General features: G+C 46.7%; 53 protein-coding genes and 1 tRNA gene (1 of these 54 only partly in view). 24 read left to right on the forward strand and 30 right to left on the reverse strand.

The genetic code is table 11. The features are described 5' to 3' along the window. Together SIB68_RS03235 and SIB68_RS03240 are read right to left on the reverse strand one after the other, a co-directional pair. Positions 1-96 carry the start of an ATP-binding protein gene (locus tag SIB68_RS03235; protein WP_063400560.1) on the reverse strand. 1,227 nt of this gene lie to the left of the window's left edge, so 96 of the gene's 1,323 nt are visible here — the first part of the coding sequence; its start codon is at positions 94-96; the stop codon falls past the left edge of the window. After that, positions 96-821: a response regulator gene (locus SIB68_RS03240; protein ID WP_196757129.1), complete on the reverse strand. Its 726-nt coding sequence runs from the start codon at positions 819-821 to the stop codon at positions 96-98. The genes SIB68_RS03235 and SIB68_RS03240 overlap by 1 nt, the downstream gene beginning before the upstream one ends. A 151-nt stretch (positions 822-972) precedes the next feature. Here SIB68_RS03240 and SIB68_RS03245 point away from each other — a divergent pair, with 151 nt between their 5' ends. Continuing rightward, positions 973-1,488 (forward strand): EF-hand domain-containing protein, encoded by a 516-nt coding sequence (locus SIB68_RS03245; RefSeq protein ID WP_081215524.1) that lies wholly within the window; start codon positions 973-975, stop codon positions 1,486-1,488. Here the strand turns inward: SIB68_RS03245 and SIB68_RS03250 are convergent. The 3 genes from SIB68_RS03250 to SIB68_RS03260 all read right to left on the reverse strand — a co-directional run bounded on the left by SIB68_RS03250 (position 1,485) and on the right by SIB68_RS03260 (position 3,233). Then, positions 1,485-1,886 (reverse strand): hypothetical protein, encoded by a 402-nt coding sequence (locus SIB68_RS03250; protein WP_063400561.1) that lies wholly within the window; start codon positions 1,884-1,886, stop codon positions 1,485-1,487. The genes SIB68_RS03245 and SIB68_RS03250 overlap by 4 nt on opposite strands. 130 nt (positions 1,887-2,016) lie before the next feature. Continuing rightward, the gene (locus SIB68_RS03255; RefSeq protein ID WP_063400562.1) at positions 2,017-2,634 is read right to left on the reverse strand and encodes a DUF4335 domain-containing protein; all 618 of its coding nucleotides are present in this window, start codon (positions 2,632-2,634) and stop codon (positions 2,017-2,019) included. Next, a complete protein-coding gene (locus SIB68_RS03260) occupies positions 2,634-3,233 on the reverse strand; it encodes a DUF3038 domain-containing protein (RefSeq protein WP_011130187.1) in 600 nt (199 codons plus the stop codon). Before SIB68_RS03260 ends, SIB68_RS03255 begins: the two co-directional genes overlap by 1 nt. Positions 3,234-3,276: 43 nt before the next feature. Here SIB68_RS03260 and SIB68_RS03265 point away from each other — a divergent pair, with 43 nt between their 5' ends. Beyond that, positions 3,277-3,795 (forward strand): adenine phosphoribosyltransferase, encoded by a 519-nt coding sequence (locus SIB68_RS03265; RefSeq protein ID WP_063400719.1) that lies wholly within the window; start codon positions 3,277-3,279, stop codon positions 3,793-3,795. On the opposite strand, the gene SIB68_RS03270 is transcribed toward SIB68_RS03265, so the two are convergent. The 4 genes from SIB68_RS03270 to dapB all read right to left on the reverse strand — a co-directional run bounded on the left by SIB68_RS03270 (position 3,786) and on the right by dapB (position 7,106). Further along, positions 3,786-3,998, reverse strand: coding sequence for a DUF2949 domain-containing protein (locus SIB68_RS03270; protein ID WP_011130189.1), 213 nt, complete (start codon positions 3,996-3,998; stop codon positions 3,786-3,788). The genes SIB68_RS03265 and SIB68_RS03270 overlap by 10 nt on opposite strands. A 21-nt stretch (positions 3,999-4,019) precedes the next feature. Next, positions 4,020-5,210, reverse strand: a complete 1,191-nt coding sequence (locus SIB68_RS03275; protein ID WP_155724949.1) for an FAD-dependent monooxygenase — start codon at positions 5,208-5,210, stop codon at positions 4,020-4,022. Between the two features lie 370 nt (positions 5,211-5,580). Next, the gene (locus SIB68_RS03280) at positions 5,581-6,237 is read right to left on the reverse strand and encodes a hypothetical protein (protein ID WP_011130191.1); all 657 of its coding nucleotides are present in this window, start codon (positions 6,235-6,237) and stop codon (positions 5,581-5,583) included. Between the two features lie 17 nt (positions 6,238-6,254). Then, positions 6,255-7,106 carry a 4-hydroxy-tetrahydrodipicolinate reductase gene (gene dapB / locus SIB68_RS03285; protein ID WP_063400564.1) on the reverse strand — a complete coding sequence of 284 codons (852 nt, stop codon included), beginning with the start codon at positions 7,104-7,106 and terminating at the stop codon, positions 6,255-6,257. A 115-nt stretch (positions 7,107-7,221) separates the two neighbouring features. Here dapB and SIB68_RS03290 point away from each other — a divergent pair, with 115 nt between their 5' ends. Further along, positions 7,222-11,265 carry a magnesium chelatase subunit H gene (locus tag SIB68_RS03290; RefSeq protein WP_063400565.1) on the forward strand — a complete coding sequence of 1,348 codons (4,044 nt, stop codon included), beginning with the start codon at positions 7,222-7,224 and terminating at the stop codon, positions 11,263-11,265. A 23-nt stretch (positions 11,266-11,288) separates the two neighbouring features. Here SIB68_RS03290 and folP read toward each other — a convergent pair whose 3' ends face one another. The 3 genes from folP to SIB68_RS03305 are packed head-to-tail and all read right to left on the reverse strand — an operon-like array spanning position 11,289 to position 13,071. Beyond that, positions 11,289-12,155: a dihydropteroate synthase gene (gene folP / locus SIB68_RS03295; protein ID WP_155724950.1), complete on the reverse strand. Its 867-nt coding sequence runs from the start codon at positions 12,153-12,155 to the stop codon at positions 11,289-11,291. Then, positions 12,109-12,840, reverse strand: coding sequence for a triose-phosphate isomerase (tpiA, locus tag SIB68_RS03300; protein ID WP_063400567.1), 732 nt, complete (start codon positions 12,838-12,840; stop codon positions 12,109-12,111). Before tpiA ends, folP begins: the two co-directional genes overlap by 47 nt. A 33-nt stretch (positions 12,841-12,873) precedes the next feature. Then, positions 12,874-13,071 carry an RNA-binding S4 domain-containing protein gene (locus SIB68_RS03305; RefSeq protein WP_011826035.1) on the reverse strand — a complete coding sequence of 66 codons (198 nt, stop codon included), beginning with the start codon at positions 13,069-13,071 and terminating at the stop codon, positions 12,874-12,876. A gap of 37 nt (positions 13,072-13,108) precedes the next feature. Here SIB68_RS03305 and SIB68_RS03310 point away from each other — a divergent pair, with 37 nt between their 5' ends. After that, positions 13,109-14,887 carry an ABC transporter ATP-binding protein gene (locus SIB68_RS03310; RefSeq protein ID WP_063400568.1) on the forward strand — a complete coding sequence of 593 codons (1,779 nt, stop codon included), beginning with the start codon at positions 13,109-13,111 and terminating at the stop codon, positions 14,885-14,887. Positions 14,888-15,012: 125 nt separating this feature from the next. Then, positions 15,013-15,249 (forward strand): DUF6447 family protein, encoded by a 237-nt coding sequence (locus tag SIB68_RS03315; RefSeq protein ID WP_196757130.1) that lies wholly within the window; start codon positions 15,013-15,015, stop codon positions 15,247-15,249. Between the two features lie 560 nt (positions 15,250-15,809). Here the strand turns inward: SIB68_RS03315 and SIB68_RS03320 are convergent. Both SIB68_RS03320 and carB read right to left on the reverse strand, forming a co-directional pair. Continuing rightward, positions 15,810-16,484, reverse strand: coding sequence for a DUF3386 domain-containing protein (locus SIB68_RS03320; RefSeq protein WP_063400570.1), 675 nt, complete (start codon positions 16,482-16,484; stop codon positions 15,810-15,812). 35 nt (positions 16,485-16,519) lie between these two features. After that, complete coding sequence (gene carB, locus SIB68_RS03325) at positions 16,520-19,828, reverse strand: carbamoyl-phosphate synthase large subunit (RefSeq protein ID WP_063400571.1); 3,309 nt, start codon at positions 19,826-19,828, stop codon at positions 16,520-16,522. A gap of 120 nt (positions 19,829-19,948) precedes the next feature. On the opposite strand from carB, the gene SIB68_RS03330 reads away from it, so the two are divergent. From SIB68_RS03330 to SIB68_RS03350, 5 genes are all read left to right on the forward strand, one after another. Next, positions 19,949-20,584, forward strand: a complete 636-nt coding sequence (locus SIB68_RS03330) for a DUF3318 domain-containing protein (RefSeq protein ID WP_063400572.1) — start codon at positions 19,949-19,951, stop codon at positions 20,582-20,584. Continuing rightward, a complete protein-coding gene (gene rsfS / locus SIB68_RS03335) occupies positions 20,577-20,945 on the forward strand; it encodes a ribosome silencing factor (protein ID WP_041384343.1) in 369 nt (122 codons plus the stop codon). The genes SIB68_RS03330 and rsfS overlap by 8 nt, the downstream gene beginning before the upstream one ends. 157 nt (positions 20,946-21,102) lie before the next feature. Next, complete coding sequence (locus SIB68_RS03340; RefSeq protein ID WP_063400573.1) at positions 21,103-22,080, forward strand: asparaginase; 978 nt, start codon at positions 21,103-21,105, stop codon at positions 22,078-22,080. Between the two features lie 48 nt (positions 22,081-22,128). Next, positions 22,129-22,205, forward strand: a tRNA-Met gene (locus SIB68_RS03345). A 332-nt stretch (positions 22,206-22,537) separates the two neighbouring features. Then, a complete protein-coding gene (locus tag SIB68_RS03350; RefSeq protein ID WP_196757131.1) occupies positions 22,538-22,723 on the forward strand; it encodes a hypothetical protein in 186 nt (61 codons plus the stop codon). Positions 22,724-22,815: 92 nt separating this feature from the next. Here the strand turns inward: SIB68_RS03350 and SIB68_RS03355 are convergent, their stop codons facing one another. The 4 genes from SIB68_RS03355 to SIB68_RS03370 form a co-directional block, all read right to left on the reverse strand. Further along, on the reverse strand, positions 22,816-23,253 hold the full coding sequence (locus SIB68_RS03355) for a pyrimidine dimer DNA glycosylase/endonuclease V (protein ID WP_063400575.1): 438 nt from the start codon (positions 23,251-23,253) through the stop codon (positions 22,816-22,818). 1,047 nt (positions 23,254-24,300) lie between these two features. Beyond that, the gene (locus tag SIB68_RS03360; protein ID WP_063400578.1) at positions 24,301-24,951 is read right to left on the reverse strand and encodes a ParB-like protein; all 651 of its coding nucleotides are present in this window, start codon (positions 24,949-24,951) and stop codon (positions 24,301-24,303) included. A gap of 362 nt (positions 24,952-25,313) precedes the next feature. Further along, the gene (locus SIB68_RS03365) at positions 25,314-25,769 is read right to left on the reverse strand and encodes a hypothetical protein (protein ID WP_063400579.1); all 456 of its coding nucleotides are present in this window, start codon (positions 25,767-25,769) and stop codon (positions 25,314-25,316) included. Between the two features lie 622 nt (positions 25,770-26,391). Then, positions 26,392-26,700 carry a histidine kinase gene (locus tag SIB68_RS03370; RefSeq protein WP_236068992.1) on the reverse strand — a complete coding sequence of 103 codons (309 nt, stop codon included), beginning with the start codon at positions 26,698-26,700 and terminating at the stop codon, positions 26,392-26,394. A gap of 4,070 nt (positions 26,701-30,770) precedes the next feature. Between SIB68_RS03370 and SIB68_RS03375 the strand changes: the two genes are divergently transcribed. Then, positions 30,771-31,103, forward strand: a complete 333-nt coding sequence (locus SIB68_RS03375) for a CopD family protein (RefSeq protein ID WP_236068995.1) — start codon at positions 30,771-30,773, stop codon at positions 31,101-31,103. A 1,958-nt stretch (positions 31,104-33,061) separates the two neighbouring features. On the opposite strand, the gene SIB68_RS03380 is transcribed toward SIB68_RS03375, so the two are convergent. Further along, positions 33,062-33,757 (reverse strand): proton-conducting transporter membrane subunit, encoded by a 696-nt coding sequence (locus SIB68_RS03380; RefSeq protein WP_236068996.1) that lies wholly within the window; start codon positions 33,755-33,757, stop codon positions 33,062-33,064. 486 nt (positions 33,758-34,243) lie between these two features. After that, entirely contained in the window at positions 34,244-34,462 is a 219-nt protein-coding gene (locus SIB68_RS03385) for a hypothetical protein (RefSeq protein ID WP_155724951.1), read from the reverse strand. A gap of 234 nt (positions 34,463-34,696) precedes the next feature. On the opposite strand from SIB68_RS03385, the gene SIB68_RS03390 reads away from it, so the two are divergent. The 3 genes from SIB68_RS03390 to SIB68_RS03400 all read left to right on the forward strand — a co-directional run bounded on the left by SIB68_RS03390 (position 34,697) and on the right by SIB68_RS03400 (position 37,370). Next, positions 34,697-34,930 carry a hypothetical protein gene (locus tag SIB68_RS03390; protein ID WP_236068998.1) on the forward strand — a complete coding sequence of 78 codons (234 nt, stop codon included), beginning with the start codon at positions 34,697-34,699 and terminating at the stop codon, positions 34,928-34,930. 647 nt (positions 34,931-35,577) lie between these two features. Continuing rightward, positions 35,578-35,733 (forward strand): hypothetical protein, encoded by a 156-nt coding sequence (locus tag SIB68_RS03395; RefSeq protein WP_155724952.1) that lies wholly within the window; start codon positions 35,578-35,580, stop codon positions 35,731-35,733. A gap of 539 nt (positions 35,734-36,272) precedes the next feature. Further along, a complete protein-coding gene (locus SIB68_RS03400) occupies positions 36,273-37,370 on the forward strand; it encodes a metallophosphoesterase family protein (RefSeq protein WP_063400587.1) in 1,098 nt (365 codons plus the stop codon). 12 nt (positions 37,371-37,382) lie between these two features. Here SIB68_RS03400 and SIB68_RS03405 read toward each other — a convergent pair whose 3' ends face one another. Next, complete coding sequence (locus SIB68_RS03405; RefSeq protein WP_063400721.1) at positions 37,383-37,781, reverse strand: DUF2721 domain-containing protein; 399 nt, start codon at positions 37,779-37,781, stop codon at positions 37,383-37,385. Positions 37,782-38,385: 604 nt separating this feature from the next. On the opposite strand from SIB68_RS03405, the gene SIB68_RS03410 reads away from it, so the two are divergent. Beyond that, positions 38,386-39,480: a TIGR00341 family protein gene (locus SIB68_RS03410; protein ID WP_413681919.1), complete on the forward strand. Its 1,095-nt coding sequence runs from the start codon at positions 38,386-38,388 to the stop codon at positions 39,478-39,480. Between the two features lie 227 nt (positions 39,481-39,707). Here the strand turns inward: SIB68_RS03410 and SIB68_RS03415 are convergent, their stop codons facing one another. From SIB68_RS03415 to mscL, 3 genes are all read right to left on the reverse strand, one after another. Further along, positions 39,708-39,950 (reverse strand): hypothetical protein, encoded by a 243-nt coding sequence (locus SIB68_RS03415; protein WP_236069000.1) that lies wholly within the window; start codon positions 39,948-39,950, stop codon positions 39,708-39,710. A 337-nt stretch (positions 39,951-40,287) separates the two neighbouring features. After that, positions 40,288-40,938 carry a hydrolase gene (locus SIB68_RS03420; protein ID WP_236069001.1) on the reverse strand — a complete coding sequence of 217 codons (651 nt, stop codon included), beginning with the start codon at positions 40,936-40,938 and terminating at the stop codon, positions 40,288-40,290. A gap of 78 nt (positions 40,939-41,016) precedes the next feature. Beyond that, positions 41,017-41,409, reverse strand: coding sequence for a large conductance mechanosensitive channel protein MscL (mscL, locus tag SIB68_RS03425; RefSeq protein ID WP_063400591.1), 393 nt, complete (start codon positions 41,407-41,409; stop codon positions 41,017-41,019). A gap of 836 nt (positions 41,410-42,245) precedes the next feature. Between mscL and SIB68_RS03430 the strand changes: the two genes are divergently transcribed. The 3 genes from SIB68_RS03430 (at position 42,246) to SIB68_RS03440 (ending at position 44,038) form a co-directional block, all read left to right on the forward strand. Continuing rightward, entirely contained in the window at positions 42,246-42,674 is a 429-nt protein-coding gene (locus SIB68_RS03430; RefSeq protein WP_236069004.1) for a hypothetical protein, read from the forward strand. Between the two features lie 246 nt (positions 42,675-42,920). Next, complete coding sequence (locus SIB68_RS03435) at positions 42,921-43,379, forward strand: di-heme oxidoredictase family protein (protein WP_063400593.1); 459 nt, start codon at positions 42,921-42,923, stop codon at positions 43,377-43,379. A 176-nt stretch (positions 43,380-43,555) separates the two neighbouring features. Next, positions 43,556-44,038 (forward strand): Fur family transcriptional regulator, encoded by a 483-nt coding sequence (locus SIB68_RS03440; protein WP_370520960.1) that lies wholly within the window; start codon positions 43,556-43,558, stop codon positions 44,036-44,038. Between the two features lie 16 nt (positions 44,039-44,054). On the opposite strand, the gene SIB68_RS03445 is transcribed toward SIB68_RS03440, so the two are convergent. Continuing rightward, positions 44,055-44,534, reverse strand: a complete 480-nt coding sequence (locus SIB68_RS03445; RefSeq protein ID WP_063400594.1) for a hypothetical protein — start codon at positions 44,532-44,534, stop codon at positions 44,055-44,057. Then, the gene (locus SIB68_RS03450) at positions 44,531-44,803 is read right to left on the reverse strand and encodes a DUF3721 domain-containing protein (RefSeq protein WP_041385005.1); all 273 of its coding nucleotides are present in this window, start codon (positions 44,801-44,803) and stop codon (positions 44,531-44,533) included. The genes SIB68_RS03445 and SIB68_RS03450 overlap by 4 nt, the downstream gene beginning before the upstream one ends. Before the next feature lie 35 nt (positions 44,804-44,838). On the opposite strand from SIB68_RS03450, the gene SIB68_RS03455 reads away from it, so the two are divergent. Then, positions 44,839-45,234 carry a cell division protein SepF gene (locus SIB68_RS03455; protein ID WP_081215527.1) on the forward strand — a complete coding sequence of 132 codons (396 nt, stop codon included), beginning with the start codon at positions 44,839-44,841 and terminating at the stop codon, positions 45,232-45,234. Between the two features lie 31 nt (positions 45,235-45,265). Here the strand turns inward: SIB68_RS03455 and arsS are convergent, their stop codons facing one another. Continuing rightward, entirely contained in the window at positions 45,266-46,264 is a 999-nt protein-coding gene (arsS, locus tag SIB68_RS03460; protein ID WP_063400595.1) for an arsenosugar biosynthesis radical SAM (seleno)protein ArsS, read from the reverse strand. A 584-nt stretch (positions 46,265-46,848) separates the two neighbouring features. Continuing rightward, a complete protein-coding gene (gene stpA, locus SIB68_RS03465; RefSeq protein WP_063400596.1) occupies positions 46,849-48,054 on the reverse strand; it encodes a glucosylglycerol 3-phosphatase in 1,206 nt (401 codons plus the stop codon). Between the two features lie 324 nt (positions 48,055-48,378). Here stpA and SIB68_RS03470 point away from each other — a divergent pair, with 324 nt between their 5' ends. Next, entirely contained in the window at positions 48,379-49,890 is a 1,512-nt protein-coding gene (locus SIB68_RS03470; protein ID WP_063400597.1) for a hypothetical protein, read from the forward strand. A gap of 123 nt (positions 49,891-50,013) precedes the next feature. On the opposite strand, the gene SIB68_RS03475 is transcribed toward SIB68_RS03470, so the two are convergent. After that, the gene (locus SIB68_RS03475) at positions 50,014-52,770 is read right to left on the reverse strand and encodes an AAA family ATPase (protein WP_063400598.1); all 2,757 of its coding nucleotides are present in this window, start codon (positions 52,768-52,770) and stop codon (positions 50,014-50,016) included. Between the two features lie 7 nt (positions 52,771-52,777). After that, positions 52,778-53,992, reverse strand: a complete 1,215-nt coding sequence (locus SIB68_RS03480) for a DNA repair exonuclease (RefSeq protein WP_063400724.1) — start codon at positions 53,990-53,992, stop codon at positions 52,778-52,780. 198 nt (positions 53,993-54,190) lie between these two features. Here SIB68_RS03480 and SIB68_RS03485 point away from each other — a divergent pair, with 198 nt between their 5' ends. The 4 genes from SIB68_RS03485 (at position 54,191) to SIB68_RS03500 (ending at position 57,557) form a co-directional block, all read left to right on the forward strand. After that, on the forward strand, positions 54,191-54,415 hold the full coding sequence (locus SIB68_RS03485; protein ID WP_063395174.1) for a helix-turn-helix domain-containing protein: 225 nt from the start codon (positions 54,191-54,193) through the stop codon (positions 54,413-54,415). A gap of 903 nt (positions 54,416-55,318) precedes the next feature. Then, complete coding sequence (locus tag SIB68_RS03490; RefSeq protein ID WP_063400599.1) at positions 55,319-56,434, forward strand: phosphotransferase enzyme family protein; 1,116 nt, start codon at positions 55,319-55,321, stop codon at positions 56,432-56,434. 20 nt (positions 56,435-56,454) lie between these two features. Continuing rightward, complete coding sequence (locus tag SIB68_RS03495; protein ID WP_236069007.1) at positions 56,455-57,003, forward strand: DOMON-like domain-containing protein; 549 nt, start codon at positions 56,455-56,457, stop codon at positions 57,001-57,003. A 416-nt stretch (positions 57,004-57,419) separates the two neighbouring features. Beyond that, on the forward strand, positions 57,420-57,557 hold the full coding sequence (locus SIB68_RS03500) for a hypothetical protein (protein ID WP_196757138.1): 138 nt from the start codon (positions 57,420-57,422) through the stop codon (positions 57,555-57,557). Positions 57,558-57,671: the final 114 nt, after the last annotated feature.

The raw sequence follows: 57,671 nt of genomic DNA on the forward strand, positions 1-57,671 counted from the left end.
CAAAACCAATAAACAAAGCGCCCAACTGCCAAGAACAACGCCACTCCAGCCCAAAGAAGTGAACACGATCGCCGACCTGCGTTGTGTCCGCGTCATCAACGAGACCTGGGCTCACCATCAGGGACAAAAACATATCCATAGCCCCATACCGTCTGGATATAGCGAGGTCGACTGGAATCGGGTTCGACCAACCTTCTCACCCTCGAAACCTGAACATCCATGCTTCGACTATCAGTATCACAAGCTGGCCCACGTGCGAGTTCGATCAATCTTTCCCTAGAAAGAGGGCGATGAGGATGTTGTACAAATGCGGACAACAAGCTGAATTCTCCACTCGTAATTACAACTGGAGAACCATTTTGGGTCAGGGTACGAGCGGAAAGATTCAACACATTCCCACCAAAAACCACATCGCTACCCTCTGCTAAAGGGGTGCCAGCAGGAAGCGCACAGCGCCGTCTCAAAACGGCTTCAATACGAGCAGAAAGCTCTCGTGGAAGGAATGGCTTGCCGAGGTAATCGTCTGCACCTTGCTCGAGACCGATGATCCGATCAACGGCCTCCCCCCTCGCGGTAAGCATCACAACAGGCAAATCGTCCCCTGCATCACGCAAACGACGCAGAGCGGAAAGGCCATCATCACCCGGCAGCATCAAGTCAAGGACAACAAGATCAGGTCGTTGAAATTCCAACCGTGCTTCCAGTTGCTTGACATCGCTGAGACAGCGAACGTCATAACCCTGGTCAATCAGATAGGTACCCACCATCTGACGCAGTTCTGGGTCATCGTCCACAACCCAGATCATCGAGGAGCGTTCCATCACTATTGCGTGTTCTAGAAGCCACTGTTCCTCGATGGTATAGACAATCTCTATCGCTTTTTCTACAGGGGTTGGAGCATGTCACAGCTCAAAGAGCTTTGGTCATAGTTCAGTCATCGACATTGCTGGACACGATCCATAGGCTGATTGCATGACAAATCAGCCAAGGCCCCCTCTTTGCTGGCCGAAATCATTGGAGTCAAAGGTTTTCAGGTTCATCACTGCAGGACTGATCAGCACTGGAACTCTGCTGAACCAAACCGGTGCCGAAGCAGTACCAGATGGCATTGAGTATTACGGCCAGCGCATGGAGGCCATGTTCTTACGATTGGACCTCAACGGCGATGGTCGGCTGGATGCACGCGAGGTTGGAGAAAAGACTTACCTGATAAGAAGGCTGAATAGAAAGAATTCACGAGGTTATTTAGTTTTAGAGGACTTGCGACCTCCCGGCACTCATCCAAACGGTAAACGGCTCCAACGACGTTTCAAGCAAGCCGATATCGACGGCAATGGGAAACTCAATCGCTATGAAGCTCAGTCAATCCGCTGGCTGGCCAACAACTTCAGCAGACTGGATTTAAACAACGATAGCGATATAACGATGGAGGAGCTTTGGATGTTGCAAAGATCCCTGGCGCCGCATCCTCATCCTCGCAGGCACTAACGAAGGATCCGGCGACGGATTTGCCTTTTGGAAACCTTCTTCGGCCTACTCAATAGTTGTGTAAAAAACCTCAACATCCGCCAGCTGCCACCAAGGAGAAGGATTAGTCCAAGCATCACGAGTCCAGCCAACAAAATCACCGAACCAAGACCCAAAAGGGCCTCAAGCAGATGAGTAATACCGCGAATCAGATCTGCGATTGCTTCGCTGACAATCACCACCCCATCGAGTCGTTGAGGAACCCAGTTCAAAAAAGCTAATAAACCGATGCCGCCAACCAACATCAGCATCGATTCAACAAATTGACGCCATAGAGGAAGCACCTTTCTGGGTCGAGATCTGCGGAAAACCTGACGTTGACGATCTGAGTTATTGAATTTTCGAAGAGGACTGCTCATGGGGAAAGTCACTAGGGGGGTCCGCTTCAAGAGGACAGGATTAATTCGATCTTCACGCCTGCATAACTCCCAATAGGAGGTATGAAAGTGTTTTCAATAGAATGTAATTCTGGCCTGCAAGATCTGTTCGTCAACGATCAGAATGTGATTGCAACTCTGGCGCATTAGGAGTGGCAGGGGACAGCGTTCCATCTGGATTGCGTGGAACAGGCAGCAACAGACCAAGACCTGCAATCAAAAACAATGCTGCGCCACCAATCAATGGAGCTCCTATGCGTTGGCCAAGAGGGACTCGCTCGGCCAGTTCGTGACGAGGCAATGGGTAATCAATTGGCAACTCCCAGTGAACCTGCACACGCGAGTCAAGACGAAGATCATCCAGACAACACACGAGATCAGCAAGCTCTGCATCGTCAAGGTTAAGAGTGAGAGGAGGAACATTCGGCTGACTACTACGCAAAAGCAGTTGATGTCTATCCCCAACAGGAGAGATAACAACCACACTGGTTTCGTCACCAAAAGCTCGACTCACACCAGAAATGCGGTGGCGTGAATAGGGGAGCACAGCAGCCATCAAGGCCTGCAGATGTTCACGCTTGCCTTCTAGCTCTGGTGAACCAACCAACTGCAGCCGCCAACCCGACAGAATGCCTAGAGCACCATCCCCATGACCTGCGGAGAAATCTGGCAGGCCCTCCACCTGAAGGCGGACTGCCGTTTGGTCATAACGGAAAGAGAGGTTCAACATCAGGGTGTCGGATCAAGCAGGCTGGCGCGCAGGCGATCGACTCCTCCATTACCAGCAGCAAGAGCAAGCGTAAGCACCAGCTCACGCTGAATAGGCTGAGATTGCTCTGGCCTCAACAGACGCTGAACAGCTCCGCGCCGAGGATTCATCCTCTCCTCGATCAGATCGCGCAGTCGCTGATCAAGCAAAGTCCAGCGCTGCAAATTGAGTTCTTCTGGTTCACGTGAAGAAAGCAGCTGATGAAGAAGGGGATAAAGACGGCTTGCCATAAAACAAAGCAGGCGAAGCAAAGCCTCAGTATCAATAGAACTGAGGTCACCTCGACGGGTAGCGCGTCTCAGTGGATTGTGACAACGTCGCTTCCAAAGCTCAACCCGGTTGGGGAACTGTTTCTGCAAACCCAACTGATTGGTTGCCCAGAGCATCGCCTCACCACCATTGAGATCAAGTGATTCGACCACAAGCAAGAGAAGGTCTAGACGCTCAAGTCCTCTCCTGCCAAGAACGGTGTTGTTCTGCACGCCGCTCTGCTTTTGCTCAAAGGGTTTCTGTGGCTGAACAGTTGATGAAGGATCTGAAGTGGTTGTTGCATTGATCATGGCTGCGATGATGCCAGGCCTAAGGCCCCTGCGTCACCACTCTTTGGATCTTCGCCACCTCATTCAAGACGTACCAGACTTTCCAAAACCTGGAATTCTCTTTCGGGACATCAGTCCCCTGCTGCGTGATCCCGATGGCTGGGATGAAGTGATGCGACAGCTAGGAGATCTCTGCACAGAACTAAAACCCGATTTAATTGTCGGAATCGAATCACGTGGATTCATTGTGGGAACAGCGTTAGCAACGAATCGGAAAATCGGCTTTGTTCCGGTTAGGAAGCCTGGCAAATTGCCTGGTGATGTTCTTGGCATCGACTATTCCCTGGAGTACGGCAGCGATCGCCTCGAGATTCATGCGAATGCTCTTCAAGGTCATCCCCGTGTCTTATTGGTGGACGACCTTCTGGCGACTGGAGGAACTGCAAGAGCCACAGTCGAGTTAATCGAGAAAGCTGGTGGCGATCTGGTGGGATGTGGTTTTGTGATCGAATTAGCCGCTCTCGGCGGGCGGCAGCAACTTCCAGTTGAGATACCAGTGAAGTCACTGATTATCTACTCCTGATCATTTTCCCAATCGAGAACCTGCTGATACTGAGCCAAGCTGAGTAAACCGAAACTCCAAAGCACGACAGGCAGAGGTGCTTGCTCAAGTTCTGCCTGACGCAAGCCCAAGTTCAGAGCGTTCTCACTAAGGCCGAGTTTCTGTTGCAAAAACTGCAGTAACTGGGGTGAGAATGAGGGCTGCGGATGGCTACTGATCACCATTTAACCAACTGCAGTAGACGATCATTCTGGCAACAATCTGATGACTGTGATGGGTCCATCTGTCATGGCCTTCAAAAGCAACTGACGCAACAACGAGAGGCGAGCCAGAAGAAACATCAGCGGCAGTCGAACCATCAGCAAAAGGATGTTTCGACTGGAGAAAAAGCGCACGATCAGATCAGTAAATAAACCAACCAACACGAGATCAAAAATGCGCTTGCGGGCATAGACCTGAGGCAACTTCTCAACAGGCAACTTGCCCTCATCGACATTCTTCACAAGGTTCATCAACGTGCTTACGTCACGCCAACAAAGATTCAACCCTTGTCCTCCGACAGGATGACAGCGATGCCCCGATTCACCCACAAGGACGCCACGACCTCGCTGCAAACGAAAGGCAAAGGCGAGTTGGAGAGGGAATGCCGCAGGACGATCCAAGAGCATATCTGGCTGAAGGCCATCTGGTAACACCGCAGCAAGATGATCAAGAAAGCACGAAGGAGACAGACCAGCACGTTCTTGGCATCGTCTCAAAGGACCACTCCAAACCATCTGGAAGACCTCACCTCCCATTGGCAAGACAGCTAGAGGCCCTTCAGCACGAAAAAGCTCATATGCCATCAAAGGATCAGCACCCCGAAGCAGCACCTTGGCGGTTAAACAGCCATTTTGATAAGGATGGTTCCAAGTGTTGATACCCCATGCCTGCCGGGTAAGAGATCTCGGACCATCAGCCGCAACAACCAAATCGTGCCCATCGAGATGATGATCATCAAACCTCCCCAAATTCAAAAGCACCTTTGGAGATGTCTGAAGACGATCAATCAGCAATTCCATTAATGGTCGATGGTCAAGAATCCAGCCGACGGCACCGTGAAGCTGATTTTGGCTTGAAAGATCATCAACCTCAAAATAGGTATGACGATTCAGCTCCTGATCATCTAGCCGCAATCTTGTAAATGGAGCGAGATGAGGAATCAGTGAGGCCCATAGATCAAGTGATTGAAGCAATCGCCTTGATGAATGCGTAAGGGCATAGGCTCTACTTCGTGCTGGCAACTCTTCAACTGTTAAGGGGTCACAGAGGGTGACGCTGTTACCTAGCCGAGCAAGAGCAAGCGCCAAAAGGGTCCCAGTGGGACCAGCGCCAAGGATCTTCACTCGTATGTCAACTGGCAAAGACCCTTTTGCTGCAGAGTGGAACCGGTTCAAGTGGTCAACCAGAAAATGAGAAACAGATCACTAGTGATTTTGCTGCAAGTTCGCCAATAGCTGTGAATTGATCAATCATGTTCTAAAGCTCCTCAAAGCAGTTTCCCAACTATCTCTGCAAAATGTGAAGGGCAATGCAATATCCCTGAGCATGGCGAAGCCTCCACATAGATGTTAACTGGCTGGCACCCCCCCGGTATTTCAGTGGCAAATCCTAAAAGTGTTCAATCTTAAAAGTATTGATTGATCAACCATTCTCATGTTGAGGACCTCACAGAGGAATCGAGTAATTGTATAAGTCAAACGAACGATGCCATTTGCACTCCTAAGACTTTTCAAGCTAGTGGCAAGAAAAATCTCTTAGCGCGATTCAACTGGTCTGGCGTGCAAAACGCAACTGACACAGCTCCTCAAATGCAGGCCTTAGCAAAAAGGGATACTCCCCGACCCACAACCGCTGCCCTGGCAACCATGCATCAGTCAGTGCAGCGATACGGCTGAAATCCTTGCGATCGCTCAGCACAAGGCAACGAATGAGAGATCCAGCTCGGATGAACTGATGCTTCTTGGACATCGGAAAGCTCAGTTGACCCAAATATCCATCTTCATCCTCTAACTCAAGAACAATCCAAGTACGTCTGTTCTCAACAAGCTCCAACTCTCCAAGCTTGTTCGCTTGCTCATGACGGTCCAGCACTCGTTCACGGGTGAACACATTGGCCACCTCACCTTCGAAGATGGCCGCCGCCGGATAACGACGAAGGCCTGCATTGCGCTGACCCGCTTCAACGATTGGGCCCCAAAGCACATAAAGCAGAAGAGCCACTCCAACAACAAGCCAGACAGCACCCCATCGACTCGCCAGCTGACTCTGACTAATCAATAATGTGATCACACCTCCAATGGCGGCGATCATGACCCTCTGCAGAATCTTACGAGGGTTGCCAAGGGCCGCTGCGAATTGATTACTGGTGGCCACTGCAGGGATAAGCCTCTGAAGCTCTCCTGGACGCAAAGGGACCAACATCGACACGCAAATGAATTTCAGATGAGGCGTTCAAGGCCATAAACCAGACCTTGAAGCTGTCGCACCTTACGAACGGTTAGCAACACACCTGGCATGTAGGCCGAACGATCAATGGTGTCGTGCCGGAGTGTATAGCTCTCTCCAGGAGCTCCGAACATCACTTCCTGATGGGCAACCAATCCAGGCAGACGAAGCGAATGGAGTCTTAAGCCACTAGCTCGTAAACCACCACGGGAACCAGTCAGCGATTCATGCTCATCAACTTCAGGAGAATTAAAGCTTTTACCGAGCTCCTCCATCATCTCTGCAGTTTTTATACATGTGCCACTCGGAGCATCAGCCTTACGGTTGTGATGCAGCTCAGTCAGTTCTGCATTGTCATAAAAGCGTGAAGCCGCTGCTGCTGCCTGTTGCAGTAAGACCATGCCAACAGAGAAATTTGGAATCACAGCGCCTCCCATCGACGCTTTTGCTGCAAATTCACTGAGATCAACCAACTGCTGATGTGAGAGTCCTGTGGTGCCTATGACCGGATGAACCCCATAGGCAAACGCCGCCCTGGTGTGCTCATAAACCACTGAAGGATGTGTGAAATCAACAAGCACAGCGCCTTGTCCAGGGCCAGTCCTATGAAAAGACTGGCTGACAGAACAAAGACAAGCCTCAATGTCGGACGTCAAAGCAACATCAAGAACACCAATTCCAAGCTCCTCGCCTATCTCCACACCTTCCTTGCCTGGCGTTGTGTCCACTGCACCAACCAACTCACAATCCGAAGCGAGATGAACAGCTTTGATGACCTCAGCCCCCATGCGGCCCAGTGCGCCAGCAACCACAACAGGAATCAACTCTGGAGGGACTGAGGTCATGGGAGGGCGATCGCTGAATAAAGCCTATGGGTCGACTCATGTAACACCAAGGCAGCGAACTTCACGCTGAGCCCCAGACAACCTAGGCTTCATCAAATTACTTTGCAGTACTCCAATGTTCACGCAGGTTCGCTCAGCCGATCGCCGAGTTGCTCCTGCGGAGAACCACAGCCATCAAGCTGTCATGAAAGCGGTGTATTTGGTACTCGAACCTCAGTACCAAAGTGCGCTTTCCCAGGCCGCAAACAGCCTCAATGCACAAAATGGAGCCATTGGCATTGAACTGAGTGGTTACCTCATCGAAGAACTGCGCGATCCAAGCAACTTTGCAGACTTCCAAGCCGATTTAGCCGAAGCCGATGTTTTTATCGCCTCGCTGATTTTCATTGAAGACCTAGCTCAGAAAGTGGTGGACGCTGTCACCCCCCATCGCGAGCGGCTCAAAGCCATTGTTGTTTTCCCTTCCATGCCGGAGGTGATGCGGCTCAACAAGCTTGGCACCTTCACCATGGCCCAGCTGGGACAGAGCGATAGTGTTATCGCCAACTTCATGAAAAAGCGAAAGGAATCAAACGGTGCTGGATTCCAAGACGCAATGCTCAAACTATTAAATACACTCCCCAACGTTCTTAAATATCTGCCGGTTGATAAAGCACAAGATGCAAGAAGCTTCGTGCTCAGCTTTCAATACTGGCTAGGAGGTACGCCAGACAACCTGCGCAACTTCCTGTTAATGCTGGCGGATAAGTATGTCTTTCCAGCGACAGAAGGAGAAGATCGTCCAAAACTAGACATCGTGGAGCCAGAGATCTTCCCGGACCTGGGCATCTGGCATCCGATGGCCCCGTCGATGTTTGAAGACCTCAAGGAGTACCTCAACTGGACGACCAGCCGCACGGATCTCTCAGAGAAAGCCCATAAAGGCCCAATGATCGGTCTTGTCCTGCAGCGAAGCCACATCGTCACTGGTGATGATGCCCACTATGTCGCTGTCATTCAAGAGCTTGAGTTCCGTGGTGCACGTGTCCTACCCATTTTCTGCGGTGGGCTTGATTTCTCTAAGCCTGTCAATGCCTTCTTTTTCGACCCACTCAACCCTGACCAACCCCTAGTCGATGGGGTGGTTTCCCTCACTGGATTTGCCCTTGTGGGTGGCCCTGCCAGACAGGATCACCCCAAGGCTATCGAATCTCTCAAGCGCCTTAGCCGCCCTTATATGGTTGCGCTCCCGCTTGTCTTCCAAACAACTCAGGAATGGGAAGTTAGTGACTTAGGCCTGCATCCAGTTCAGGTTGCACTACAAATCGCCATCCCCGAATTGGACGGAGCCATCGAGCCAATCGTGCTCTCTGGTAGGGATGATGCCACTGGCAAAGCCCACACACTTCAAGACCGGGTTGATGCGATTGCTGAACGAGCAATCCGTTGGTCATCTCTAAGAATCAAGTCAAGAGCTGAGAAAAAATTAGCAATTACTATTTTTAGTTTCCCTCCAGATAAAGGAAATGTTGGCAGTGCTGCCTACCTCGATGTTTTTGGTTCCATCCATCGTGTTTTGGAGGAAATGAAGGCTCAGGGCTACGACATCCAAAACCTCCCCAAAGACTCCAAAGCACTTATGGAGGCGGTAATCAATGATCCTGAAGCACTAGAAGGAGCACCAGAACTGGCCATTGCACACCGTATGAGTGTGGCTGAGTACGAGCACCTGACACCTTATTCAGAGCGCCTTGAAGAAAACTGGGGCAAGCCGCCAGGAGAACTCAATAGTGATGGTCAAAACCTACTGATCTATGGACGTCACTTCGGCAACATCTTTGTAGGCGTTCAACCCACCTTCGGCTACGAAGGAGACCCAATGCGCTTGCTCTACTCAAGAAGCGCCAGTCCTCACCACGGCTTTGCTGCTTACTACACCTATCTCGAAAAAATCTGGAAAGCTGATGCTGTGCTCCATTTTGGCACCCACGGATCTCTCGAATTCATGCCAGGAAAGCAGATGGGCATGAGTGAAACCTGCTATCCAGATTCATTGATCGGAGGCCTACCAAATCTTTATTACTACGCAGCAAACAATCCCTCCGAAGCAACGATTGCAAAAAGGCGTGGTTATGCCTCCACAATCAGCTACCTCACTCCTCCAGCAGAAAATGCAGGCCTCTATAAAGGCCTCAAGGAACTGGGCGAACTGGTGGGGTCCTACCAGCAACTGCGTGAAGGCGGTCGTGGTGTGCAAATCGTCAATACCATCATTGAAACCGCACGCCAATGCAATCTTGATCGCGACGTAGACCTACCAGGACAAGACGCGGCAGAGCTAGATCTCGACCAACGGGATGCCGTTGTAGGTGCGGTATATAGCCAATTGATGGAAATCGAGAGTCGCCTTCTGCCATGTGGACTTCACACGATCGGTAAACCACCCACGGCAGAAGAAGCGATAGCGACTCTGGTAAGCATCGCCGCCCTTGAACGTGAAGACGATGGTCTTCGCTCGCTTCCTGGGCTGTTAGCAGAAGCAATAGATCGCAAAATAGAAGATATCTACAAAGGAAATGATGACGGCATTCTTGCTGATGTAGAGCTCAATCGCACTATCACTGAGGCATCTCGTGTCGCCATTAGGGCGATGGTGCAATCTCTCACTGGACGAGACGGACGCGTCAATATGAAAGATAATTCGAACTGGTATTTGGATTGGTTTTTTAATCTACTTCAGCGTTTTGGTGTAACACGCCCCAATGCATGGTTGCAAGCCTGTAGAAAAGCTGGATTCGGCAACATTGATTCCATTGAGCTTGACAAACTGTTTGCTTATTTGCGCGGTTGCCTTGAAAAGATATGCGCAGACATGGAAATGCAGAGCCTCCTGCGTGCCCTCGATGGAGAATATGTGCTTCCTGGTCCAGGTGGAGACCCAATTAGAAATCCAGGGGTTCTGCCAAGTGGCAAAAACATTCATGCTCTCGATCCACAGGCCATTCCTACCAGAGCTGCCGTTGCTGCAGCAAAAGGAGTCGTCGATAAATTAATTGAACGTCAACGCCAAGAACAGGGCGATTGGCCAGAAACAATTGCCTGTGTTCTTTGGGGTACAGATAACATCAAAACCTACGGTGAATCACTTGCGCAAATTCTCTGGTTTATTGGTGTAAATCCAGTACCAGACTCTGTAGGCCGTGTTAACAAGCTAAAACTCATTCCCCTTGAAGAGCTTGGTCGACCAAGGATTGATGTGGTTGTGAACTGTTCAGGAGTATTTCGAGATCTGTTTATCAACCAAATGGCATTAATCGATCAAGGCGTCAAGATGGCAGCTGAGGCTGATGAACCACTGGATCAAAACTTCGTACGCAAACACTCCCTTGAACAAGCAAAGGAACAAGGCACAAGCCTTAGGGATGCCGCTTGCCGTGTATTTTCTAATTCAAGTGGAAGTTATAGCTCAAACGTAAATCTTGCAGTAGAGAACTCAACATGGGAAGAAGAGAATGAACTTCAAGAGATGTATCTTTCGCGCAAGACATTTGCCTTTAATGCTGACAACCCAGGAGAGATGAACCAAAACAGAGAAGTGTTTGAATCTGTTATGAAAACAGCAGATGTCACTTTCCAAAACCTTGATTCTGCTGAAATTTCGCTTACTGATGTCAGCCACTACTTCGACTCAGACCCCACAAATTTAATCAAGGGCCTTAGAGATGATGGCAAAGCTCCAACGAGTTACATCGCAGATACAACAACAGCAAATGCTCAGGTCCGCTCACTGAGCGAAACGATTCGATTGGATTCCCGTACAAAGCTACTCAATCCAAAATGGTATGAAGGCATGGTCAACTCAGGCTATGAAGGCGTTCGCGAAGTCGCCAAGCGCCTGAACTTTACCCTCGGCTGGAGCGCAACTAGCGGACAGGTAGATAACTTTGTCTACGAAGAGTCAAACGAAACCTTCATCAATGATCCAGAGATGCGTAAGCGTCTCATGGAACTTAATCCGCATAGCTTCCGTCGTATTGTTGGCACCTTATTAGAAGTTAATGGCAGAGGTTACTGGGAAACATCTGATGAGAACATTCAGCAATTGCAAGAGCTTTACCAGGAAATTGAAGATCGAATTGAAGGAGTAACAACGCCAGACAACCAATCGTCTGGCGAATGATTAAAAAGTAACTCAAACCCTAATTACCAGAGTCTGCTAGCCATTTGAAGGGTCTGATGGATTGGGCCCACATCATGTACTCGAATCATTGCCGCCTTCGCCTGCACGCAGCGGCAAGCCACGGCGGCAGTACCCCATAGACGAGCCTCTGGGTCCGGTTGGTGCAAAACATCTCCGATGAAGCGTTTCCTTGAGGGCCCAACCAAAACAGGGAAGCCTTCAGAGCAAATCCTCTCTAGATGCTTCAACAAAATCAGATTTTGTTCAGTGGTTTTAGCAAAACCCAAGCCTGGGTCCCAAATCAACTGATCAGATCGAATACCAGCAGCCAAAGCCTGATCCGTTCGACGAAGTAGTTCAAGACGTACCTCTTCAATCACATCGCTATAAGTTGCGAGTTGATCCATGGATTGACTGTTACCACGGCTATGCATCAACACATAGGGACATCCTGCTTCGGCAACAACCCGCAGCAACTCTGGATCACGCCTGCCGCCGCTGACATCATTGATCCAATCTGCACCTGCTTGCAGAGCTGCCTCCGCCACCTCCACCAGGAAGGTATCAACAGAGATCAACGCCTGCGGGTGAGCTGCACGTATTGCATGAAGAGCAGGCATCATTCTGTTCAACTCCTCTTGCCAACCAACCTCCTCGGCCTTAGGCCTCGTGCTCTGAGCACCAAGATCAAGAACATCTGCTCCTTGCTTTAAAAGAAGAGTTGCCTGTGCAAGTGCACTATCAGGGTCTAGATAATTGCCACCATCGCTAAAAGAATCGGGCGTGATATTAATCACACCCATCACCTTCGTTCGCTGTCCCCATTCCTGAGGCCAAGGAGATTTAACTGGTTTGATAATTGGCAATGCGAGCAAAACTCTCTGGGTCAAGGGAGGCACCACCCACCAACACTCCGTCGATATCACTCATTGCCATCAACTCATCAATATTTCCTGGTTTTACCGAACCGCCGTACTGAATGATTAGTTCTGAAGCACCGACCCAACGTCGAATGAGGCCACAGATACGATTCGCCTCCGATGCTTCGCACGTCTTGCCCGTGCCAATGGCCCAGATGGGCTCATAAGCAACCACAAGCTTGTCTGGATCGGTGTCTTCCAGTCCCTGTTCCACCTGTCGTCGGATGACTCGTTCGGCCTCTCCACGTTCACGCTGCTCATCACTTTCACCCACGCAGACAATCGGAATCAAACCGTGAGACTGGGCTGAACGAGCACGACGGTTGATCTGTTCATCGCTCTCACTGAAGTATTTGCGTGGTTCACTATGGCCAACAATCGCGTATCGCACTTGATGCTCCAGAAGCATCGTTGGCGAAACCTCTGCGGTATAAGCACCATCATCCTCCCAATGCACATTCTGGCTTGACAATTCCAGACGAGTGCCGCCTACGGACTCTGCCATTGAGGAGATGGCGGTGAATGGTGGGGCAATCACTACATGACGGTCATTGGGAGTGGCTTCGATTAATGGCAGGAACATGGCCGTGTACTCCCGTGCCTGAGCACAGGTCATGTGCATCTTCCAGTTGCCAGCGATCACGGGTTTACGCACGCTCGGGTCCTCTGAAGTTCCGCAGGGGCCAACTTACGGCCCTGTCGAAGCATTGCCGACAAAGACCGCCTCATCTGTGCCCAATCGAACCCGGTTGCCTGAACTCAAATGGCGGCCACGCCTTGTTTCAACAGAGCCATTGACAAACACCTGCCCTGACTGGATCAGCTGTTTCGCCTCGCCTCCAGTGGCCACCCAGCCCTGCCATTTAAGAAATTGATCCAACTTCATTGAATGAGCAGAGCGTTCACGCAACTAGTGTGACTCGATGTTTTCCTCCTCCGAAGCCGGCTTCCGCAGACTGCTTCCCCTCTTACGCCCTCACCTGCGCAGGCTGATCTGGGGAGGTGTGTGCATGCTGATTTACGTAGGATGCTGGCCGCTACTGGCATGGCTTGCTGGGCAGCTGATTCCAGCTATCGGGGCAGGCAAGCTGGCCCAGGTCGTCCAAGTGATTGCCATAGCACTCACTGTTTTTCTGGTTCAAAAACTGGCTCAATTCGGACAGGACACCATGCTTGCTGGGCCAGCATTGCGAGTGAGCCAAGACCTGCGTCGTGATTTATTTGCACAGCTCCAACAAGTCGAACTAGGGGCCCTCGAGAAACTGTCTTCAGGAGATCTGACCTATCGGCTCACGGAGGATGCCGATCGGGTGGGAGAAGTGATTTACAAGACCATTCAAGACACCACACCAAGTGCTCTGCAATTGGTAGCGGTATTTGGCTATATGGTTTTTCTTGACTGGCAACTATCACTAGCCACCCTGCTGCTAGCGCCAATGGTGGCGATCTTGGTAAGCCAGTTTGGAGCAAGAGTCATGAGAGCAGCTGAACGCAGCCAACGACAGGTGAGCGATCTTGCAGGGCTACTTGGTGAAGCAATCCAAGGGTTGCCTTTGGTCAGAGCCTTTGCTGCAGAACCCTGGCTTCAGAAACGCTTTGATGCCGAAGTTGATCTACATCGTCAAGCGCGTTACCAAACCCTGCGTCTGCTCGCTCTACAACATCCTGTCGTGGGCTTCATCGAAGCCGCTGGCATCCTCACAGTCTTGGCGATTGGTGCGGCTCGGATTCAAACCGGCGGAATGGATGGACAAAGTTTCAGCAGCTATGTCGCTGCCTTGCTGATGCTGATCGATCCCATTAGCCACCTCACCACGAATTTCAATGAATTCCAGCAAGGCCAGGCCTCACTCCGACGCCTGCGAGAAATTGAACGCGAACCACAGGAACCTCCTGACATTGACCAGGCTGAACCACTGGGTCGCTTAAAAGGTGATCTGGTGCTTCGTCAAGTCTGTTTTGCCTATGTCAATGAGCAGCATGTGATTCATGATCTATCTCTAGAAGTGAAGGCTGGCCAAGTCGTGGCATTGGTGGGTCCATCTGGTGCTGGGAAGAGCACTCTGTTTTCATTACTTTTACGCTTCAACACAGCCCAACAAGGAAAGATTCTTCTAGATGGCCATGAGCTCGGCCAGGTTAAAGCCCAGGAGCTGAGACGTCAGGTGGCCTTGGTGCCGCAACGAACAACAGTCTTCTCTGGCAGCGTCGAGGAAGCCATTCTTTTCGGTCGAAGTGCGAGCCAAGAGAAGGTCAAAGAAGCAGCAAGCCTTGCCAACGCTCACGATTTCATCATGTCCTTACCGGAAGGATATTCCACTCAATTGGAAGAACGCGGCACAAATCTTTCTGGTGGCCAACTTCAACGCATCGCCATTGCCAGAGCCGTGCTCGGCAATCCAGCCGTGTTGCTGTTAGATGAAGCCACTAGTGCACTAGACGCAGAAGCGGAAGCAGCGATACAACTTGGACTACGTCGTGCCATGCAAGGACGAACCGTTCTAGTGATTGCCCATCGTCTGGCAACTGTTCAGGAAGCCGATCAGATTGTTGTCCTAGAACAAGGGCGGATCAGTGATCGTGGCAGTCATGACGAACTAATGTCCCGAACGGGTCGCTATAGAGAGCTCTGCGAACGACAGTTCATTCGTGATTTGCAGAGTGTCTCAAAAGTAGACAAAGATATGGAACGCATCCCATAGAATGAAGCTCCAATCTTTGCTTCAATGCTAAAGGTAATGCTCTTTTTCCCCTAACAATGGCTCCAAAATGGCCCTTAGGTAGGTCCAAAAGTACAAATGACACTCAAGAACAGACCTCAAACACGATGACTGACTCTGCAGCCAATAAATCAGATCCAGTGCTCACCTTCGAAGGCAAGCGCTACGACCTGAATGCACTACCAGATGAACTGAAGGAACTGATCCGTGGGATGCAAGTTGCTGATGCCCAACTGCGCATGCACGAAGACACACTAAAAGTGCTGGCAGTAGGACGTCAGACTCTGGCAATGCAATTGAATGAAAAGCTCAAAGACATCAGCCCTCTGCCAGACGCGTCTTGAAGTGACGTTTTCAGCCTCACGTCTACCCAGATTCAAATCGGTAGTTTTTGCTGAGGTCAAAGGATATTCCCTATGGCACTCACAAGCAAGCTAATCAGGCTAAGAAGAACCATGAGCCCATAAGGGTGTGAGCAACAGCCCAAACAAACCCCTGATCAGCAACAGGGATTGCACCAGCGAAACCTGAAATAGTGCCAGTGTCATGTCCATGGCCATGGTGGCCCAATGTGATGTCAGTAAATTCAGTGAGCTATTGATTTAGCCTCATAAAAGGTAAAGCCGAATGACCTGCATGATGAACAGCAATAGCATTGGCGTATCAAGGGCATAAAGCCCACCCCTAACATCAACAAGCTGGCTGTGAGCAAGATAAGGTTGACAATTGGTCAACCACAGATGAAAGATTTGCTCGAGTAAACCAATTTTAATAACACCTAAAAACAGATAAACCTAAAAGAATTTATTGGCTTTTCCAATCAAATCAATGCTATCAGCACTGACAGTCAAGCAAAGGCTTCCTATCTTAATCTCGAGTATATTGACAACCATTATCACTTATTTTAAAGCTGCTCAAGCTCTACGAACTTAAATAACTGCCGTTCAGCAGCCATTCCAGCAAAAGCATCTTTTTTCACTAACCTTTCACTCAATACCCACAAGCCATCATCAGCCAAAGGCACAAAAGTATCAGTGAACTGACTTACCCCACTGGTAGGCTCATTTGTTTTTGGGTCGTGGTATTGACTGCTATAAGTATGACTTAGGTAGCCATAACCTGTATCCGTCGTACTTTTTGTAAAAATGGTCACCACTGTTCCGTGAATATGGCGATGAACCATCGTCACCACATCATTTTTGATGCGATAACGATCACCAAGATTTTTACCTCCAACGATCACTTCTAAGCCAACCTCATCATTGTCACCTGCGGTAAAAGTGTTTTCACCATGGGTCTTTTCAAAACTGCGTCGTACTCGATGTATGGCAACTTCCCATAGCTGGGAAGAGACAGCCTTAGCAATCAATTCATCTTCTATACCATCAATATGGGCCTTAAGATCCGCTCCCAACTCAAACTTCCCTTCCACGACGCGATCATCCTTGACCCAGAGACACCGACCCCGATAACCAGAAAAGACCGGATCCCAGGTGTAGCGATTCTCATAAGCCGCCTGAAATAGTTCTCGACAATCACTACCAGGAGCCAAAACAGTAGGGGAAGCGTTAGCGATCACAGCAAGAATTTCAGTTGAGCAAGCCTAATGGGAGATCAAACATGGATGTCTTGAAGGGCCGCTACGGATAATGACTGTTGCTGGAGTGCCGTGATTCCCTCGACAGCGGCTCGTGCTCCAGCAATCGTCGTAAGCGTAGGCACGGAGTAATCAAGAGCTGCTCGTCGCAAATATTTGTCGTCATGAGCGGCCTGACGACCAATAGGTGTGTTGATCACCAACTGAATCTGACCAGAGCGAATCAAATCTTCGATATTGGGACGTCCCTCATGAACCTTAAGTACTGGCTGAACGTTCAATCCAGCCCGATTAAGGGCTTGAGCAGTTCCGGAGGTGGCCGTGAGATCAAAGCCAAGTTCAATCAGCCTTTCAGCCACAAGTATTAGCGCTGGCTTATCCCGGTCATGAGTAGAGAGAAAGACAGTTCCACGAATAGGCAGGGAATCACCAGCTGCAATTTCAGACTTGGCAAACGCCATGCCAAAACTGGAAGCTGAACCCATCACTTCTCCAGTGGACCGCATCTCCGGGCCAAGCACCGAATCGGCCCCAGGGAAACGACGGAATGGCAATACGGCTTCCTTGACAGACTGAAGAGGCGGTTGAGGCTCATGCGTAAGTCCAACAGCCGCCAAGGCCTCTCCTGCCATGAGCCTAGTTGCGATCCTGGCCAGGGGTACTCCTGTGGCTTTAGCCACAAAAGGAACGGTACGAGAAGCACGAGGGTTGGCCTCGATGATGAACACTTGTTCATCACCCGATTCATCTCGCTGGACAGCGAACTGCAGATTGATCAACCCCTGAACTTTGAGCGCAAGGGCCAACGCTTCACTCCAGAGACGAATCGTGCGAAGGGCTTGCTCACCAAGAGAGATGGAGGGAAGGCAGCAAGCGGAATCACCAGAATGAATTCCAGCAGGCTCAATGTGTTCCATCAAACCGCCAATCACTACAACTCCATCAGAGTCACAGAGAGCATCAACATCAACTTCCACAGCATTTTCCAGATACTGATCGATGAGCACTGGATGATCGGGTTCGACCTGAACCGCTTCAGCCATATAGCGATTCAACTCTTGTTCATCAAACACCACCTCCATGGCTCGGCCTCCAAGCACATAAGAGGGACGAACAACAACGGGATAACCAATGCGAAGTGCTACGGCTCGGGCATCTTCTTCACTGCGAGCCAAGCCATTACGAGGCTGGCGAATTTGAAGCTGCCGCAGGATCGCCTCGAACTGTTCACGATCTTCAGCCCGATCAATTGATTCTGGTGATGTACCCCATATACGTGTGCCTGTTGACTGTCCAATCGAACTCTCTAGCCAACGAAGCAAGGGAATCGCCAACTTGAGTGGGGTCTGACCACCAAACTGAACGATGACACCATTAGGCCGTTCAGCCTCGATCACATTGAGTACATCCTCAAGAGTAAGAGGTTCGAAATAAAGTCTGTCACTGGTGTCATAGTCAGTGGAGACAGTTTCGGGATTACTGTTAACCATCACAGTGACAAATCCCTTGTCCTGCGCAGCAAATGAAGCATGGCAACAGCAATAGTCAAACTCAATTCCTTGGCCGATACGATTAGGACCGCCGCCAAGAATCATCACTTTTGCGCGGCTGTCTGTAACGACCTCACTTTCCGGCTCAAGTTTATACAATTGGTGATCAGAATCAAGACGGTACAGGGGTCGCTCATAAGTTGAATAATGATATGGAGTAGTAGATGAAAATTCGGCAGCGCAAGTATCGACTGTCTTAAAAACAGGTTTGATATTTAACAGTTCACGACGTGCACGTACAGCGAGCTCTTCAGAACCTGTCGCCCAAGCAATCTGACGATCGGAATAGCCAAGCTGCTTCAAGCAGAGTAGAGTCTCCTGATCCAATTCATCTAATGTGCGGCCATGCAGATGCGTTGTCTCAATATTGATCATGTGGCGTAATTTGGCTAAAAACCAAATATCAATTTTGCTCAAAGCGTAAATATCATGGTCACTGCGTCCGGTCAACATCGCTGTTCTCACTGCCATGATCCGCTCAGGAGAAGGCGTGCGCAACAAACGCTCAATTTCTGTAGGAGTAAATTCTGGCTCTTGACGATCACAACCCCAACCAGCCCGCCCAATTTCCAGAGAACGCATCGCTTTCTGAAAAGACTCTTCGAAACAGCGACCGATCGCCATTGCCTCTCCCACAGACTTCATTGCCGTAGAGAGAACAGCTGGGCTGCCCTTAAACTTCTCAAATGCAAATCGTGGAATCTTCGTGACGACATAATCAATTGTGGGTTCAAAACACGCTGGTGTCTTACCCGTGATGTCGTTGATAATTTCGTCAAGGGTATAACCAACAGCAAGACGAGCAGCAATCTTGGCAATTGGAAACCCCGTGGCCTTACTTGCCAGCGCTGATGATCGACTAACGCGCGGATTCATTTCAATAACAACCACCTCGCCATCATCTGGATTGATCGCGAACTGAATATTGCTACCCCCCGTAGCAACACCTATCTCACGAATAATGGCAATGGATTGATCTCTAAGCCTCTGATACTCACGATCGGTGAGAGTTTGCGCAGGAGCAACAGTAATGGAATCTCCTGTATGAACACCCATTGCATCGAGATTTTCAATGCTACAGACGATCACAACGTTATCCGCCAAATCACGCATCACCTCTAACTCGAACTCCTTCCAACCCAACAACGACTTTTCGATCAAGATCTGAGAAACCGGGCTGGCATCAAGACCGCTTTTGCAGATCGCTGCAAATTCTTCAGGGTTGTAAGCAATGCCACCACCACTGCCACCAAGAGTGAAGGCCGGTCGGATGATACGCGGAAAACTATTAATCACTTCACCAACCTCTTCTGCCTCCTTGAGGCTGGAAGCAATCCCTGAAGGACAAACGTTGACTCCTATACGCTCCATCGCCTGCTTAAACAGCTGGCGATCTTCGGCCTTTCGAATTGCAGCTAGATCTGCACCGATCAACTCAACGCCAAAACGTTCGAGTGTGTGGTTTTCAGCCAATGCCACCGCCAAATTAAGAGCCGTCTGGCCGCCCATGGTTGGCAGCAACGCATCAGGACGCTCTAACTCAATGACGCGAGTCACAACCTCGGGTGTGAGCGGCTCGATATAGGTGCGATCAGCCATCTCCGGATCCGTCATGATTGAGGCCGGATTGGAATTCACCAACACCACCTCAAAACCTTCATCCCGCAAGGCCTTGCATGCTTGAGTGCCGGAATAATCAAATTCACAGGCCTGGCCAATCACGATCGGACCTGACCCCAGCAGCAGGATGCGACGCAGATCAGACCTACGGGGCATGGAATTTCGGGTATTGGCCAAACGCGACTAGCTTCCCACGCAACGTCAGAGATAGCTCAGGAAAAACACCCAGGCGCCATGTAGTCGCTAGCTTTATGAGTAAGGAGAGAGATCAAGACCATGAGCGAACTCCAGCGCCTTAAGGGGCAGCTGCCGCCAGAGATGCAGAGCTGGGTGTTCGTGGAGGCGGCAGCAGCGGTAGATCCACCACTCATCACCCTCGAGGAAATCGGACGCGATGAGGTCGAGATCCAAATCGATCTCGAACAATGGGACAATTTCGCGCTCGACCATCGCAACTTGCTCTTTTGGCATGAAGTCGGTCGAGTCCAGAACGACACCATTCCTCGCGATGGCTGGGAAATGGCTGCTCTAGCCATCGGCCTGGGCGGTGCAATTGGTGAACTCTGGGTTCAAGACGGATTGTTGCTATTAATGGCCCTAGGTCTTTCGGGCTTCGCTGGATATCGGCTCTATTTAAAGAACAACTCTGAAAAGCGGCTTCAGGATGCAATCGCTGCCGATGAACGGGCTATCGATCTGGCTTGTCGTTTTAATTACAGCGTGCCGAATGCCTACAAGAGCCTCGGGGGAGCGCTAAAGGAGCTTGTGGAACAAACCCGCAAAAAGAAGAAGCGAAGCTTCTATGAAGATCGATTGGAAGCCCTTAGAAAAAGTGCTGGGAAAGCTCGAGCAGAGATGGCCGAACAGGAAGGATCTCGCCAATCCGTAAGCAGTGAGAACGTCTATGGATAGTGAACAGCTAGCAGAAATGGCCGCTGAAGCCTGCGACGATCGCAAAGCTACAGACATTCAACTGATCCGAATCGATGAGGTATCCAGCCTGGCGGACTGGATGGTGATTGCCGGAGGACTGTCTGAAGTCCAAGTACGAGCAATTGCTAAATCTGTAGAAGATCGCCTTGAGGTAGAAGCCGATCGATTGCCATTGCGAAGCGAAGGTCTTAATGAAGGGAAATGGGCTCTGCTCGATTACGGCGAATTAATCGTGCATGTTCTACAGCCAAGCGAACGAGGCTTTTACGACCTGGAAGCCTTCTGGAGTCATGGAAAGCATCACGGCTTCATGAGCTCGAACCTCTCTCAAGCATCCTGAGACTTAAAAACACCAATTTGAATTAGTAGCAATTAACACCAACTCGAAGTTCCATTGCTTGGTTATTTGGCACGAACCATGGACTTCATCACAAGCTTCATCATCCAAGGGGGCGAGTCTCTGCCAGGCTCTCTGAAGCCCAAAAGTCTGCTTGAGCATGAATCTTCCAACCTGGTTCGGAAGCTCCCAGCGTTCGAGCACAACGCCTCTTGAAGTAAGCCTTAAGCGTGGCTCCAGCGTGGAGTCGATCCATCGCGTGCATGCTGTGGTTTGCGATGGGCGAGGGCGCGTCCTGATGCGAGCGGGTTGTGCAGACTTTGAAACCTTCATCCGTTCAGCTCTAAAGCCCTTTCAAGCACTGCCATTTTTAAGTAGTGGTGCAGCAGAGCAAATGAACTGTGGGGAAAAAGGATTAGCAATCTGCTGTGGATCCCATTCAGGGACACCCGCCCATGCCCGCGAAGCCTTCAGGTTGCTTTGGAATGCCGAGCTAGACCCAAGCCTGCTGCAATGCCCGATTCCAACAGGAGGCACGAGCCCGCTAGAGCACAACTGCTCCGGGAAACATGCTGGCTTTCTTGCGACGAGCAAGAAAATGGGTTGGCCCCTTGATTCATACCTGCAAGGCAACCATCCTCTGCAAGTCGAAGTGAATCGACGCATAGCCGAACTACTTGGGCTACCGGCCGACGAGCTCGTAGCTGCCAGGGATGACTGTGGAGCGCCAACCCTTCGCCTACGGCTAGACCAAATCGCTCTGCTCTATGCCCATCTCGGAGCATCACGTCAGGCAGAAATGGAACAAGTGATTAGGGCAATGTTGGCCCATCCTGAACTAGTAGCAGGGGAAGGTCGATTTGACACTGAGCTTATGCAACGAGCTCACGGACAAATCGTGAGCAAGGGTGGAGCAGAAGGTGTCCAATGTCTAAGCCGCGTTGGTGAAGGGATGGGTGTGGCGATCAAAGTAGAAGACGGATCCAAACGAGCAAAACACGCTGTAGCGCTCCACTTACTTCGCCAACTTGATTGGCTCACCCCAACCGGACTCCAAGAATTAGAGGAACAGGTGCTGCTCATTGCTCCAGGTGTGCAGCTTGAAGTGGCCGGCGCTCTTCGATACCAGGAAACCTAAACAAAGACCAGGTTGGACAAGCCTCAAAAGGTATGCTTTGAGGGTCAACGCGGGGTAGAGCAGTCTGGTAGCTCGTCGGGCTCATAACCCGAAGGTCGGGAGTTCAAATCTCCCCCCCGCCACCAAATCAAACACCAGACAGGGCCTCAAAAAGGCCCTTTTTTATTGTCCTGGAGTAGAAAGTTCTAAAACTGACAGGATTCAGGAATATGTCGCTAATCGCACAGGATGCCGCCTAGTGATCCTGGTAGGTCTGGTGGTTGAACAATCAAGACCAAGCAAACCTCGGTACACTTAAGCGAGGACAGACAGCCATAAAAAGGTTCACTTACGACAACCTTTATGAGGGCCTCCAGAAATTTGCTACGAGCAACATCATTTCGTGATCGTTGTCACAACATAAGTCAAAAAAGTTTGGCTGAATAGGGGCAACCAAAGGAGAGTTATGAGCGTTGAGATGGGATCGGCGACCTGCCTGCATCTGATCGAATCAAAGAACCACATCGAAGCGGCAATGGTTGGTGTTGCTCACCTAGAAGACGCTGAGTCTCTAAGGCATCAATTACGTTGCATCCATCGCCAGCTGGAAGGCATGCATGAGATGGAAAGAATTCACGCTGCCACTAGGCTGCCTGTGGTTTAGGTGCTGAAGCCCAGACCCATACGCTGACACAACGCAGCACCCAGCATCGAGATCCGCAAATCAGCACCTATCTTCTAAAGCAAAAAGCCAGACTAAGACTTCTTCCCTGGTGAATCACCAGCTTGGTTTTTTGTCCAGCGATACCAAGTGGGCTTTTGATTGATTTTTTCTTTGATTCTTTTTCTTATTAGCTCAATGTCTTTTGCATTAGGCTCCCAGTCTTTATAAAATTCAGTTGGCCACTGTTCTTTTTTAAATTGTCGTTCTGGATCTGGACGCATGCCTCTACTTTTCATTTCATTTATGAGATCTAAATATCTTTTATGCAAATACTTACCTTTGTTATAGAAGAACTTAACATGTCCAATATTCAAGGTGAATTCTTTGGGTAGCTGTTCTTTGGTCCTCTGCCAGTTTTTCGACTTTATTGAGCGTTGGAGTGCGGAGCCAATCATAAAAATTTCTCTATATTCCGCAACTAAATGTTGATCAGACAATTCACTTGGCTTGACCAAGTTGATTCTTGTCATACAAAAGATCTTATTTATAAAACGTGTCAGTTATTCCAGCTCTCTGAAACTTTGGCCTTAGAAGCATCGATGCTTTTCTTGCTGGTGTTGTCTGTGGACTCAAACGTCTTCTCTGTTGAATCACCGTCATGCTTGTGAGAGTGATCTCCAGAACATCCCATCGCGTGAATGGGAGTGGACAGCAAAAGAGCTGCGAATACGATAGCTAGAGGAGGGATCATTCTTTTGATTGTCAGTACCCCTTTTCTACTAGATCAATGACCGAACTGACTAAGAGCGCACCAAGGGACTGTTGATTTCCATCGATCGACCATTGATCACTTCTATATGGCGATCCAATTAGCTGCGACGTAAAACGTCATTGAACTGAGGAGCCAAAAACCTTCAGGGTCAGATGGCCAGTGCGTCTGAACATCTTGTGCAGCACCCAGCAAGGAGAGCCATGGATCAGTACTTAGGTTCCAAAGCAAGAGCCACGAAATAGCTAAGGCGAGGAGAGGTGCCCCCCGGGCCAGATTGGGAAGGAGGATTTATCGTGGAAGTCAAGTAGTGATTGGCAGTTTAAAAGCTCTGTGACTGGAAGGGAAAACAGCCATATTTGGCAAACTCACAACTCGAAGGTCGGGAGTTCAAACCTCCACCCCGCTACCACCACTTAAAAGTCAGGGGAGGAGGTTGATGTTGACCTGCAAATGAGATCGGAAATTAAGAGGAGAGGACAAACTTGCTGGGTTTGCTGTATTTGCACCAACTTTTAGCATTAGTTGCAACACGGTCTTTATTTGCGCTGAAGCCTAAAAAGGGTCTCAAATGTTCCACGGTGTTGGAGTTCATCAGCGCACCCACTTGAAGTGGAGACCGCAGGCGAAACGGAAGGAAGCGATCACCGACAGGTTCGATCACTTCGGTTCAAAAGAATGGCCACTCGAAATGCCAGAAGGTCCTGATGGAGTTCAGGCAAACAGAAAAACTGAGCCACTCAAGAAGCTGATGGTCTAGTAGAGGACTTCCGTCTTCTGCATGACTTTCGTCTGATGAAAGGTGAAATCACCCAATCCAGCCATCCAGGTGGGAGGCAGCATTGGAACGCACCAAACTGCGAGCAGCCGGCAATGCCGGTTCAAGGCACTTACTAGAAAAAGGCGGTAACGCACGACTGCGCAGCCAGGTTCCCCAGCGGAATTCATGATATGGGATCAATGGTTCAGGGCGTATCAGCCCTTCACTTTTGAGCTTCCAAGCAAGGCTTCGGTAAGGGTCGTCCTCAAGCTTTAACAAGCTCTTAGGTAAACCCTGCGGCAAAAGGGGGCCATGGCCTCGTCCGTTGTAGAGATACAACCAACCACGCTCGGCCAAAAGCTGAAGGCTCTCTAAATCATCCTCGGTAGGACAATTTTCGATCAGATATCCAAAGGTGATGGCGTCTTGGTCAAGATCCAATAGTGCTCGTAGGCGGTGATGGCGATCAATCATCCACAGTGAACCTGAACCGTTACCTACAAGGGGAACGGGCTTACCCTTCAAATATTTTTTTTGATCATTAGGGCTTTTTCCACGGAAATCGAGCTGACGACTCTTCACTTCCGCTAAGCCCACGCACCACTGGGTAGGCTGGAGTTGAGCCACGGAAACCTCAAAAAGCTCAAAGCCTTCATCAGCACCGGGGATCCGCTTATAGCTGGGCAGATGAAAGGACAAACACCTATGGCAGGTGCCATCATCCTGACAAAGCCCCAAAAAATGCCTCTGGACTTACTCAGCTAGGCAGGCCAGAACCTCTCAGAGTGAGGTAAAGAAATGAAAGTGACATAAGCATCTTGTGTAGGCACAAATGATTAGAACCGGTTTGTGGAATGATGCTTTGTACGGATTCATTGCCAATCCACTGCTACCTGATCAATGCTTGTATTCGCCTCTAATCGTAGGAGTTTTATTTATTTTTAGCGTGGAATTGAGCGTGTACAATAGAGATACTGAACATTAATAATGGGTAAAAAGTTATTTCAGTTGAAAAAGCCACTATCCACAGAGAAGCCTAATTGTCAATTTTAAGATCAAGCCTAGAGCTCTAATGATTTTGCAAGAAGTCGAGCTTGTTTGACAAATTTAGCAATCTGGGTTGAATCAACTGCTACTCGCTGCCCATTACTGACTGCACGGTAATGATCGGCAACGGCCCAAGCAGTGGTGTGAAGATCAAGCTGGAAGCGTGGGATCAGATGCAAATGCAAATGATGAGCTCCTTCTCCAAAAGCAATGGCATAAACCCTGTCGCACTTGGTAAGCCGTTGTACAAGCCCACTACCAATTTGCATTGCCTTCCCCCAAGATGCTGCTTCATCGGGTTGGAAATCAATAGGTCCTGCCAAGTGACGACGTGAATCGAGCAGTAGCCAACCAAGCAATGGAGCTGGTGCTGGATGATGGCGAAAAACCCAATGAGTTGTGCGAACAATTTCATAGTTAAATTGATCACTAGCGCTGCGATGGTGTTCACAGACTCCACAATTTTGCATAAATAGAATCAAATACTATGTTTTAAATAAAACAAGTTCAAATCGAAGGCTGATGAGATCAAACAAAGCATGGTTACAGTTGTTTATGCACTAAAGAAATTCCCAGCAGAGTTAGACCGCTTGATAGTTCCTCAGCAATAGATCAGCACCATTGTGGATCACATCTACAACATAACCATTATGAACTGAACCATGGGCGTGATCACATCGGATGAGCTTAGTGCTGAAGGTAGGGAGGGAGAACTACCTGATCAAAGTCTGAGGGCATATGACTCTTGTCGACAGCGCTGAGATCAACGCAAACAAACAAGTCAGCAGAAAGCTGCCTTGCATCGATTAGGCCTGTGATTGGTCGCTAGATCAATGGGGTGAGAGCATGCTTCGCCAGTCGAAAGGAGATTTCTAAGGCAGTGAATTGGATTGGCAACATCGCAGGAGGATCTCGTCGCTGGCCAAAGATCGCTTAAACAACGTTATAGAGTTGATCTCAGCTGAACAAAGTTGTGCGGGGGGTGATGAAGTTAGAGCCCTGGATGAGCAGCGATTGCCCAAACCAAAGGAGCAGCACCGGCAACGATTGCGCTCAGAAGTTGGGCAATGATAACAACGACCTGCTTAGAACTCATAACAGAGGCCTGGGGGTTCTGGGCAAATCCGGTTCTCTGGGATCCGGGCACTCGCAGGTCTCGACTTCACCGCATCCAGAGCAATAAATCTCTGCGAAGATCTCCTCACTGTTGCTCGTTTCGATTTCTTCAATATTGGTGTTGCCTAAAGGTGGCGCAAAATCGAAGCCACTAAGCAACTCCCGAATAAGCAGACGAAGTTCTTCAGGGTCATCAGTAGTGTCAACCCGAGCCTTCGCTCCTTCTACTGCTAGAAGCCTCATTGCTGGAAGTTGCTCAGATCCTTCTGAAATTGGGATCCTCATTGCCTGAGGTTGAACTGGTAATCATTACTAGTGATACAGACCTGAACAAGAACTTGTGTGGACTGTGAGCATCTGAACACTAGACACACCCGTCTGAAGACTTGATTAAGCTAGATCGCGGAGATGGTCGCTATCAAGAAAAATTGGCTGAGCTACAATAAGAAGATCGTTAGAACATGCCTAGGAGAACAAAAAACTGAAATTTTAGATTCGCCTATATTAAATATAGGCAAAAAATTATAAGCATAAAAATTATATCCAATAGTTTAATTTCGCATTAGCGCAAACGCCTCAATAATGACTGAGGACCAATAAAAGATTACTAATTCAACAGAATCGTCAGTCACCAATGGATAAACCTTGCCGCCTAGAGGGAAAAGCAATTAGATGTCGAAGGATATTGTTGGTTTGGGCACACAAAATCAACAACTCAATGTGCTATGGAAAAGGGTTTGACAGTGTAGGCTATAATGCGTAGATACTGTAACAATTGCCCTCTCCATGAGGGGGGTTGCATTTATCCATGGAATGAATCATGACTGTAACCAAGTCCGGTCCAGCCAATAAAAACAGCATACGCAAAGTCCAGCTGATACCCAGAAGCTCGCATTCAGAGCAGGTGAGACTTGTGAATACAAGCCTTCCGGGCATAAAAGTAATCTCAAGGAAGGATCTATGGAACGACTTTAGGAATCGATTAAAAATAAACAATTATGAGATTGGATTACTGGCAAACGATCTAAATAAACTTGCTCAAATAATTCAACCAGTGATTATCAATGTCATTGATACTGTAGAGGGCGTTATTAGAAGTTTCAGGAAAGCGCTTCATATGGACTCAAATTAGCAAAAGATTTTCTTGTTACCAAGAACACAAGAGCTCTAATAGTTCAATATGCTGCATCATTTCATTAGCCAAATGGCAAATTTAATACTAACAACAGATTATCAACAAGGATTCCATTAAAGGAAATCAAATAGATAGAGTATGCTAATACGATAAATAGATTGATCCTAGTCTTTGTCACTGAAGTATAAAGGCAATATCCTCTATGATCCAGTAAAGTTAATCACATTAATCCATTTACAAGGCCAACTAAATTAATTCGTCTTGACCTCAAGTTAATTTTGAAAGGGGATTAAATCAGCAGAAGCAACAACCCTCTGGAACTAGAGTCTTCAGGAGGTGAGAAGGTGCAACCAACGGAAATCAAGTAATAGTCATCAGTAGATGCAGATTATACGATGAAAGAATATCGGGAGAAAAATCATTCATTTCTAATGCGAGTATGATCCTCCCAAAAACGTAAGCTTGTCAACTTCTAACCATTTCGAAGTTTTGCAGGCAAATTCATGACTGAAAACACATTTAAAGCAAATGCTAGAAGGATAACCATGGGTAAACTGGGAAACAAGAACGGATTGACAACATGAATAGGAAGAAACGAATGATGGATGTGCACATGAACTAGAAGCATAGGGATTATGCTAGTAAAGACTTATGAAAAAAAGAAAGGAAATAATATTATTAATCACACAAGCAATGTATCAGTCAAGATAGAAATAAACATGCAAATCGAGCAGAAATAAGGCCAGCTAACAGCACCGTTTAGCAGCACTAATCAGGTATAAAGCCAAGACAGCAAGTATTCGCTGGACAATACGATATAATAATAGGAATTTGAATTTAATGATGGGTAAGACCAAGCAACATAAAAAACTCGTAAGGTTGGCTGAAAAAGCCGAGCTATGCGCGACACGAGAAGAAGCTCAAAAGCTCATACGCAAAGCTGAAAAGGCGCACGCAAAGCTGGAATCTTAGAAGCTGTTTGCTCTTGAGCTCTAGCAGAGTTGCCAGTATTAAGGCAAATATCTCTAGTTAACAACCTGAAGTTAAATTGATTACCTGAGACTACGTAACGAAGCAATTTGATACCGGCGACAAAGAGTTCTCGACTAGGAAATTAATTTGAGAATGAAGCACAAGCAAACCATTGCTCTGCTGAGACCATAAAATCAAGTTGCTTCAGGGTATCGGTCGGTGAATGGGTAGGTTAATCCTGGCATCGGTCTCAAGTATGACTCTGGGGAATGTCTTTTCAAGGTACATTTTCAAAACTATCGCGTCTGGGGGGATAAGTGCTATCACTAGCCTTGAATGTTGCTAGATATAGCAAAGAAACTATCAATGAAATTGCTGCAGCTGTTGCAATGAAATAAGCGAGCATCTGCATCAGATCAACGAATCTAGGTACAGGGACGCTACATCCAAGCAACCGCAAGAATCTTCATTCCGTTGTCTTTCTCATTGATATTAGGCATTTGATCCTCCAAAAGTAGAAATCAAACCAAAGTGATTATCTACGAGAGGCCACGAATGGCGCGAAAAGCAGCAAAGGGCAACTCGTAACAATATATACACAGTAAAACATTAGAGCATGGGCTCATCTTTCCGAAAACAATTAGGGAAATGAAAGTCGAGTAACCAGAATGAGATGTAAAAGCAGAAAATAGAGAACGTTATCTACAAATCAAAAAGAAAGGTTAGATTAGCTCCTTGTAAAGAGCTTATAGAATAGGAAAATATCTTAACTACAACCTTACAAGCAGTATCATAGACCTAAATGTTCAGTTTTGCACGAAAGTATCTCATTAATGAGCAGCTCAGTTCTTATAGACAACAGATACTGTCTTAGCAGTAGCATGTATTGCTTGTATTAAATCACAAGAAGAGTTTATACCATACAACTGAGAGAAAGTGAATTAACAACAATAATGGTAAATCATTAAACTGTAGAAAAGCCAAAACAACTCAATTGTAAGATAAATAAACCCATTTGACTGTTTTTTGGAGAAAACAGTTAAGGCCTATTCTTCTTGTAAAGCAAAGCATAACTTATAGATAAATTTGATTGCTTACAAGGGATTTGTTCGCAAATTATCTGCAATCCATTAGAATACCATGCAATTGAGCTAACAGCGAAAATATTCTGCACATCTCGAGATTTTTAAAAGATTAATATTATTTTTCAGGACCATTTATATGCACTAAAAGATTATTTCAGCAATATCCAGGAAAAACTAAAGAGCTACAACAATATCGTCTACACTAGTGACAGAGGCTAACCCCATCGGCTCAAAACAATCCAAGCTTAACAAGCATACATCCAAGCACCCAGAATTTCTAGCTCAATCCAATGACAACTATTCACATTCTCGACAATTTAGAGCCTTTTCTTAACTCTGTTGGGCGTATCTACGAGGTAGGCGGCGGGATTATTACTGTTTTAGCGATCCTTTGGATACTAAACTTCGTTGCAGGGCTAATCCGTAACACCTATTCCGCTGGCTACTCATTGGGTAAATTTTACAGAGGATATATCCATCGCTATTTAAAGACTATCGTTGTCGCACTTCTATCTCTAATAACGAAGAAAGTTTCCAATTCATCTGATTCTACAAAAGAAACCATCAAGGCTTAGTTTTGAATCAAGAAGAACGATAGGAAGCTAAGTGATTTGGCAATAGATTCAGCAAGAACAGGAAGGAAGCAGAGTAATTCACTGGCCATTAGTGATAATGTTAAGTCAGCAATATCAAAAAGATAATTCAACAAAATCACCAAGAAATGGAAAATGCTAATAAACAAGGCCTTTGCGGTAGTCTATTGGTGGACTAAAATAAATAAAACTAATGCAAAAAAATAGTGACTTTAAGAAGGCTAGAATAAATCGCTTGAGGATGCTTCATCTAAATGCAATGGCTATCGCCAAGAATAATCTATTAATTATAAAATCATTGACTCGAAGAACTGGAAGCCTATTATAATCAAAGAGTATCCAGATATAGAAGAATAAAAAAAACGAAAAAATATTGGATCTAAAGTAGACATTTGCTTTAATCCCTGCAAGAATGATTGGTATTCAAGCCATTTTTGTTGGTTAGACACTCGGGCATCAATGTTGTTCTCAGTCTTGGTCATACTCCACATCCTTGCAGCTACGGTTTGGACTGGAGGACAGTTGCTTTTAAATCTAAGGGTCCTGCCAGATGCTCTCAAAGAAAAAAGTGTGTCTCAGGTGCGCTCATTTGAAAAGATGTTCGAGCCTTTAAGGGTGACATCACTAGCAATTCAAGTCATTAGTGGTCTCTGGTTAACATGGATCTATCTACCAGGAGGCCGAGGACTTTTTACATTTCAGACACCAATTACATCCCTATTAACAACAAAGTTGATCTTGTTGGCGATCGCTTTTGCATTGGCTCTGCATGCACAAATAAGACTCATTCCTAATCTCAGCGACGACAATCTTATTGAATTATCTTGGCATATTCGTAGCATTACAACAGTATCGATTGCCTTTGTGATTGTCGGTGCAGGTATCAGATTAGGAGGATTCTGAGTTAACTTGAATCCTAAATAGTTTCGTATAACATTTCTATTGGTTGGATATCTAATCAGACATTAAGCCTAGATAGTGAGCTGGCTGTGTGAAGGGATAAGCGATTAGATATCCTACCTTCTGTTACAAGATCCTGTTTAGCTCTGTAAAGGCATGTGTTGATAGAATAGACACAACCATTTGTCATGACCAAATTGTACTGAATAAGTACCATTCCTTTCCAGCTCAAACATTCACTGTCGCCCATGAATCTATTGACATTCTTGAGAATCTATTACTAACCCAACAACTACAAAGTTAAAGCCAATTACCTTGTCCCTCCAGATGACTCAACAATTGCTAGATATGGAGCTTGCTGAGCTTTTCCCGTGGACAATTCATACCCGCTGGCTAGAAGGTCCTCCATGTATGTGTGAAGAGTGTCTGCGCGCTCGCCGTCAAGCACGTCATAGTGAATTTGGATGGGTTCGTCAACACCAGCTATTCGACCGGTAGGCAAGGATTAGACTAAGAGCATGAATCAATATTAATACTTATTCATGCTATGTATTTAGGCCCGCATTGATTGTTTGATTACACACTAAAAAAGAACCACTCCGCAGCCATTGATATTGCCCAAACTTGGTTATGGATATTTTCAACAATAATGTTTTTGCGCTTATGTCTAATGAAGAGAAAGAAGTAGATTGAGAGTTCCAATCAATCAAAAATGTCTTGAGATAATGTCAAGGATTTAATTATTTAAGGCATTAATTATTGATTCCTATTATTCATTCTAATAATATAGATCGAACCGAAGGCTAAGTATGTATGGTTTTTACGCCTCGGCCAAGGCAAGTCAAACAAGTGTGATATGTAACAGGCGAAGACTTCAAATAGCCAACACCACCACAACGTATACAAACAGATGAACTCTTAATATGTGAAGCTTTGAGAAAGCGAGGGTCTGTCATGTGGGAGGATTTGAGTGTTGTCTTCATTGTTCTTACGATGAAACAGGTGTGCAAGCACCTTGACATTGACTTGCTCACCATCACAGGCCAAACCCCTCTACACAAGCCCCAATCGGAATAATCTTCACCAATAGACTTGTATAAAACCTCAGCAGAGAAGAGTCATTATTGCCTTAGGCCTTAGGCAATATCCTTTTTTTATTCGGTGCAAATAGTGATAACTTCGACTAATGTCAATATATTGGTGCTATGCATATAAAGCAAAAACCAGTAAACGCCATTAAGCTTATACCTCAGATCCCATTACTATTGCCAAAAATCAACGACATGAAACTCCCGGCAAAAACTGCCCTAACAGCTGGAATTGCAACAGCTGTCATCATGATTCTTCCTTACATTATAAATCTGATGTTTACAGTGCTTCCTGGGTTCCTAGGAGCACTTACCAGCATTTTAACGCCTATTTTCACAGCAGCGGGGCTGGCCTGGTTGATCACCTACATCTGGACAAAGCGGTAAAAGAATATATCTCTAGGCAAGAATGATTTCAAACAGTAATAAAATTGCAATAATGGTTTATTGGTTCATGAAATAGTTGCTCAGTATATATACTGGGTTTGCTTGCAAAAGCACGGCAGGCTCACTTGATAAAGCACTGGTTTTGACAATACTCACACAATTAGCGTTACAGTCTCAGGTATGAATAGTGCTGGCGAAGCATCTCCACGGCCCCTATCGATCAAATCAAATAAGTAAACTCAGCTAAACACTAGCTAATATGCAAAGTAGAAATGTGCGTAGTATTAAAACCAAGATTCGCAAATAGATGCACTATTCTAAGCCATAATAACCTTAAGGTTATTAGCATGCAATTGCATTCGATAAAAGCATCGAGATTGCAACGTCTAATTCTCTCTAAGCTCTATCTTAAAGACTTGATCATCTTTCTTACGGATAACCTTAATCACTATCAATACTCTCTCCCTGCAAAATAAATATAATGACTCAAACAAATAAATTGGCCAAAAACGTTCCAGGCAAGGCCCTAGCCCCAGCCGCCAAAACTGGTTCAAGCCTGGCAACGACAAAAACACCTGCAGCAACTAAGGTTGTTGCATGAATGAGGGCCGAGGCAGGAACGGGTGTTTTCAACACATCAGGCCGCCAGATATACAATGGAAACACTATTAGTTTTGCAATTGGTCCCATAATCATAAGGAAGCAAAGGAGAAGAGTCGTTGGATTTGAAAGCTTACCGCTGATAATCGCTTCCTCGAGAAGGGGGCCAGTTTCATCAAATCCAAAACTTCTGGTCACCCAGAACAAACCAAGACTACCAAGTAGAAATCCAACGTCACCAACACGGTCTACCAGGAAAATCTTTTGGGTTGTTTTGGAAGAGCCATTGGTGTCGTACCAAAAACCAACTAGAAGGTATGAAGAGATCCCAACCAGCATCCAAAAGACAAACATCTCTAATAGGTTTGGACTTAGGGCTAGACCTAATAAGGCACTAGTAAAAAAGCCTAGATAAGTAAAAAAACTCACATAGTTTTTTTTGCCCACCATATAAATATGTGCGGACAACATCAACAACATTCCTGCAGTGCTAATCAGCGCAAGCATCTCGGCACCAATGCCATCTACAACAAAACCAATCTGTAAATTGAGATAAGTTAAGCCTGGCAAGTCGAAGATCACCTTAATGGCAGCAGTTCCAGCCCTTTGTTCCGCCAGAAGGGCGTAACTGAGTACAGCTGCTGCACCAACACAGCTAACTAACAGGAATGAAACCGGCTTACTCAACCGGTTCATGGTGAGATTGAAACTGATCAACAAAAATCCTACAAAGCATGCACCTGCCAAAGGCAGCACTGGAATTAACCAAGCGAGTTCTGAAGGTAAAGCCATTAGGCGAATTTAGTGAAGTTAGAAGTTGCAAGTTCCTTTGTCAGGTCGTCAAGTCCAACCAAGCAAATTAGGCCGAAGACACCAAACATGGAAATTGGAGAATTTCATCCATCACTAATAGGACGAGTTTCCCTGTTGGTAGCAAAGCCTGAGCAAGCCGCCAAATAGATCCTTAGCATTTGGACATGAGGCCAAGACGATGAAAAGGCACGTCGACTGCATAAGGATTCAGTCAAGCCTGAAGGGAATCATCCGAATATCCAACAAAATTCTGAATCAGAGTGAGTTAATCCAATCCAAAATACCCATCAAAAGCTGGTGAAACGAGGGCACCGTGCGATCCAGTATCAAGATCAGTACCACTAAAGCATTCAAAGCAAATACTGAGACAGAAACGGCTATGCCAAGCTTTTTCTCGCGTGGAGAGATCCGATCGTTGGCTTCTGAATTGTCCTTTGGCGTTGCATCCACCGCAATACTCAGATAATCTTTCAATGTCGATGCTAAAGCAGGGAACAGAAGTCGGCGGATAAATGTAGAGGCTATTCATCCTTTCTCTGTAGTCTTGAAATGGAAGGCCTATTAGCCAAAAATCAAACCATATCAGCAAGCTGCCATAACAAGAAACAATTCAGAGCCCCTTGGGCAGCCGTTATCGGTGCAAAGAAAGCGGCATGAGATGGCAGGATGAGAACAGGCGTAACTTTGCCGGCAATGATGATCAACAGAATGCGCGAAGCCATCGTGGATCAACTTCGTTCTTGCAGTACACCTGAGCAGCTTCTAGCGCTAGATGAGCAAATAAGAGTCGAGACCGATGCAGGCCCGCTTTATCGCCTGATCTGCAACTTCCTGCGAGATCGCACGGTTGCTCCCGTCGAAGCAGCAAGATGGCTTGACACCTTGATGGACCATCGAGAGAAGCAACTGGACGACTGTCTCAACCTCCACTGTCAGCTTTAAGAACAGGAAGGAACACTCTGCAGCAGTTCTTTAGCGGATAAAGCCAACAGCAGAGCACCGTGCTGGTGCCCCCCAGCAAAACGGTTTCAATGCAAAGGATTTAACGCATAGAGGTTCTCGAATGAAGATTGCCGACTGCAATAGACGACTTCACTCTCCTAAAACCCGTTGAAATCGACGACGAGTCGCTCAACGAAAGAGACGGCTAGAGCGACCCAAGTCCAGAACAGCCCTCAAGCTGGGTATATTTACTCAACAATCAAAGCAGAGACGCCAAAAGCGCTGGAAGCAGCTTCAAGCAAATCATTCCTAGTCAAGATTGGGGCTTAGGTCGCAATAATCGCTATGGATAGGCCAATTTGATCTGATTTTTGGTGCTCTTGCTCTCCATATCGCTAGCGCACACAAAAGCCCTTATCCCTTACGCGATTAAAAGCGTTGAATCGCCATGTGATCAACAACCCTATGCAAAGAAAACAACAAGAAGCTGTTCAGACTTCAGGGCCAGACCATTGACTGCCACTGGCAGAAGGCTTAAGGAGAGACAGCATTGTCCCAGGCAAGACCACGATATTAATATTTACTTAAGATGCATTTGCGCAAATAAGTATAGGCTTAGGAGCCATAGCTTCCCAAAAATCCTTTCTATGCGCCAATCTTTTGCTGGTACGACTGGTGCAGTACAGCCTTTGGCCACACCACGTATCCAATCAATCCGTGAAAAGATCAGCATACAGGAACTGGAGCTACGACTTACAAGACTTGGTTTAGCAACAACGACCCATACTCCAAACCCTAGCTAGCAACAAAGATATCATCGAAATTTAGAAAAGAAAGACAAAAGATTAAAAGTTGATCACCCTAAAATGGATCTGCAGAGAATTACAATCTGCACAAGTCCAACAAAAAAGTTCTAAATTGCCAGCCACTCCACAGACCTGGCAATAGTCTTTATCCTTCACTAAACAGTTTTTAAGAAAGACTCGATTGACTAGAAAGCCTCCAAAAAACAGGCTCCAACAGTACGATAAATAACGAATCAAGTGACTATGCAAATACGAGCAATACATTCATATGATTGGAGCAAGAGTGGAAATTAGGCACCGATAAGAGCTTCAATAACAACAAATTCACCTCTAAGTCGAGCAAAGAAATCGTTGAAATATTATATTTATCTGTAGAGAAATCGCTTACACCTCTACACTAACTCGCCGATCGTGCTCGATAGCGGGGCAATGTGGAGCAAAAGAGTTAACTAGAGAGAGAAGCGAAGGTTGAACGGCAAATACAAGTTTGCGCTATCAAGCCAGAATGACCAAACAACGGCCTGATCCTCAACGCTATGTCCCTTAACCGCCGAGACTTCCTAAGCCTTAGCGGAGCAGGAATGGCCAGCTTGTTTCTTCATAGGGCCCTTGCCGCAAACCTGGTCAGTGCTCCGTCAAAGTCTCTCTTGTCTGAGCTGCCAAGGGGAGATCAGCGAATCGCACTGATCAGCGACCTCAACTCAAGTTACGGATCAACCAGCTATGTGTCTCAAGTTCATCGTGGCCTAGAGCTTTTAATCAAACTGCAACCCGATCTTGTCCTTTGCGCAGGCGATATGGTTGCGGGACAGAAGCTCGGGCTCACTTCAAACCAGCTCGATGCAATGTGGTCTGCCTTTGATGAGCAGATACTGCAGCCCCTAAGAACTGTAGAAGAGCCTTTCGCTCCAACCATGGGCAACCATGATGCATCAAACAGCCGCACACATTCGCGATATGTGTTTGAGCTCGATCGTCTGCATGCTCAAAAGTTCTGGCGTGCTCGCCAAGGATCACTTGGACTCACATTTGTTGATGCCCATCAATTCCCTTTCCGATACAGCATTCGTCATGGAGAAATCTTCTTGCTAGTTGTTGATGCCTCTTCGGCCAACATCTCAGCAGGTGACTGGGCCTGGGCCGAGAGCCAGCTAGATGGATCAGAAGCTCGCCAGGCAAAGTTGCGAATGATGATGGGCCATCTGCCGCCTTATGCGATTTCAAAGGGACGCGATCGTGCAGGCGAAGTGCTACACGAACCAGAACGTCTGCAGAAACTGCTTCAGCGCAAAAATGTACATCTATACATTAGTGGCCACCATCACGCCTGGTATCCGAGCCATGTGGGTTCCGCCAATCTGCTTAGTCTCGGTTGTATGGGTAGTGGACCCCGTCAAAGACTCAACGACAGAACCCCCCCACAACAGACAATCACCTTGCTCGACCTTTTCAGTCAACAGGGCGAACTTGTAGAGACCACTATTGAACTCGATGGCCTGCAAGTCTTACCAGAACAACGACTGCCCAGTTCATTGCAACCAAGCGTTGGCCCAAGGCTTGACCTGCGCCCAACCAGAATCAATCTCAGCAACAAATCAACTGCAAACAAAACAAAGCTTTCGGTGAAACCTTAATTAGGAAAAGGGTTAAAACCATCGTCTAACCTGAGCAGTGGCCAACTGCACCTCGCGTTGAAAAAGAAGGGCCGCTGACATTAGGCATACCATCGCCATAACAAACAAAGGGACCACAAGTAAGGCAAGATCAAGTTGAGTGACCACACTGATAAAGACAACAGCTACAACCAGTGCCACCAATAGAATCGTGACGGTGAGAAGTTCAATCGCTTTCATCACCAACGCCATGCGCCTCTTCAATGCTTGTAACTCTGTTTTGCACTCACGCTCTGATGAGACAGGTGTATCCCGGCTATGGGTCAAAGCTTGAAGCTCACGAGAACGATCAATTATGCGAACCAATCGGCTATTGAGAACTACCAGCAAGCCTCCAATACCTGCGAGCAAGAAAACTGGCGCAACAGACATCTGGATGGCCCTCGAAAGGTTTTCAGCGGGTTGATGACCCAATTGGGCAACTAGATCAACAAGCCACGAGACATAAATCATGAGCAAACGTATCGAGCAGTCAAGACAAGCTACCAAGACCCAATCGAAAAGATATGGTGGCCTAATAAACACGAGATAAACGTATAAAACGACCTCACTTACTGCAAAGACTTGTCAATAGCTACTTACAGATTTAAGCAAAGAGATTCGGGAACATTGTCAAAGTGATTCTGTAACTGGAGATGTTGATACCTGTATGAACAGGCTTAAAGGGTAGATTGGTTCCAATGCAGAGAGATAGGTAAAAGTGAATTTAGTCGATCAATTCAAATATTATATAAACTGGCTTCAAAACCACAGCAATGATAGGGAGTAAAGTTATCATTTGCCAGCAAAAAAGAGTCAGTCAAAATAACAACCTCTTAAACCAAAAAAGAAAAATAGGGATGGATAGGCTAATAAAACAATAAAACAAGTAAACGCTTCAAATATTGTGAAAAGTTTCTGGAAGATGAAATTTGAACAGTGATAACATAGTCTGACCATCGAGGTTCAGGATAATTACAAAATGGGCAAGAATCCCATGCATCGCGCCTTCGATTTACTAACAGGGCAATGGTCTATTTTTTTGGAACAACCTGTTCCAATTGAAGTGCTTAATGAGGAACGCATTGCAAACTCATTGCCTTCCTTTGGCTTCTTTGTTTTACTTATCACATCAACAATAATCGCTACCTTTGGACTCATTGCCAACAACACTGCCGTTGTCATTGGAGCCATGATCGTAGCTCCATTAATGAATCCAATCTTGAGCATGGCGTATGGGATATCAATTGCAAGCAGCCTGTTGATCCGACGATCGTTAGCGACCTTGATCATAGGTACGGGAGTCGTTGTTATCACAGCAGCATTGATAACAGCGTGCATGCCGGTAAGAGTCTTAGGCTCAGAAATACTGGCTCGTACATCACCAAACCTGATCGACCTGCTAGTGGCTATTGCGGCCGGAATTGCTGGTGCATTTTCTCTGACCCGCAAGCGTATTGCGAGTTCTATAGCTGGGGTCGCAATCGCCGTTGCGCTTGTGCCTCCACTTTGTGTTAGCGGCATTGGGTTGACGCTTGATCCAGAGATCAGTGCCAGATTTGCTAGAGGCGTAATAAGGGGGCTAAACCATGAGGTTGCTACCGGGTCGTTCATACTTTTTCTGGCCAACCTTATAGGCATCACCTTTGCCGCTTCACTGACCTTTCTAAGTCAGTCCTATGGATCGATCAAACGCTCATGGCTTGCATTATTAGCATGGTTAGCTTTGATTATTTTAATTTGTGTCCCTCTAAATTCATCCTTAAGAAAGTTCTTCCTTACCAAGAAGATTGAGATGGAACTCTCTACTATCGGTGCAAATCAACAAGAGCCAGGAACAACAAATATAAAAATCGCAGGAATTAAACAGAAGATGCAGATCCGCTATATGTATGTGAATTTAAAAGAAGATCGTGCTGTTCTAGATCTGGTACTCAATGTCCCAGAAGGCATACTGACTGAGGAAAAAGTAGCATCAATTAATCGGATGCTGTTTGAATCAATAAAACAGTTTGGGATTCGACAACTCGATGTAGACACAAGAATAGTTCCATCACGAGTACATCAGTACAGAGAGACTCTTAAGCAATAAGTAACTTAGTCTAAAAAGTGAGGAATTGGCAATTAATTAGTCAAGGAGAATCAAGCTATCGCTTATGTAAGCGTACATCTCAATTAACATTGCTTCGATATGGAATTGCTATAAATTGGTCAATGTCAATCATTTTTAACGAAAAAATAAAACATTTTGAATAGGTGTACCAAGTGTAATTCCCTATCGGTAATCAGTTAGATAAAAGCAACATAAGATATATCGAATCAAGACTCTGACTTTTTTACTGAGGGCTCTAAGCTTGCCAAATCTGCTGTTGCTTCAGCTATATTGTTGCTGAATTTACAAGTTCCCAGATAACAACCTAGAAAACGCTCTCCCTCTCCTTGCTTGGCAGTAAATTTATGGATAGTGCCACCTTGGGCAGTGGAATGAACAAGAACAGCTTGAAAAGCCATAATAGGATGTAAACACTTGTCTATCTTCACGCAATACACCAGCATTGCCATAGGTGGATGTACTGCCTTGAGAGACAGGATTCAATGTGCCAAACAAATTAATAAATTCTAACGGGTTAATCTTCTAAATATAATTCTCGGAAAAAAAATCTGGACAAAACTTGCTGGCAGACATAAATCAATGAGCATGAGGGTGTATTGGATTCATCCCCAAAATGCTCGTAAGATTAATCAGTACAATCAAACAGAATAGAACTCTCATCTTTAGTTAAAGGTAAAGCTATAACTCGATAGCCACACAGTTAAATAGTCTGAACTCAAGAAAGGCGTTAATAGCAAATTCTAGTGATCATTGAACTTTGGAAATGCAAAGTAATGCTAGAGGTTATCATTCTGATAGGCACTCCTTTACTAAGTTACTAATAGTTTTAAATTCGACTCTATCAGCTCGATGACACCACTCAAACATCACTGATTCTGTAGTTGTTAAAGTCACACCAACAGACTCCATACGTCTTAATGCAAACTCATAGTCAATTCTCCTACGACTACCAATTGCGTCGACAGCTACAAAAACCTGATAATCATTTGAGATAAGATCTATTGCTGTTTGAAGGACGCAAACATGAGCTTCAATTCCACAGAGAAGAATCTTACTAATACCAGACTTCCTAAATTGTTGAAGGATTTCTGCACATCTAACACAACTAAATGACATTTTTGGGTAAGGCTTATGTACTATCCTTTTCGCAATTAGTTCTATTGTATGACCAAGACGTTGAGGATATTGTTCCGTTGCTGCCATCTCTATACTCAGAACATTCGCAGCATCAATCAGACGCCTGATATTCCAAACGATCTGTTTCTGATCATCCACAGCCTGTATCAATCTCTCTTGTACATCAATAATCAAAAGGGCTGTGTCTTTAGATTGCATCAACATTGGGCTATGCAAAAGAGAATCAGTAAACGAAGTCGATAAATCCAAAAATAAGTTTTCGGAATAATCTGTGTTGATAGGGATGTTCAGGTGATACACCAGAAATGGCAGCCAATCAAGCAGAAGCGGTTCAGTGCATTAAGAAACCTAAACTATTTGTATAAGAGTTTGATGAGCTCAAAGCTCACGGCTCTCCAGTGCACTTGCTAAACGTTCAACCGCTTCGGCTAATTGCTGTTGGGTATTTGGACCTGCTACAGCTTTAGCCTCTTGTTTGCGTTTGAAGCGCTCGATGGCCCTCACCACAATAAATACCACGAAGGCAATGACCAAGAAATTGATTATTGCAACCAACAAGGATCCGCCGGGCAAGTCACTTAGTGTCTCTACCTTAAGTTTATGAAGTACAGGGTCCATCGCAGCGATAGTGACCAACTTGACAAGTGCATCCACCACCTTGGAGAAGGCACCACCTACGACAACAGCGACCGCTAGATCAACGACATTGCCGCGATTGATAAATTCAGTGAAGTCATGAAGGACGTTGGTTATTTTGCGACGGTATGCCATATGAAGCAATGACTAAGAAGACACCATAATGACCCTCTCAGTGAGATGACGCCACAATCCTAAAAAATTTAAACGATTTACCCCTTCTAAATCTTCAGGGATTGGTCAGAAGAAATCTTATCAAATAACTAATGAATACATTTAACTGATTAATTCGTCAAAAGAATAAAAATCCCCTGGCCTCCACTGACCAAGGGATCGTTTATGCGTTCCTTGAATAGTATTGCGTATATCCATGAACTACTGAGTAGTCGAAGGCCCACATAGGTGTGCCGGATGTACCAAGCAGAGTAGTCAATCAATCTATTGAGATGGGGTGAGTGATTTAACATCATAGAATTATATGTATTTCTATGATATTAAATAGAACAACTTGTTGGTGGGGGGGGTGGCATTTGCAGGCAAACCTTAGAAACATCAAGCAAGCGATGGATCAGTTTCAGACAATCCCAAGGGGAAAGGTAAAATAGTATTATAAATACTGGAATCAGAAAAGATTAAAATGAGATTACCATACGATATGTTTTGAAAAGTACAGATCAAGTACGCTAATATCTGGCCAAAATATTTAAATTACTAATAGATGAGTAAGCAAATCTGTCCGTGACATGAGAGAGCAGATGTGCGGTCAAAATGATATTCTTATCCGATACATTTTATGTTAATAAGTTGTTTTTTTCTCTGGTGCTAGTCTTAAGGAATATCAGCCTGCCAGTCATCAACATCAAAACGTACTTAGAGAGCTGATGATTAGACCTAATCAAAATTGCCTTGCATCCTTTTTGAAGAGGTGTACAAACCTGAATTCCACGAGATGGATTGAAACGTCCATTTTAGTGATTGGCACCTTTGGTTTCGTTGCCCTGATGCATATAGCGCCTGTAAGGGCAACTCCACTCAAGCTGATGTGCTCTTACATCTATGAAGGCAAAGCATATAAGGAAATATACATTGTCGACCCCGAGAAATTATTAGTAGAGATAAGTTATCCATTTGCACCATCTGAAGAAGATAGAAATGTCATCGAGAGACTTATCGTTGAATCAACCTCACCAGTTATTGTTGTTGCTAAACTTCAAACAAGCAACAGTCATTACTTCAAATATGAGATCAACAAAGTAAACCTTGAGATCAAAACATTTTCAGTAAGCCTTTTCGCCGGAGTTCAGGCGATGACAACCCGTACTTGCAAGAGAATTAAAAATTCTCCTAGCCATCAGATCAAGATTTACAACTCTAATGGTGGCTTCAATTCACTTAGTTAAGGCTAGGCCAACCTAATTCAGAAAAGCTATACCCAATGAGTAAGTTTGCAGGATTATAATCAGTCTCAAGTATCGTTAGCTAAAGAGCATTAACAGTTTCATCTAAACTTATGATCAAACAATTAATCTAAATAGACAGAAAAATCAATTACATTTTAACAATTTGTACTCAATAAAATTTAAATATACGAGCAGTCTTGCTACTGACCTAATTTTTCCATAAACGGAATCCCTGATAGACCCGTTTTGACGATCGGCAACCATAGGGAATGGCGAATTGTGCAATTTGGCTGGAAGGCGATTGCAACCAGTGTGAACCAACAGAGCGCTAACGCCTACCTCGACGACATGGGACTTACAACGGCAACTGAGCCGCGTAGCACCATGGCTACTGATGGCAGCCCTGCCGACATCAGTTGGGAAAATCTCGATGGGCTGAGCTACTACACACAGACTCTCGCAGCACATGCCACAGACAAAGCATCTCACAACCTTTTAGGCCACATGGGATCAGCACTCTTTGATCAACTTCAAGGTGCTAGCTGTCACGTGCCCAGCCAGCGGACAGGGAACAATCAACAGGCATTGGCAAAAGTCATCAAGGACCAAACAATCTGGCCTTACACCGACCTTTTACTTCGCGGGATGGGGCCTAGCCTCGAAGAAGCGATCATCGTGCATGCAGGCGAGGCTCCAACTGCCTAGTAGCGCTATCAGGCCTTGCCACAAAGGCAGAAGGATCAACTATTGGCTTGGCTCAAACAACTTTAAAGAAACAACGCGATCGGCCTTCAGAGGCTGCCTTGCTTGCAGGAATCTCAAACCATCAATTGCGCCAATCACTCTCATTAGCGGTTACTGTTGAGAAATGCACTGCAGAGGTGGCCTTGCCTACTTCTTCGTCCCTGGCCCGTATCCATGGACAACTTGAGGTTGGCTTGCATCAGGGTGGTCGACGTTTAACGCCTCAAAGACGCCGCGTTCTTGATCTCTTTGAAAGTATTGGTTCTGGCATTCACCTCAGTGCTGAAGAAGTGCATCGGCAACTTCTAGAAGCAAACTCGAAGGTGTCTCTAGCAACGATCTACCGCACGCTGCGCTTGCTTGTCGACATGGGCTTTCTACACGAGTTGGAAATAAGCGATGGCGGACATCGCTTTGAATTAGCAAGTCACGACCATCCTGATCATCACCATTTGGTATGCGTGCGTTGTGGTCGTACTGAGGAGTTTGAGAGCAAGCCAGTACTGGAAGCTGGACGCTCTGCTGCTGAGCGAATCGGGTTCCAACTGATCGAGTCAACCTTGAATGTAAGGGCTCTATGTCCGTCTTGTCAGAGACCCTCTACAACCAATGTCCATTGATGGCTGATGACAAACATCAATGCTGAGAATGCTGATCACACGGCATCCAATGGGTTCCCATCTGGTGAACGCCTTTGCATCCCAACTCACGTGCCTTCGCTTCGGCCTCCAATTGAGTGGGGTAGGCCATCAAGCGAGGGTCCGTCTGCGACGAAGACTTGCCGCTCACGGGAAGGTGATGCTGATGGGAATTTTCAATCTCCGACCCACCCAAAGACACCAAGCCCATGCTTAATGGACCTGCCGTCCACACTCCCATGGTGCTTACACCAACAGAAAGCAAGCCCATCCCAACGACAGAAGCATTGATCACCCCCATGGCCACAACGCCAATGGAAACAACACCCATGGGAACAACACCAATGCAAACCACTCCCATTGGCACAATACCGATCGAAATTGTGCCTAAAGGAGCTATCCCAATAGCCAGCTTTTTCGGTTTGCTCCCGCAGTGTGCTGATGCTTTGTCATCGCCAGTTTTATCAGCAGTGTTCATGGATTGTGTTGAGACTCCATTTGAATGCCGTGCTTGTCACAGACCATCCACATCTGACCCATCTGATGGGCTCCCTTGCAACCAAATTGTGGAGCTGCAGCTTCTGCCTCAGCTTGAGTTCTAAACATCGCCTGCTTCGGTTCAGTCGCTGATGTTTCAGCAGCGTTGATCCCTACTTCGCTCATTAAAACTGTCAATCCAGTCGTTGCAGCAATCAACAGTAGCGATCCACTTAATGTAGTTGAGGCTGATCGGCCCATGAGCTCCATTATTTCCACCATCCATGATGCATCCAGATTGAAGGATGCACCACAAAATCCTCTCGCTCGCTTTTGGCGAGCGAGAGCTAGATCAGGCCCATCGACTGCACCAAAACTCCACAAGCGTCGAGGCTATGGACGCACCGTTTGCTGACTGGTGGCACGAGATCGTCGTGTTCAAACCATTGGTTTTTGAAGAGGCCTTTGAAGCGGTTTTGGCTGTCCGCGAGCAACGCACCGTTTTGCTCAACATCTGTCGGATGGACCCGGAACATGCCCGGCGCACCATTGATTTTGTGATTGGAGCTGTGACTGCGCTTGATGGACAATATGTGCGCATTGACGAGAAAGTGTTCCTATTTGCCCCTTCACTTGTCGCGATCAAGACGTTACAAGGTTCCCTTATAAGCGATTCAAGCAGCAAATCTATCGAGCGCTAATGATCAGCTTTGATCACAGGGCCTTGAATGATTAACCGATCTCTCCCTCAGATTGAAGGGCGCCGCCACAACTGGATCCATTGCCTGCAGTGCAACCAAAACAATGAGGTCCAACAGTGATTGGTTGACCAGGCCATTGAATTTCGACATCCAGCAAGTCCCTGAGGTGTTGAACAGGCCCCTTAAGGTGAAGACTCAGTTGCTGGTTAAAATCACAGTCAAAAAGCTGGCCCTGCCAATTCACACTGATCAAGCTTCGGCACATGACCGTTTTTAGATTATCGGGATTATGAGCACCTTCTAAAAGCTGCTGATAACTCTCTCGCTGGCCGGACATGGTCAACTGTGTAGCGAAACGTTGAATCGGCATGTTCGCTATCGTGAATAATCTGGTGAATTCAATGCCATAACGTTGTTTCAGCTCTTTACGATAGGCCTCTTCTAGTTGAGCTTGAGGAGGAGGCAGCTGAGGACCCTGGGGGTTAAAAATCAAGTTGAGAATTAGTTGCTCATCGTTTTGCCCATAACCAAGTTGATTCAACTGACGTAATCCAATAAGGCTGCGTTCAAACACTCCTTTGCCACGTTGTTGGTCTACATTCTCCGCCTCGTAACAAGGCAGAGAAGCCACCACAGTGACACGATGTTTGGCGAGAAAAGCCGCCAAGTTTTCCTGGCCCGGTTCAGTGAGGATGGTTAGGTTGCAACGGTCGATAACCTCCACACCCAAACAGCTGGCCTGAATGACCAAATCCTTAAATCCTGGGTGAAGCTCGGGAGCGCCACCGGTGAGGTCAAGACATTCCAGCTGGTATTGATCCAACACCTTTGGTATCAAGGCCATGGTTTGGGGATCCATCATTTCCAGACGGGTCGGCCCTGCATTCACATGGCAGTGGGCACAGCTCTGGTTGCATCGGTAACCAAGGTTGACCTGCAAAGTACGTAGGTTGTCCCGATGCAGCTCCGGGAAAACCTCAGATCGAAACGCAGTTGCTGATGTGTCGTGAGAAGGCAACACAGAAATCATTTGAGTGCAATCATCCTGACGTGGCCAATGGCAAACAAACCACTTAGTTAGTTATTACTGCTGATGTCGAAACAAACTGATGATTCGTTGCAAACAGAACCTTTGGCGAGACGACTTAATAGAAGTACAATACTTTACTTACGTTCAAAGGAAGTTCTTTATTGAAGTACTCATCCACTAGCACAAGAGCAAAGAGATAACAACAAAACATTCACAAGAAATCCTATGCTTGCAGAATTTGAGCTCAAGTCTGTACAACATTTACTTTCCAACTCTTGCTTTATCGATCGAGAGAGATAAATAGCAAGACGATCAATCATGCTACAAAGATGATGCAAAATACTCAAGGAGTAGTGCAGGTCTCAATGCCGTGCTTCCCAAGGAGCACCGACAGGCAGTAATGTATATCTAAACTAAAAACTGATTAACCTTGAAAAGAATCTCTTTCTAAAAAAGACATGGTTAAAAACAATCATTCAAGGTTAAGGAACTCTAGTGCTTATATCTAATATCATCCTTGAGGCCCAATAGGCACGAAGGAATGGTCTCCTCTTAAGCCTCCCAAAGATTACTAATTACAGCATTCAACGAGCTGAACGACATTCAGCAAGTGACCTAAACCAAGCCACGTATGTGCTGGGGCCGCTAGGAACCAGTACATCAAAATGCAAGGGATCCTCAGGATCACTGATCCCTTGTAAACGTTCATCCGCCAAGCTGGGTCGGTATACTTCACCACCACTACTATCGACAAGAACCACTCGATTGGTTCGGTTATAAGTTGCACCTAAATCCTGTAGCAAGGTAAGAAAACCGCGGTCGCTTCCGCCACGTAACCATCCAGTTCCATCTGGAGATGGATTGGATGTAACCGTATCACCCACACCCATCAAAAGTGGCATCTGATCAATAGGAATATGTTTGCGGCAGAGATCCAACAATCCCTGATGAGTCTTAGGTGCTGAACGCACATCAAAGTCTTTGCCGAGAGGAGCTGTGCCTTTGTGTTGAGCGATATGCTTGTTAATCAAAACCAATAGTCCGGCTTCCTTGACAGCACCTTTGAGCATGAACTGGATATCTGTGGTGCCTACATCGCCAGGGGCAGCAGGCTTGAGCCTCTCCCGTTGTCCATCACAGCCCATGTTGGGAGCAATATGCAGAAAAAACGAATTAGGCAAACCAGCACTTATTGCACTATTAATCAATTCATTCATCAACTCCTGCAGCATAATTTGCAGGGATTGCTGAATACCAACATCGTCAGGAGTCAGGCTAAACAAGCCATTCAAGAGAATTGTGGGCGATAGCTCTGTATCAAGAACTGACATCTTTGCGAGGGTTTGGATCTCATCAGAGGTGATCTGGGGAAGCAATGCAGGGAGACGCTGTTCCAGCAAGGTCTGCATTCGGCTAGGCAGTGCAGCAAGAAAGGCAATTTCTGCATCACTAATGCCGGGATGACTGATCTCGCCATAACAATTCTGCAGTTGCACTCCGCCTGCGGCTAATCCCGGTAAGTAGAGGCCCTGCTTAGCCGGCAGCTGAGGATCACCCAAAGCCCTCTCGACTACACAATTGACTCCACGATGTCCGCCATGCTCTCCATTGGTCAGTACAGAGAAAGACCCCTCAAGCCTTTTGGCTGCCCATACGTAGGCAGGATCCAAAACTCTCGTCAGAGGATCCTTGACAAGAGGGATACAAACGCCGTCAAGATCCTGAACGATCAAGAGGTCTTCAGTACTGACCATCTCAGCCAAAAGCTGATCGAGGTCGATGTGGCCCATGTTTGGTTGCTATGGCCGGGTCTACACACCTTCCCACGTTGAGCACGATGGGCCAAGCCACTGACATGGAAACACTGTGGCTAGCACCTGCTGACTAATGAGCAGCTGTATTGGCGCGAGGTGAAAGTTCAGCTGTTTGTTGAGCAGATCCTGATTGAACTAAAGGCAACAAAAGCAGACCGATCTGAACAGAAGCTGCTCGATTTATCATAGAGATTAAACGTTTTAATATGGTGATATGCAAATTCCCATTTTCCTGAGATCAGCTGCATCCGTAGGGTTAAAGAAGACAACAACAAATCTGCATAGAAGCAAGGAGAAGTGATGAACAACAGTTTTTTCACCAAGTCCCTAAATCCGGAGTTGATTCAAAGCAGAATTAAAGCACTTGAGAATGGCAATGTCGGGTTCTACAGCGTGGGGCTTTATCCAGCCTCACTGGCATACAACTGTGCGATGCAAACCGCTGGTGTCAGCTTATTGCTTGCCCCGCGTCCAGAACGAGAATTACTGGGAGCCTTTCCAGAGGGTTCTTTGGATGGAATGGACGAGGCCCATGTTGCATCTGTTATCAAGATGGGCACACATGTAAAAGCTGGAGTTCGTGTCACAAACACACTGGCTGATCTAATTGAACGCTGTGAGCTCGTCGTTCTCAGTGCGAACAGCAACCATGTAGAGCTAGACCTTGAGGAAGCTTGTCGACTACGTGAGGAGATGAAACGAGAACAGGTTGTTCTAGCTTGTCTGGCCGGTTCCTTCTCTCATAACCAGATCAATAATGAATCATATGTCCTATGTGAAAAGCAACCAAATCTAGCGTTCTTCTCAGGATTTCACCGCCATGGAGCATTGCGAAATCCGTTTGATAGCTTCACGGCCAACTTCTGCCATCCAAATGCACTTACAGCGATGCTTGGAGCTCGAATGCTGGATCGATTGTCACCAAATATCCAGGTATCGTCAGGCGTTCACAATATTGAAGGGCAATATATCAAAGCAGCAAAAAATATGGCATCAATATTTGCTGGGTTTGGTTATACATATCACCATGATAATCCAGGCGTACTTCCAACTCTGCTGACCTTACTTTTAGATCAGTGTCTTGATCAAGCTGCCACAGTATCGATGTGTAGAAATGATCGTCATGGGCTCTACAATCAACAACCATTTTCATTAACTGAGCTTGGTTACGGAGTGCAGCGCATTGAAGCCGCATTGGCTCGAGATGGGGAGATGGAAAAGGTGCGAGATCACACCTTTGCACAACTTACTGCCATGGTTGCAGATGTTAGGGGGAGCATGATGCTTCCGGTTTGTGGCAAACCAACGCGTAACTTTCAAGCTGGGCAAGTACTCGCTAAAAAGATGAAGGAAGAAGAGCGCTGCCCTCATCAAATGGAAGAACTTGAAGAATGGTGTGAATCTGATGGGCTACAAAAGGGAGGGTTAGAAGGCTTGAAGTCTCTGCGTTATTGGCCACAGATTGTTCGTAATTACTCTATTCCTCTGCATGATTCATCGATGGTGAATCTTTTATACATGTCTATCTATGGAAATCAGTCCAGTAAAGGAGTTGCTTATTCTGTGATGACAGAAAGCCGTGAACTAACTAATTACTGCCAGGAATCTGTTAGACCAACCCATAGCCGCAGATATGCCGAAGCTCTTCAAAATCTTGACAACCCAGAGGCCATAGATCTAATCGTTAACGCAGTGATTGCCGACAATGGGCGTCGTGCAATCCGAGATGATTTATTCCTTAATGATTCGGAGGCAGTAGACAAGACACCAGCTTATCTCAGAGCGATGAATGTAATCGAGACAAGCCTATAAGTAGGATTCCCCAGCAGATCACCAGTAATTTCAAAACATCTGCTGAATTAAAAGCAAATATCCATTGATTTGAATCATGAGCAAACTAGCTGATCTAGTTATCAGATTATAAGTCTGAGTCAATTAAGGACTTGGCAAGTAAATAGTCTTATCAGCAATTTTTTCGTAAGGGGTTGGGTCGCAACTGAGCACAATCACCTGAAGGCCACGCTTTACCGCCTGGGTCATCATCCTGAGCACTGTCTCGATGCGATCTGGATCAGTATTGGTAAAAGCATCATCAAACAGAATTGGCAAACAGTCGCCATGTCCTCCTTTGAGGGCATCTGCGATCGAAAGACGAAGAGCCCCATTGAGCTGTTCCTTCATGCCGCCACTTAAATCTCGAAATTGTACGTTTTGACCGTCACGTCGAAGGCCTAATTCTCGAAATCCATCATGAGGGTCGAAATTAAGGTGACAACGATCATTTTGGTTGGCAAGCAGGGGCTCTAAGTAAGAACAAATTGCCTGACTAAGTGGAGTCGTATATCGATTTGATAGTTCAGCTTGAGCTTGTTGAAATGATTTTAAGAGTCTTTGCTGTGCATGAGCAAGCATCAATTGTTCACGCTCCTCCAGCTTGGCCTGATTGAAGTTTACGCGGGCTTCCTCAAGAGCAGCATAAGGTTCAAGGCTTCCAAGCCCTTCACAGCGTTCACGCAGAGCTCCTCGTTGTCCGCTAAGCAGCTGTAAATGTTCCTGCAAACGTTTTTCTTGGGCATCCAGCTCTGCTAGAGCTGACTTGATGGCTTGTAGAGTTTGTTTTCCGAGCTGTTGTTCTAAATCAGAAACTTTCTGTCCCAAATGAGTCAGTGATTGATTAAGTTTCAGTAGTTTTTCCTCAATCTCTGGTTCAGGACCATGTTCAGCCAAAAGAGATTTCATATGTTGTTTTCGTTCGATTTGTTTTGCACTTAATACCTCAAGCGAAAGTGTAAGCTTCTGTAAGTTCTTGTCTTGCTCATACTCTTCTCTATGCAGCTGCTGAAGTCGCAACTTGATCACCTTAATTGACTCACTAATGGTTCTGTAGCTCTGGCGATATCGCTTAAGCTCAACGCGGATGGTATCGAGATCAAGAAGTTGATTCAAGCTTCCATCATTAGAGAATAAACTATCATCTAGCTTGGAAATTTCTGATTCTGAGGTCATCTCTTGTTCAAGTTCTTGCTGACGATTTTCAAGTTGTTTTTTCTGTAGAGATAGGCTTATATTTCCATCATCTCCATCTTGACATCCATTGAGTTGTTCGTTGATAAGATTCAATTGCTGACTCAACTGATTCCTGTGATTAATCTTTTGTTCGGCTTCCTCCAAAGATTTCACTTGCCAAGCCTTCAGGGTCTCCGTGTACTTCAGAAGATGCCTCTCATGGTCACGTTTTAGTTCTTCAATTCCCGTACCTTGGCCAGGATTAATATGAAAGCGAACTCCATCACCAACATTCACGGTGAAGCTTGATATAAGGCGTTTCTTCTCACCCTCCTTCAGGGGAAAACCATCGACAAGTACAGGCTGATCTGCACGTTCTAGATTGAATTCAGATGCCATCGTTTCAATGCGAATAGCACATCCTTTGACTTGGTCATAACAATCACGAAGACGCTGCAAGTTAGCCACACCAAGATCAGGCAGTGCATCGAGTTGAATTTGCAGTGTTTGGGATTGTTTGCGCAAGCGTTGTTGCTCGTTGTGCTGTCGTTGGAGGGATTCGCGTTGAAGCTTGAGCTGTGTGAGTTCTTCTAACCGTCTCATGTGCAGACCCCTTAATTCCCAGTCCGATCGTTGTTGATCCAGATCATCGAGCTCTTGCTGTGTGGTCTCAATCTGCTTTTTGGTCTCACTAAGGCTGTGCTTAAGCAGAGTCTGCTGCTCACTGCCATCCTCAAGATTCTTCTGGCAAAGGAGAAATTCATTGTGGATTTGATGATTGGCATGAAGGACGCTTTGCAGTTGTTTCTTTCGCAGTTGAAGAGGTTCGAGCTGCTGTCGATAAAGGAGCAGAGCAGCTTCGTCCTGGCGGGTCTGCTCTTGTTGCGTTTGCAACTCGAAACGTCGCTTCTTGAGGGCAGGTTTGCGGTCTGACGTGAGCAAATCAAGCTCATGTTCAAGTTGATCCAACTCTGCACTGGTGGATTCAAAGCTGTCCCGTTGCAGTTCTGCAGTTTTAAGAGCATCTTCCGCTCTCTCTCGTTGTTGCTGACATTGCCAAAGAAGTGAGTTACGACGAACCCCTCGACTCGTGAAAGTGGCTTCCACAAGAGCCTCCAGCTCCGTACTCACCTTTTGATCAAGAGGTGATTGCAAAGACACTTCTGCCCGTTGCTCCAATTGCTGCATCAACCCATTGAGGTCGTAATGCTGGGGTCCTTGATCTAAAAGATTCTGGCCAGCGAGTCCCTGTAACACCCAGAGATGAGCCCATCGACTCGGAAGGACTCGCGCTGCCTGACGACTGCCAACGATCTCATCAACTCCGAGAAGTTTTGCTAGGAGCTCTTCTGCCGCAGAACCGCTGAGTGGAACTTCTTGCCCGGTTCCATCAAGCCTTACGCTGCCACTCTGACCACTAAAGCGTTTGCTCAACGACCAGATCGCACCTTTTGCTTCAAAAGAAAGTTCAATGAGGGGGTGACCTGGAAAAAGATTAGAGCGCAACGCTTCTACTAGCGATCCGCTAGCAGTGGCCTTGAGAAATAAGCCTCGATGCATCGCCTCCACAAGTGAGCTTTTCCCGCTTTCATTGGCTCCAGAAATCAACGTCAATCCGGGCGAAAAGTCGATATCCAAGAGCCGATGACGGCGAATATTTTCAAGATGGCAGTGCAATAAGCGCATAGGGCGATCAGTTATTTAAGGATGACTCACTGCAAAGCCGATGGAGTTCACAAAGAGCTAACTCGATCAGCTCGGCTTCGCTCTGCTGTTCAGTTGTAAGAGATTTTGTAAGTTCAAGGTTTTCAAGTTCTCCCTGTAGTTGTAAGGCAATAGAACTAATCAAATGATCTTCACTGCGATCAGTCATGGCCCGAAGTTCTTCCTGACCTGGACGTCGATTGCAGGTTCCTTTGATTCGTACATGCAGCAATTGCGTCCTTAGCACCTCGATTAAGGCTTCAAACCGTTGATACTCACGAAGGCTCAGTTGTCCATTAATTTCAAGCCTCAATAGATCACGGCCTACTCGACTTCCAATGCGCTGCTGGAGAGTCCGCTCCAGTCGATCAAGATCGCTAGTGGTTCTGAGCTGTACCCGAAGATTGTGCCAGTGCAACCCAGCCGTTGATACAGACTTCGGGATGGGACATGTCCCTCGATCGATATCAAACACTAAAACCTGCCCACGCTGGTCCTGGTCTCCCTGATCAAAGCGATCCGGTTCAGGGGTTCCGCAATACCAAGCACGATCTCCTACTTGTTTGAGATTGTGCCAGTCGCCAAGAGCGATGTAATCAACCTGCCCATGTTGGATCATGTCAAGATCAATGCGGTTGATCCGCTCCGACTGACCAGCACTGTCTTGGTTGTAATCAGTGCTCTCGAATCCGTGCACAGCTCCATGTGCCAGAACAATTCGAGGACAATCTTCAGCTAGATCCTGCCAATCCAGCTGACAGATCCAAGCTGAGGGGTCTGCGCTATCGCGCTGACGTAGCAGAGGGCAAGGCAAAACAAGCGCATGATCAATCAAAACCGGCTCCGGTTTAAGAAGCAACTGCATCAAAGGTGCTCGTTCCTTCAACTGCCTTTGAACATCCTGGCGCTGCCAAACACCTCCAGCTCCACCATGGTCATGATTGCCCGGGATCACCAGGACTGGACGATTCATAGAACCAATCACCTCCAAGACCTCCATCACCACAGCTGATGGGACGGTGCTGGAATCGAACAGATCGCCTGCCACCAGCACGGCATCTACGTTGTGCTCTTCGGCAACAGCAGCGATCCGTGAAACAGACAAGATCCGCTGCTGTTGCAGGCGAAAGCGCTTCTGAGGATCTGTGATATTCCTAAAGGGCTTGCCGATTTGCCAGTCAGCGGTGTGGAGAAATCGGGGCAAAGCTGCAACACACTCCGGGTCCCCATGCTGCCGTGAGTCTGCTATTTCTGAAGCCCCTTCAGGGGAGATCAACTTGGCAAAGTGGCCCTAAAAGTGTGTCAAGCACTGACCTCAAAGGTCTTCTGGGCTGGGGCCAGTCAGACTTGGTCATAATTCCCCGCAGAGATAGTCAGATTTAAAGCAGTTCAGCTGCGCAGCATGGTTCTGCCACCCTTAGTGTTCGAAGTGAAATCATTAACGCCTCGGGAACGCTTTGTCCTCCGTCTGGTGTGTGACGGGTTCACCAACCGCGAGATTGGTCACCAGATGTTCATTGCAGAAACAACTGCTCGAGGGCATGTCAACTCAATCCTTCGCAAATTAGATGTCCGTAATCGTGCGGCCGCAGCTGCTGAGGGTATACGACGTCAATGGGTTGCCTAATCAAATCTTGTGTTGAAGAATCTTTATTGAAATCCTCACTGCGTTCAGCTTGATTCAAGCGGATTGATTCTAAAGCCCAGAAGTGATCTACAGAGACAAGGGCGCGCTAGCAAGTCCTGTAGATCACCACAGTTCTCGGTCTCATAAGTTCCATAGAGCAAAGCAAAGTGCTTCTTGTGTTGTCTCCACATGTGTGGCAATATGCCTTGCCTTAACAGATCAGCTGAGCGAGGAATAACAACTCTTTCGAAACATTCGCAATAGAGGTCACTCCTGATGAATGGAGCTGCCATATTAAAGATTTTAGCTTGCGCGCGAGACAAGAGTCTTATCCATAGACAAGGATTAGAATGTTAAGCGGCAGAAACTGTTGCCGAGAAAGAGCTGCAACAATATGCAGATCAAAAAGGTGGTCTATATGGTTACTCAACCAACCTAACAAGACCCAATAATATAGGCCGTCATAAATTCTCCATGCCTTGATAGGCAGGAATAACAAAGCTCGATTAACCATAGATTACTTATCAAGCGATTGCCATAAAGCCAGTCTCTGTGATCAATACCAACTCGCAAATTCAGCCTGTTAACTTAATAAATTTACTACGGTTAGCATCAATCTCTGGATCTTGAACAAGGCTTGCATCTCCAGCTCAAAACAAAACAATCATTCCAAGCATGATGCACTAAGCAACCATGCCCTAACCTAAAGAATTCAATCCGTGCAAACGCGATGCCTGGAGCAAATCATCGCGTCATTAAGTCAAGGCGAGAGCTTCGGAGATCCACCGCCTGCTTTTCCGCACACTGATCTCTGGCAAAAACCTGCAAAAGACATCATCGTGCTAATAAAGACACAAGTAAGCAGTCTTGGCCAAATCCCCACTCGTGACCAGCAATACTCTAATGAGTATTGCTGGTCAGTTTTGTGCTCAAGGAAATATATCAAGTATCGATGTACTGGGATCTGGCAACGTCAATGATACTTTTTTAGTGGCCTTGACTGGGACTGAACCTCAGCGCTTTGTGCTTCAACGTCTCAACACCCATGTGTTTGATCGACCTGATCTAGTGATGACAAACATGCTCAACCTTGTTGAACATGTGGAAAGAAAATTAGCCTCTAATCCATCAGAGCTAACCGGCAGGAGATGGGAGATCCCAAGAGTTCTACCAGTCCATGGCTTAGATGAACATTGGATTGAACAAGATGGACAATTCTGGCGTTCCATCACCTACATCAACTCCGCTACAACTGTTGAGGTACTCCGCGACTATGAACACGCTAAAGAAATCGGATATGCACTTGGTATGTTTCATTACCTCATCAGTGATCTCCCCAACGATGGATTAGCAGACACGCTTGAGAATTTTCACGTTACTCCTGCTTACTTACAACAGTTCGACATCGCCCAAGCCATAGGATCCAGTGGTAGCGTTACAACCTTGAAGCGAGACTCACGCCTTAGCTCGGCGATGCATTTCATAGAGACCCGACGCGCTGGCGTCGATGTACTAGAAGCCGCACTTTGTCGTGGTGAACTAAAGAAACGCCCCATTCATGGTGATCCGAAGATCAACAATGTCATGATCGACAACCTTACAAGACAGGCGGTGGGGTTGATTGACCTCGATACCGTCAAGCCTGGCCTGGTTCACTATGACATTGGTGATTGCCTTCGTTCCTGTTGTAATCCAGCAGGAGAGGAAGCTACCGATATCAGCCAGGTTCAATTTGATCTCTCATTATGTGAAGCAATCCTTGATGGATACCTGTCTGTAGCGAGAGGCTTCTTGAGTGAAAGGGATTATCACTACATCCCCGAGTGCATCAAATTGATCCCATTTGAACTTGGTTTGCGCTTCCTTACTGATCACCTCAATGGCAACATCTACTTCAAAACGAAACATCCAAACCAAAACCTTGATCGAGCGGAGGTGCAGTTCCGCCTCATGGAAAGTATTGAAGCTCAGTGGACCTCTATTGTTGGCTTGGTAGAGCGCCTGAGGAGCCAAAGCTAAAGATGGCTCGCCATGCTGTCATGACACGCCAAGTATGCACTCTGGTTCCCTATGAACCAAGGCAGAAACCAAACTTACTAGTTAGTGCTGAGTTTGTATGGCATGAAGAAGGGATTCTTGAGCTCAGTTATGGGCTTAGAAGTCGAGGAGAAGCTGGGCTCAACGATATTCAAATGCCCGCCACTGCAGTTTCACCACAGAGATGTGATGAGCTTTGGTCGAACACGTGCTTCGAGGCATTCCTAGCTCATCCTGGGCAAGAGAACTACTGGGAACTCAATGTTGCCCCTAGTGGTAATTGGAATCTTTACTCCCTTGAGAACTACCGCAACGGACTCAAACCAGAGCTCGGCGTTATCCTCCCAACCATCAGCATCCATGGTGGACCAAAAGATTTTCGCTGTGATGTGCTTCTCAATTTACAGCCCTGGTTGCCAGGTATTTCCTGCCCTGAGTTCTCTCTCGCTGCGGTCATGAAACATGCCGATGCAAGTTATAGCTATTGGGCCATTCGCCACACAGGCCAAGGTCCAGACTTTCATGACCGCCGCAGTTTCATTCAACCCTAAATCGTGCACTCATCCTGGGGACAATGCAGCAGCTCAAAAGCAAAACCATGCCAATGCTCTAGATCAGGCAGATTTAGCATTCGCAGAACTTCATTGAAACATTGAAGTTTCATGTCTAATAGATTCCGAAAGAATCAAGCAGCCTTCGGTTTCTTGATCATCATAACTGTGTCCATCATGATTACAGCACTCAACATCAGTAAAAAACAGCTTTTAATGCGGGAAGCATCTTTAGTCCATCAATGTCTGCGAATGGCTGATCTCAGCGCTTGCACGTCCATCGATATGGAACGAATCCATCCCAATACGCGTGAACTAATATGGCGGATGATCAAGAAACTGCAGAAGAGCTGGTCGTGAGATAGACAGAAAAGGTTCGCTTCGCTACAAAGTAAATGCCATCTACTATGATCACCATGTTCAATAACATCGTTATCATTCAGCTTGCAGCCATCCTTGCTGCTTGCTCGTATGACAAAGATGAGGCAATTATTAAATGGGGTGGACTGCTGGTTGCTGTCGTGACTTTGGTTGTCGGCTTGGTGCAGGGCTGAGCACTAGACAAAAACAGGCGTTAGCTGCTAGGCGGAAAGAACTCCTACCCCGCCTTTTTTCTTGCCTGAAAAAGGAATTGTGGTTGGACTAAACGCAAAGGATGGTGCAAAGAA

This window comes from Prochlorococcus sp. MIT 1323 (assembly GCF_047304905.1).
In the GTDB taxonomy this organism is placed as follows: domain Bacteria; phylum Cyanobacteriota; class Cyanobacteriia; order PCC-6307; family Cyanobiaceae; genus Prochlorococcus; species Prochlorococcus marinus_D.

Bases quoted from the DNA above. Each gene is read 5' to 3' on its own strand.
- SIB68_RS03240 (WP_196757129.1), bottom strand. From the start codon at position 821: ATGGAACGCTCCTCGATGATCTGGGTTGTGGACGATGACCCAGAACTG.
- SIB68_RS03245 (WP_081215524.1), top strand. From the start codon at position 973: ATGACAAATCAGCCAAGGCCCCCTCTTTGCTGGCCGAAATCATTGGAG.
- SIB68_RS03250 (WP_063400561.1), bottom strand. From the start codon at position 1,886: ATGAGCAGTCCTCTTCGAAAATTCAATAACTCAGATCGTCAACGTCAG.
- SIB68_RS03255 (WP_063400562.1), bottom strand. From the start codon at position 2,634: ATGTTGAACCTCTCTTTCCGTTATGACCAAACGGCAGTCCGCCTTCAG.
- SIB68_RS03260 (WP_011130187.1), bottom strand. From the start codon at position 3,233: ATGATCAATGCAACAACCACTTCAGATCCTTCATCAACTGTTCAGCCA.
- SIB68_RS03270 (WP_011130189.1), bottom strand. From the start codon at position 3,998: ATGGTGATCAGTAGCCATCCGCAGCCCTCATTCTCACCCCAGTTACTG.
- SIB68_RS03280 (WP_011130191.1), bottom strand. From the start codon at position 6,237: ATGTTGGTCCCTTTGCGTCCAGGAGAGCTTCAGAGGCTTATCCCTGCA.
- dapB (WP_063400564.1), bottom strand. From the start codon at position 7,106: ATGACCTCAGTCCCTCCAGAGTTGATTCCTGTTGTGGTTGCTGGCGCA.
- SIB68_RS03290 (WP_063400565.1), top strand. From the start codon at position 7,222: ATGTTCACGCAGGTTCGCTCAGCCGATCGCCGAGTTGCTCCTGCGGAG.
- SIB68_RS03305 (WP_011826035.1), bottom strand. From the start codon at position 13,071: ATGAAGTTGGATCAATTTCTTAAATGGCAGGGCTGGGTGGCCACTGGA.
- SIB68_RS03310 (WP_063400568.1), top strand. From the start codon at position 13,109: ATGTTTTCCTCCTCCGAAGCCGGCTTCCGCAGACTGCTTCCCCTCTTA.
- SIB68_RS03315 (WP_196757130.1), top strand. From the start codon at position 15,013: ATGACTGACTCTGCAGCCAATAAATCAGATCCAGTGCTCACCTTCGAA.
- carB (WP_063400571.1), bottom strand. From the start codon at position 19,828: ATGCCCCGTAGGTCTGATCTGCGTCGCATCCTGCTGCTGGGGTCAGGT.
- SIB68_RS03330 (WP_063400572.1), top strand. From the start codon at position 19,949: ATGAGCGAACTCCAGCGCCTTAAGGGGCAGCTGCCGCCAGAGATGCAG.
- rsfS (WP_041384343.1), top strand. From the start codon at position 20,577: ATGGATAGTGAACAGCTAGCAGAAATGGCCGCTGAAGCCTGCGACGAT.
- SIB68_RS03340 (WP_063400573.1), top strand. From the start codon at position 21,103: ATGAATCTTCCAACCTGGTTCGGAAGCTCCCAGCGTTCGAGCACAACG.
- SIB68_RS03350 (WP_196757131.1), top strand. From the start codon at position 22,538: ATGGGATCGGCGACCTGCCTGCATCTGATCGAATCAAAGAACCACATC.
- SIB68_RS03355 (WP_063400575.1), bottom strand. From the start codon at position 23,253: ATGACAAGAATCAACTTGGTCAAGCCAAGTGAATTGTCTGATCAACAT.
- SIB68_RS03365 (WP_063400579.1), bottom strand. From the start codon at position 25,769: ATGCAAAATTGTGGAGTCTGTGAACACCATCGCAGCGCTAGTGATCAA.
- SIB68_RS03370 (WP_236068992.1), bottom strand. From the start codon at position 26,700: ATGAGGATCCCAATTTCAGAAGGATCTGAGCAACTTCCAGCAATGAGG.
- SIB68_RS03390 (WP_236068998.1), top strand. From the start codon at position 34,697: ATGCGCGAAGCCATCGTGGATCAACTTCGTTCTTGCAGTACACCTGAG.
- SIB68_RS03395 (WP_155724952.1), top strand. From the start codon at position 35,578: ATGCGCCAATCTTTTGCTGGTACGACTGGTGCAGTACAGCCTTTGGCC.
- SIB68_RS03400 (WP_063400587.1), top strand. From the start codon at position 36,273: ATGTCCCTTAACCGCCGAGACTTCCTAAGCCTTAGCGGAGCAGGAATG.
- SIB68_RS03405 (WP_063400721.1), bottom strand. From the start codon at position 37,781: ATGTCTGTTGCGCCAGTTTTCTTGCTCGCAGGTATTGGAGGCTTGCTG.
- SIB68_RS03410 (WP_413681919.1), top strand. From the start codon at position 38,386: ATGCATCGCGCCTTCGATTTACTAACAGGGCAATGGTCTATTTTTTTG.
- SIB68_RS03415 (WP_236069000.1), bottom strand. From the start codon at position 39,950: ATGGCAATGCTGGTGTATTGCGTGAAGATAGACAAGTGTTTACATCCT.
- mscL (WP_063400591.1), bottom strand. From the start codon at position 41,409: ATGGCATACCGTCGCAAAATAACCAACGTCCTTCATGACTTCACTGAA.
- SIB68_RS03445 (WP_063400594.1), bottom strand. From the start codon at position 44,534: ATGAACACTGCTGATAAAACTGGCGATGACAAAGCATCAGCACACTGC.
- SIB68_RS03450 (WP_041385005.1), bottom strand. From the start codon at position 44,803: ATGGAGCTCATGGGCCGATCAGCCTCAACTACATTAAGTGGATCGCTA.
- SIB68_RS03455 (WP_081215527.1), top strand. From the start codon at position 44,839: ATGCACCACAAAATCCTCTCGCTCGCTTTTGGCGAGCGAGAGCTAGAT.
- arsS (WP_063400595.1), bottom strand. From the start codon at position 46,264: ATGATTTCTGTGTTGCCTTCTCACGACACATCAGCAACTGCGTTTCGA.
- stpA (WP_063400596.1), bottom strand. From the start codon at position 48,054: ATGGGCCACATCGACCTCGATCAGCTTTTGGCTGAGATGGTCAGTACT.
- SIB68_RS03470 (WP_063400597.1), top strand. From the start codon at position 48,379: ATGAACAACAGTTTTTTCACCAAGTCCCTAAATCCGGAGTTGATTCAA.
- SIB68_RS03475 (WP_063400598.1), bottom strand. From the start codon at position 52,770: ATGCGCTTATTGCACTGCCATCTTGAAAATATTCGCCGTCATCGGCTC.
- SIB68_RS03485 (WP_063395174.1), top strand. From the start codon at position 54,191: ATGGTTCTGCCACCCTTAGTGTTCGAAGTGAAATCATTAACGCCTCGG.
- SIB68_RS03490 (WP_063400599.1), top strand. From the start codon at position 55,319: ATGAGTATTGCTGGTCAGTTTTGTGCTCAAGGAAATATATCAAGTATC.
- SIB68_RS03495 (WP_236069007.1), top strand. From the start codon at position 56,455: ATGACACGCCAAGTATGCACTCTGGTTCCCTATGAACCAAGGCAGAAA.
- SIB68_RS03500 (WP_196757138.1), top strand. From the start codon at position 57,420: ATGTTCAATAACATCGTTATCATTCAGCTTGCAGCCATCCTTGCTGCT.